This is a genomic window from Kitasatospora sp. NPDC098652 (assembly GCF_044760155.1).
Lineage (GTDB): Bacteria > Actinomycetota > Actinomycetes > Streptomycetales > Streptomycetaceae > Kitasatospora.
In genome coordinates this window covers 1-57,671 of sequence record NZ_JBIWAQ010000032.1, presented here as the reverse complement: position 1 = coordinate 57,671, position 57,671 = coordinate 1, and the positions used below count along the sequence as shown (strand labels likewise).

General features: G+C 73.8%; 43 protein-coding genes and 3 tRNA genes (1 of these 46 running past the window's edge). 26 read left to right on the top strand and 20 right to left on the bottom strand.

The annotated features are described in order from the left end of the window. From ACIQWA_RS37650 to ACIQWA_RS37640, 3 genes are all read left to right on the top strand, one after another. On the top strand, window positions 1-282 hold the 3' portion of the coding sequence (locus tag ACIQWA_RS37650; protein ID WP_402490824.1) for a hypothetical protein. It extends 819 nt beyond the left edge of the window; 282 of the gene's 1,101 nt are visible here — the last part of the coding sequence; the start codon falls outside the window, past its left edge; its stop codon occupies window positions 280-282. Between the two features lie 140 nt (window positions 283-422). After that, window positions 423-1,271: a maleylpyruvate isomerase family mycothiol-dependent enzyme gene (locus ACIQWA_RS37645; RefSeq protein WP_402490822.1), complete on the top strand. Its 849-nt coding sequence runs from the start codon at window positions 423-425 to the stop codon at window positions 1,269-1,271. Between the two features lie 125 nt (window positions 1,272-1,396). Continuing rightward, window positions 1,397-1,567, top strand: coding sequence for a hypothetical protein (locus tag ACIQWA_RS37640; protein ID WP_360231914.1), 171 nt, complete (start codon window positions 1,397-1,399; stop codon window positions 1,565-1,567). A 125-nt stretch (window positions 1,568-1,692) separates the two neighbouring features. Here ACIQWA_RS37640 and ACIQWA_RS37635 read toward each other — a convergent pair whose 3' ends face one another. The 3 genes from ACIQWA_RS37635 to ACIQWA_RS37625 form a co-directional block, all read right to left on the bottom strand. Continuing rightward, window positions 1,693-2,430 (bottom strand): hypothetical protein, encoded by a 738-nt coding sequence (locus ACIQWA_RS37635; protein WP_402490819.1) that lies wholly within the window; start codon window positions 2,428-2,430, stop codon window positions 1,693-1,695. Between the two features lie 252 nt (window positions 2,431-2,682). After that, on the bottom strand, window positions 2,683-3,126 hold the full coding sequence (locus ACIQWA_RS37630) for a hypothetical protein (RefSeq protein ID WP_402490816.1): 444 nt from the start codon (window positions 3,124-3,126) through the stop codon (window positions 2,683-2,685). Between the two features lie 77 nt (window positions 3,127-3,203). Next, window positions 3,204-4,541 (bottom strand): hypothetical protein, encoded by a 1,338-nt coding sequence (locus ACIQWA_RS37625; protein ID WP_402490814.1) that lies wholly within the window; start codon window positions 4,539-4,541, stop codon window positions 3,204-3,206. A gap of 171 nt (window positions 4,542-4,712) precedes the next feature. Here ACIQWA_RS37625 and ACIQWA_RS37620 point away from each other — a divergent pair, with 171 nt between their 5' ends. From ACIQWA_RS37620 to ACIQWA_RS37585, 8 genes are all read left to right on the top strand, one after another. Next, window positions 4,713-5,258: a DUF2165 domain-containing protein gene (locus ACIQWA_RS37620; protein ID WP_402490811.1), complete on the top strand. Its 546-nt coding sequence runs from the start codon at window positions 4,713-4,715 to the stop codon at window positions 5,256-5,258. Window positions 5,259-5,501: 243 nt separating this feature from the next. Next, window positions 5,502-7,790 carry a hypothetical protein gene (locus ACIQWA_RS37615; RefSeq protein WP_402490808.1) on the top strand — a complete coding sequence of 763 codons (2,289 nt, stop codon included), beginning with the start codon at window positions 5,502-5,504 and terminating at the stop codon, window positions 7,788-7,790. A 128-nt stretch (window positions 7,791-7,918) separates the two neighbouring features. Then, window positions 7,919-8,428, top strand: coding sequence for a hypothetical protein (locus ACIQWA_RS37610; protein ID WP_402490806.1), 510 nt, complete (start codon window positions 7,919-7,921; stop codon window positions 8,426-8,428). Window positions 8,429-8,527: 99 nt separating this feature from the next. Continuing rightward, entirely contained in the window at window positions 8,528-8,776 is a 249-nt protein-coding gene (locus ACIQWA_RS37605; protein WP_402490803.1) for a hypothetical protein, read from the top strand. Window positions 8,777-9,137: 361 nt separating this feature from the next. After that, window positions 9,138-9,422 carry a helix-turn-helix domain-containing protein gene (locus ACIQWA_RS37600; protein ID WP_402490801.1) on the top strand — a complete coding sequence of 95 codons (285 nt, stop codon included), beginning with the start codon at window positions 9,138-9,140 and terminating at the stop codon, window positions 9,420-9,422. After that, window positions 9,409-10,116: a helix-turn-helix domain containing protein gene (locus ACIQWA_RS37595; protein ID WP_402490798.1), complete on the top strand. Its 708-nt coding sequence runs from the start codon at window positions 9,409-9,411 to the stop codon at window positions 10,114-10,116. Before ACIQWA_RS37600 ends, ACIQWA_RS37595 begins: the two co-directional genes overlap by 14 nt. A gap of 28 nt (window positions 10,117-10,144) precedes the next feature. Next, a complete protein-coding gene (locus ACIQWA_RS37590; RefSeq protein ID WP_402490796.1) occupies window positions 10,145-12,445 on the top strand; it encodes a Helicase associated domain protein in 2,301 nt (766 codons plus the stop codon). 53 nt (window positions 12,446-12,498) lie between these two features. Then, window positions 12,499-13,656: an IS701 family transposase gene (locus ACIQWA_RS37585; RefSeq protein ID WP_402490793.1), complete on the top strand. Its 1,158-nt coding sequence runs from the start codon at window positions 12,499-12,501 to the stop codon at window positions 13,654-13,656. Between the two features lie 334 nt (window positions 13,657-13,990). Here the strand turns inward: ACIQWA_RS37585 and bla are convergent, their stop codons facing one another. After that, window positions 13,991-14,965, bottom strand: a complete 975-nt coding sequence (gene bla, locus ACIQWA_RS37580) for a class A beta-lactamase (RefSeq protein WP_402490790.1) — start codon at window positions 14,963-14,965, stop codon at window positions 13,991-13,993. 143 nt (window positions 14,966-15,108) lie between these two features. Between bla and ACIQWA_RS37575 the strand changes: the two genes are divergently transcribed. The 5 genes from ACIQWA_RS37575 to ACIQWA_RS37555 all read left to right on the top strand — a co-directional run bounded on the left by ACIQWA_RS37575 (window position 15,109) and on the right by ACIQWA_RS37555 (window position 17,579). After that, a complete protein-coding gene (locus tag ACIQWA_RS37575) occupies window positions 15,109-16,056 on the top strand; it encodes a LysR family transcriptional regulator (RefSeq protein ID WP_402490787.1) in 948 nt (315 codons plus the stop codon). Between the two features lie 146 nt (window positions 16,057-16,202). After that, entirely contained in the window at window positions 16,203-17,069 is an 867-nt protein-coding gene (locus ACIQWA_RS37570) for a serine hydrolase (RefSeq protein ID WP_402490866.1), read from the top strand. A gap of 242 nt (window positions 17,070-17,311) precedes the next feature. Beyond that, window positions 17,312-17,383, top strand: a tRNA-Gln gene (locus tag ACIQWA_RS37565). 10 nt (window positions 17,384-17,393) lie between these two features. Continuing rightward, window positions 17,394-17,478, top strand: a tRNA-Ser gene (locus ACIQWA_RS37560). Between the two features lie 21 nt (window positions 17,479-17,499). Then, a tRNA-Tyr gene (locus ACIQWA_RS37555) sits at window positions 17,500-17,579 on the top strand. 76 nt (window positions 17,580-17,655) lie between these two features. Here ACIQWA_RS37555 and ACIQWA_RS37550 read toward each other — a convergent pair. Further along, a complete protein-coding gene (locus ACIQWA_RS37550) occupies window positions 17,656-18,747 on the bottom strand; it encodes a DUF5937 family protein (protein WP_402490785.1) in 1,092 nt (363 codons plus the stop codon). Window positions 18,748-19,118: 371 nt separating this feature from the next. Between ACIQWA_RS37550 and ACIQWA_RS37545 the strand changes: the two genes are divergently transcribed. Together ACIQWA_RS37545 and htpG are read left to right on the top strand one after the other, a co-directional pair. After that, window positions 19,119-20,846, top strand: coding sequence for an FAD-dependent monooxygenase (locus ACIQWA_RS37545; RefSeq protein WP_402490783.1), 1,728 nt, complete (start codon window positions 19,119-19,121; stop codon window positions 20,844-20,846). 150 nt (window positions 20,847-20,996) lie between these two features. Further along, on the top strand, window positions 20,997-22,958 hold the full coding sequence (htpG, locus tag ACIQWA_RS37540; protein ID WP_402490780.1) for a molecular chaperone HtpG: 1,962 nt from the start codon (window positions 20,997-20,999) through the stop codon (window positions 22,956-22,958). 301 nt (window positions 22,959-23,259) lie between these two features. Here htpG and ACIQWA_RS37535 read toward each other — a convergent pair whose 3' ends face one another. From ACIQWA_RS37535 to ACIQWA_RS37525, 3 genes are all read right to left on the bottom strand, one after another. Then, window positions 23,260-23,925 carry a hypothetical protein gene (locus ACIQWA_RS37535; RefSeq protein WP_402490777.1) on the bottom strand — a complete coding sequence of 222 codons (666 nt, stop codon included), beginning with the start codon at window positions 23,923-23,925 and terminating at the stop codon, window positions 23,260-23,262. Between the two features lie 148 nt (window positions 23,926-24,073). Continuing rightward, complete coding sequence (locus tag ACIQWA_RS37530) at window positions 24,074-24,289, bottom strand: hypothetical protein (RefSeq protein WP_360231874.1); 216 nt, start codon at window positions 24,287-24,289, stop codon at window positions 24,074-24,076. A 539-nt stretch (window positions 24,290-24,828) separates the two neighbouring features. Continuing rightward, window positions 24,829-25,398, bottom strand: a complete 570-nt coding sequence (locus tag ACIQWA_RS37525) for an NADPH-dependent FMN reductase (RefSeq protein WP_360231865.1) — start codon at window positions 25,396-25,398, stop codon at window positions 24,829-24,831. 176 nt (window positions 25,399-25,574) lie between these two features. Between ACIQWA_RS37525 and ACIQWA_RS37520 the strand changes: the two genes are divergently transcribed. The 3 genes from ACIQWA_RS37520 (at window position 25,575) to ACIQWA_RS37510 (ending at window position 28,442) form a co-directional block, all read left to right on the top strand. Continuing rightward, entirely contained in the window at window positions 25,575-26,468 is an 894-nt protein-coding gene (locus tag ACIQWA_RS37520; protein ID WP_402490773.1) for a pirin family protein, read from the top strand. Continuing rightward, on the top strand, window positions 26,465-27,658 hold the full coding sequence (locus ACIQWA_RS37515; protein ID WP_402490770.1) for an MFS transporter: 1,194 nt from the start codon (window positions 26,465-26,467) through the stop codon (window positions 27,656-27,658). The genes ACIQWA_RS37520 and ACIQWA_RS37515 overlap by 4 nt, the downstream gene beginning before the upstream one ends. A 109-nt stretch (window positions 27,659-27,767) precedes the next feature. Further along, window positions 27,768-28,442, top strand: coding sequence for a TetR/AcrR family transcriptional regulator (locus ACIQWA_RS37510; protein WP_360231856.1), 675 nt, complete (start codon window positions 27,768-27,770; stop codon window positions 28,440-28,442). Here the strand turns inward: ACIQWA_RS37510 and ACIQWA_RS37505 are convergent. Further along, window positions 28,393-29,928 carry an amino acid permease gene (locus ACIQWA_RS37505; RefSeq protein WP_402490767.1) on the bottom strand — a complete coding sequence of 512 codons (1,536 nt, stop codon included), beginning with the start codon at window positions 29,926-29,928 and terminating at the stop codon, window positions 28,393-28,395. The genes ACIQWA_RS37510 and ACIQWA_RS37505 overlap by 50 nt on opposite strands. A 115-nt stretch (window positions 29,929-30,043) precedes the next feature. Further along, window positions 30,044-31,330: an Ig-like domain-containing protein gene (locus tag ACIQWA_RS37500; protein WP_402490764.1), complete on the bottom strand. Its 1,287-nt coding sequence runs from the start codon at window positions 31,328-31,330 to the stop codon at window positions 30,044-30,046. A gap of 232 nt (window positions 31,331-31,562) precedes the next feature. Between ACIQWA_RS37500 and ACIQWA_RS37495 the strand changes: the two genes are divergently transcribed. Then, entirely contained in the window at window positions 31,563-32,783 is a 1,221-nt protein-coding gene (locus ACIQWA_RS37495; RefSeq protein WP_402490761.1) for a helix-turn-helix domain-containing protein, read from the top strand. Between the two features lie 98 nt (window positions 32,784-32,881). Here ACIQWA_RS37495 and ACIQWA_RS37490 read toward each other — a convergent pair whose 3' ends face one another. Further along, window positions 32,882-33,577, bottom strand: coding sequence for a VC0807 family protein (locus tag ACIQWA_RS37490; protein WP_402490758.1), 696 nt, complete (start codon window positions 33,575-33,577; stop codon window positions 32,882-32,884). A gap of 527 nt (window positions 33,578-34,104) precedes the next feature. Between ACIQWA_RS37490 and ACIQWA_RS37485 the strand changes: the two genes are divergently transcribed. Next, the gene (locus tag ACIQWA_RS37485) at window positions 34,105-34,566 is read left to right on the top strand and encodes a hypothetical protein (RefSeq protein ID WP_402490755.1); all 462 of its coding nucleotides are present in this window, start codon (window positions 34,105-34,107) and stop codon (window positions 34,564-34,566) included. A gap of 81 nt (window positions 34,567-34,647) precedes the next feature. Here the strand turns inward: ACIQWA_RS37485 and ACIQWA_RS37480 are convergent, their stop codons facing one another. After that, complete coding sequence (locus ACIQWA_RS37480; RefSeq protein ID WP_402490752.1) at window positions 34,648-36,021, bottom strand: Fic family protein; 1,374 nt, start codon at window positions 36,019-36,021, stop codon at window positions 34,648-34,650. A 293-nt stretch (window positions 36,022-36,314) separates the two neighbouring features. Here ACIQWA_RS37480 and ACIQWA_RS37475 point away from each other — a divergent pair, with 293 nt between their 5' ends. Both ACIQWA_RS37475 and ACIQWA_RS37470 read left to right on the top strand, forming a co-directional pair. Further along, complete coding sequence (locus tag ACIQWA_RS37475; RefSeq protein WP_360231839.1) at window positions 36,315-36,527, top strand: hypothetical protein; 213 nt, start codon at window positions 36,315-36,317, stop codon at window positions 36,525-36,527. Between the two features lie 306 nt (window positions 36,528-36,833). Continuing rightward, window positions 36,834-38,201, top strand: a complete 1,368-nt coding sequence (locus tag ACIQWA_RS37470; RefSeq protein WP_402490748.1) for an RICIN domain-containing protein — start codon at window positions 36,834-36,836, stop codon at window positions 38,199-38,201. A 447-nt stretch (window positions 38,202-38,648) separates the two neighbouring features. Here ACIQWA_RS37470 and ACIQWA_RS37465 read toward each other — a convergent pair whose 3' ends face one another. From ACIQWA_RS37465 to ACIQWA_RS37435, 7 genes are all read right to left on the bottom strand, one after another. Continuing rightward, entirely contained in the window at window positions 38,649-42,380 is a 3,732-nt protein-coding gene (locus tag ACIQWA_RS37465) for a hypothetical protein (RefSeq protein WP_402490745.1), read from the bottom strand. A gap of 64 nt (window positions 42,381-42,444) precedes the next feature. Then, window positions 42,445-47,118: a hypothetical protein gene (locus tag ACIQWA_RS37460; RefSeq protein WP_402490743.1), complete on the bottom strand. Its 4,674-nt coding sequence runs from the start codon at window positions 47,116-47,118 to the stop codon at window positions 42,445-42,447. A gap of 426 nt (window positions 47,119-47,544) precedes the next feature. Next, window positions 47,545-49,398 (bottom strand): hypothetical protein, encoded by a 1,854-nt coding sequence (locus ACIQWA_RS37455; protein WP_402490740.1) that lies wholly within the window; start codon window positions 49,396-49,398, stop codon window positions 47,545-47,547. A gap of 733 nt (window positions 49,399-50,131) precedes the next feature. Beyond that, window positions 50,132-50,521: a hypothetical protein gene (locus ACIQWA_RS37450; RefSeq protein ID WP_402490738.1), complete on the bottom strand. Its 390-nt coding sequence runs from the start codon at window positions 50,519-50,521 to the stop codon at window positions 50,132-50,134. Window positions 50,522-51,447: 926 nt separating this feature from the next. Then, the gene (locus ACIQWA_RS37445; protein WP_402490735.1) at window positions 51,448-52,227 is read right to left on the bottom strand and encodes a hypothetical protein; all 780 of its coding nucleotides are present in this window, start codon (window positions 52,225-52,227) and stop codon (window positions 51,448-51,450) included. Window positions 52,228-52,261: 34 nt separating this feature from the next. After that, the gene (locus ACIQWA_RS37440; RefSeq protein ID WP_402490733.1) at window positions 52,262-52,627 is read right to left on the bottom strand and encodes a hypothetical protein; all 366 of its coding nucleotides are present in this window, start codon (window positions 52,625-52,627) and stop codon (window positions 52,262-52,264) included. Between the two features lie 264 nt (window positions 52,628-52,891). After that, the gene (locus ACIQWA_RS37435) at window positions 52,892-53,422 is read right to left on the bottom strand and encodes an SMI1/KNR4 family protein (RefSeq protein ID WP_402490730.1); all 531 of its coding nucleotides are present in this window, start codon (window positions 53,420-53,422) and stop codon (window positions 52,892-52,894) included. Window positions 53,423-53,685: 263 nt separating this feature from the next. On the opposite strand from ACIQWA_RS37435, the gene ACIQWA_RS37430 reads away from it, so the two are divergent. Beyond that, the gene (locus ACIQWA_RS37430) at window positions 53,686-54,246 is read left to right on the top strand and encodes a hypothetical protein (RefSeq protein WP_402490728.1); all 561 of its coding nucleotides are present in this window, start codon (window positions 53,686-53,688) and stop codon (window positions 54,244-54,246) included. 339 nt (window positions 54,247-54,585) lie between these two features. On the opposite strand, the gene ACIQWA_RS37425 is transcribed toward ACIQWA_RS37430, so the two are convergent. Continuing rightward, the gene (locus ACIQWA_RS37425; RefSeq protein ID WP_402490725.1) at window positions 54,586-55,050 is read right to left on the bottom strand and encodes a hypothetical protein; all 465 of its coding nucleotides are present in this window, start codon (window positions 55,048-55,050) and stop codon (window positions 54,586-54,588) included. Window positions 55,051-57,671 lie beyond the last annotated feature (2,621 nt).

Here is a 57,671-nt window from a genome sequence, read left to right as displayed (position 1 = left end):
GTCACCACCACCTTCCACCCCGCCACCGGCGGCGACGTCCTGGAGAACCCGCAGGTCAGCGCCGACGGCACCCGGCTCTACCTCGCCGACAGCAACTACGGCGCGAGCAGCACCTCCGTCCTCGCCCTCGACACCGCCACCGGCGCCCCCGTCCCCGCCGACAGTGCCGGCGACCTCGACGAGGACAACCTCACCGGCCTGGCGCTGGGCCCCGACGGCCACACCTTCTACGTGGGTGGCACCGCCGGCCAGGGCGCCAACCTCCAGATCGTCGCCCACTGACCGAGCGTGACCGAGCGCCGGACCGCCCCGGCCGTCCGACGGCCCCCGCCCGCCCGCCGGGCGGGGGCCCGGCCCCGTCCCCGCGCTGACCGCGCCGCACCCCTGGACAGCGGCGGGGGAGTGGGCCACGCTTCACCCCCATGAACGCCCCGCAGCCCCCGCACCGCCCCGGCGCCGCCCGCCCCGGCGCCGCCCGCCCCGGCGCCGCCCGTACCGCGCTCCTGCGGGCGGTGACCGAGGTCGGCGACGAGGCCCCCGCCCTGCTGGCCGGCTGCGACGGCGACACCCCCGTCCCCGGATCCGCCTGGACGGTCGCCGAAGCCGCCGCCCACCTCGCGATGGCCAACGAGCTGATGGCCGCCCTGGCCGCCGGCGCTCAACGGCCCTACGGCGACGGCACCCCCGGCTCGCTGGCCGCCGCGAACGCGGCCGCCCTGGCCGCCCGGCCCGAGCGCGACCCGGCCGTCCTCGCCGCACAGATCGCCGAGCAGGCACGGGAGTTCACCGCGGCGGCCACCCCGCGCCCCGGCACCGCACCGGTGACGACCCCGCTCGGCGCGATGGACCTGGACACCCTCACCGCCTACCTGCTGACCCACATGCTCGCCCACCTCCACGACATCGCCCGCGCCCTCGGCCGCCCGCACCCGCTGGACCGCCGGCGCGTGGCGCTGACCCTGCCCTTCCTGCGCGCCGCCATGCCCCGGGTGGTCGACCCCCGCGCCGCGGCCGGCCACAACGCCTGCTACCGCCTGCGGATCCGCGGCCTGGAAGGCTTCGCGGTGACCTTCACGGACGGCGCCGCCACGGTGAGCCCGCGGCCGCCGCGCCGCCCCGACTGCACGATCCTCACCGAGCCGGTGGCGTTCTTCCTCATCGCCCTGGGCCGCCTGGGCGCCACCGACGCCCTGCTGCGCGGCAAGGTCCTCGCCTGGGGCCGCCGCCCCTGGCTGGCCCCGGCCTTCCCCACCCTGTTCACCGCCCCCTGAACCCGCCCGCCCGACCCGCCGGAGCACCGGCCGACTTGCGGGCCGCCGGGCCCGGAGAGGTGATGGGAGGGGGCGAGTACCGAACCCGTACCCGACCAGGCGCCGTCCGGCCGAGGAGGATCCCCATGTCGCACCACAAGTCGAACAAGGACGTCGAGGGCGATCCCGACACCGGCCACGGCCGCGGCCTGCCCCGGCGCCCCGACGAGGCCGAGCTGGAGGAGCGCACCGAGGAGGACCGCGAGGAGGTCGGCCTGCCGCCGGAGGGCGAGGAGGACAGGGAGAACCGCAGGTAGCGGGCCCCGCCTCCGTCCCGCCCCCGTCCCGCCCCCGTCTCGCGCCGGTCCCGCCCGTCCTGCACGGACGCCGCCGTTCTGCCGCGCCGTTCGCGCGGGACGGGCGGGCCACCGCCGCCGAGGCGTCAGTTCGCCTCGCCCTCGCCCTCGTCCGCCCCGCCCTCGTCCGCCTCGTCCGCCCCGTACTGCCGGTGCACGTCCAGGAAGGGCAGCCGCACCCGCTCCCGCCACTCGGCCACCTGCGCGTGCGCCGCCGGGCGCACCGCCGCCGCCTCGGCCGCGTCCTCGGCCCAGCCGTACGGGTACGGGCTGCCCAGGGCCACCGCCGCCACGGCCAGGTAGCGGGCCATCGCCGCGTCGTCCGCCACCGCCAGGGTCTCCACCTCGCCCCGGTCGAGCGCGATGCCGATCTCCCAAGCCCCGTGCGCCGTCCGCCGCGCGTCCCAGCCCCGCGTCCACCGCACCTGCTCCGCCGTGACCTCACCGCCCGGCCGGGGCTCCAGCCCCGCGTCCCGCAGCGCGGGGACCACGGCGGCGGGGGAGTCCCAGGGGATCGGCAACCCCGCGCTCACCGCCACGCCGAGCACCGTGCGGCACGGGTACGGCGTACCGCAGCACGCACAGCGCGGCTGCTCCGACCCGGCGCCACCGCCCTGCGCCCGGGCGGGCTCGTGCAACTGCACGACGCCACCCAGCAGGTACTGGTGCCGGCCGACCGGCTGCCCCGCCTCCTTCGAGTCCCGCAGGAACAGCTGCAACAGCCGGTGGAACAGCCGCCCGGCCTCGTAACCGCCCAACGGCGGCACCGGCACCTGCACCGGTACCCGCACCCCACCGTCACTTCCCTGCCCGTCACGACCCATGCGGGCGAGCCTAGGGCCTGCACTGTCGTGCCACGGTGCCGTACGGCTGCGATGAGCACCGCACACGACATCGGCCAGGTCATCGCCCACCGCGAACTGCTGTACACCGCCCCGGACGGGACGCGGTCCCCGGTGCTGCTCGAACTCGGCGCGCCCCGCCGGGATCCGCAGGGCCCGGACTGGTCCTGCCCCTGCCGCATCACCGGCCACCCGGACATCAGCGACCGGGTGACCGGCTACCAGCCGGCCGCGCTACCGGCCGGCCGCGCCGACCGCCTCCAGCACCTGCGTCACCAGGGGGACATCGGCCTTGGGGATCAGGATCACGTGCTGCGCGCCGTCCGCCACCAGGTCGAAGCGCGCCATCTTCGGGTGCGGGGTGCGCTGCTCCGACGCCGACAGGCCGAACGGCCCCCGGAGGGCGACGTCCTCGCCGGTGCGCCGGTTGCGCCAGGCCACCGAGCCGGCCGTCAGGTGCAGGTAGCCGGAGGCCGTGTGCGCGACGGTGCGCCCCTTGCCGACCGGCAGCATCCTGACCGTGCCCAGCGTCGGGCTCGAACAGGCCACCTGCAAGGTGGTGCCCGCCCGCAGGTCGGCCAGGTCCTTCTCCGTGCTCGGCCGGCGCAGGCCGACCATCGACAGCAGGACGTCGGAGAAGGTTCTGGTGCCCGCCGCGCGGCGGATGTCGGTCGTCATGGCGCAGATCCTCCCAGGTGGCACCGGCAGGCCTGTGACCAGGGGGGTTGTTCGTTCCGGCGGGTGGGGGCGGGCCGTCACGCGAAGCGGGAGCTGCGCACCGGCCCGGCGGAACGCACCCGGTCGCGCGGACCGGCGCCGGGCCAGCCGGCCGCGCGGGCGGCGAAGGCCGTGAGGACGTCGTCCGGGTCGGCCGGGGTCCCGCCGTCGCCCTCCGGCGCCTCGGGGGCGGCGGCCAGGATCGCCTCGGCGAGCTCCTCGGCCGAGCGCGGGTCGGGCCCGGCCTCCGCCGGTTCGCCGTCCTCGCCGAACTGCAGGCCCGGCTCCCACGGGGCGTTCACGATCTGCCCCAGCAGGGTGGAGACATCGGCCGTCACGGCCGGCGGGTCCGTCCAGCAGGTGGCGTGCTCGAAGAGCAGCTGGCCCGCCACCCGCTCGTTCAGCTGCGCCACCACGGCGGGATCGCACTCGTTCAGGTCGTACGCGACCACCAGCGCACCCGGCGTGCCCGGCCGGAACGGCGCCGCCGGGACCCCGAGCAGCCGCGCCGCGGCCAGTCCGAGCGCCCGGCTGCCCCGGTCGGCCAGCAGCGCGACCGAGTCGGGCTTGTGGCCGGTGGCGGCCAGGACGGCGCGCAGCCGCTCCAGACCGTAACGGCAGTGCCCGAAGTCGTCCTGGAGGTAGGCCCAGCGGCCGGTCATGCCCTGCTCGAAGCCGTGCGGCGAGAGGGTGGTGAGCAGGCCGCCGGTGAGCACGTAGTGCCAACCCCGCAGGTCCCGCTCGTCGACCGGCGGCAGCTGCGCGGCCCGCTCCAGCATCCGTCCGACCCGCTGGCCCGGCCCCACCCAGATCCCCTCGGGGGCTGACATCGCCCCGAACACCTCACGTGCCAGCGCTGTTTGACCGTCCATCAGGGCGTTGTAGACCGTCAGGTAGCGGTCCGGCCAGTCGTCGAGCCGCTCGTCGTGCTCGCGCAGCACGGCCAGGGCCTCGCCGTGCCGCTCGCAGCCCTCCAGGGCCGAGACCAGCTCCAGCAGCACCTTGCGCAGCCCGAGCGGCGGGCCGGCCTGCGGCTTGGCCTTGCGGCGGAACAGGCCGCCGCGCGCCGCGGCCGCCGGCGGCGCCTGGACCAGCCGCAGCGCCTCCCGCAGCGCGGGCACGGCCACCGCGTCGATGCCGCGCTCGACGCAGGCATAGCCGTAGTCGTAGAGCCGCTCGACCTCCCCGGGCCGGGCCGCCAGCGCCGTCGAAGCCTGCGCCAGGTCCTCGAAACCGGCGCCTTGGGCCAGCCGGGCCACCAGCGGCGCGACCTCGGCGGGCGGGACCCGGTCCGCGGCGGAACGCAGCACCCGCATCGATCCCTGCGAGTCGCCGGACTTGCAGAGCTCCCAGGCTTCGGACAGTTCGCTGGTCATGTGTCTCCCGAGGTCAGAGGGCATACAGAACCCCAGGATGATCCTCGACCGACCACCCCCCGGGCAACCCGGTTTCCGCCACCCGCCGCCCCTGCCGCCGCCCTGCCGCCGCCTTCGCCCCCCGCAGGCGGAGAGACCGGCCAACTCCGGCCGGGGGATAGCCTGTTCCCCATGCCGACCAGCCGCCCCGCGCACCCGGACCCCACCACCCGCGACCGCCTGCTCGCGTTCGGCTCGCTGCCCGCGGCGGCGGCCGTGCTCACCGGCGTGAACGCCCTGTACCTGCTGCTCGTGGTCCTCGGGAACGTCACCGACTTCGCCACCAACCAGCACTTCGTCCAGCACGTGCTGGCGATGGACACCACCTTCCAGGACCGGGACCTGATGTGGCGCTCCATCACCTCCCCGGGCCTGCAGAACGCCGCCTACGTGGCGATCATCGTCTGGGAGGCGCTGAGCGCCCTGGTGCTGGCGGCGGGAACGGTCGCCTGGTGGCTGCGGCCGCAGCTGGCACGCAGCATCAGCACCCTCGGCCTGCTGCTGATGCTGCTCCTCTTCGGGGCCGGGTTCATCGGGATCGGCGGCGAGTGGTTCGCCATGTGGCAGTCGAAGGCCTGGAACGGCCTGGACGCGGCGATCCGCAACGTCACCCTGGCCGGGCTGGCCCTGGTGGTGGTGAACCTGCCGCACCACCGCACACCCGCCCCGCCGGAGTGAGACACCCCCCCGAGCCGTCACCGCGGCTGATGCCCGTCCGACCGGCCCGACCGGCCCGACCGGCCCGACCGGCCCGACCGGTCCGACCTGCGTGGAAGCCGTCGGCGGCACCCCATAGAGTCCTTCTGGCGTTCTGGACTACGTGAAGAGGCATGGCGGGGTTGTGGGTGTGTTCGTGACGACGGTCGGGAAGCCGGTGGCCACCGGCGTGCGCGGGACGGGCCGCGAGGGGGAGCAGGCCTGATGGACCGCAAGACGTACACCACCGAGCTGGCCGGCCTGCGCGAGCTGCGCGCCCGGATCGCGGCCGCCGAGAAGCAGGTCGCGGCCGCGCGGAAGGAGCTGGACAAGCTCACCGCCCAGCGTGCGCGACAGGTGGCCGGGCTCGCGGGCTACGAGGGCGCCCAGGCCGCGCCGATCGCGAAGGCCTCGGGCCTGTCGGTCGGCGACGTCGTACGGATCGCCCCGCTGCTGGACCCGACCCCGGCCGCCGTCCGCACCGCCAGGACCGACGACCAGGCCGCCGGCCCGACTTCGGCGCCCGAGGTGCCGGAGGCCGAGCCGGTCGACGAGCCTGCCGTTGCGGTCGCCCCGGCGCTGACCCGCCCGGCCCCGGCCGTCCCGGTGACCGAGGCGCCGACCGAGGTCGAGGACCAGGTCGGCGCCGAGCAACTCGCCGTGCTGCAGACAGGGTCGGCCACATCGGCCCCCGGGGAGACAGAACCCGGCGTACAGGCCGCCTCCGACCGCACCACTACATCGATCCCCGGCGCCATTGGGCAGCATCCGGTCGCGCCGGTCGCCGTCGCCCCGCGCCCGGTGGCCGAGGCCGGGCCACGTGAGCTGCCCACCCTCCCCGAGGGCCCGGCGGGCGCCCGGTTCGAGGCGGTCACCACCGGCCTGGCCTCCAAGCGCCCCAACTTCACCCAGCAGGCCCGCTCCACGGTGTTCCTGGACGCGGCGACCGGCCAGCTGGCCGTCCGCGACCGGACCGTGCGGCTCGACCTCGGCGCCCGCACCCCGGGCGAGGTCCTGGACGCCGTCCTGGCCGCCGCGCCCGGCACCGAGCGCGTCTACATCACCGCCGGCGCCCCCTGGCACGACGGCGCCGAGCGCTACTCCACCCTCAAGGACGCGGTCGCGGCCTGGCTCAACACCCCGTCCGAGCGGTGGACCACCGCCGTCGGCTCCGGCCGCGACAAACTCGCCGGGCACTTCGTCCACCAGCGCCAGCCCGTCGGCCGTTACGCCCCGGCCGCCGCCCCGGACGGCCCGGTCACGGAGATCCGCAGCATGGGGGAGTGGTTCGACCCGGACGGCGCCGACGTCGTCACCTGCCGTCAGGCGTTCACGCTGCTGTGGCAGGCGCTGCGCCGCCACTGGGACGACGCGGTCCTGATGGGCTCCCCGAGCCAGACCGGCCGGGACCTGTGGTCGCGCACCGTCCCGACCAGCGGCAGGTGGGCCGGCGGCTACCCGGTCCTGTCCGAGGAACTGCGCGGCCTGCTGCACGCCACCGGCGGCCAGGGGCGCACCGAGCTGATCCTGCCCCCGCGCGTCCCGGAGCAGCTGCCCGCCCTCGTTGAGTACGACCGCACCTTCGCCTACGCCAAGCATCTGTGGAAGTCGCCGGTCGGCACCCCGCGCCGGATCACCGCCGCCGCGTTCGCCGCGATGACCGAGCAGGAGCAGGCCAAGGCCCTGATGTCCTGCTCGCACTGGAACATCCGGGTCACCGTCCCGGCCGGCTGGAACCACGTCGGCCTGCTGCCCGCCCCCGTCACCGGGGACCGCGCCTGGGTCTACCCCGCCGAGCCCGGCGCGACCTTCACCACCTGGGCGGGCGGCGCCGAGGTCCACCTCGCGCTCGCCAACCACCTGGCCCCGTGGCGGATCGAGGTCCTGGGCGGCCTGCTCTTCGAGGACGGCAAGCCGCTGGACGAGTGGGGCAAGCGGTTGAAGGCGGCCTGGGCGGAGCTGACCAACCTCTCCCGCGTCCACGGCGACGAGCGCCAGCGCCAGGCCGCCTACCTCGCCTCGCGCGCCGTCCGCAGCGTGCTGCTGTTCGGTCTGGGCGGCTTCGCCCAGCGCCCGCGCCTGGTCTCCGGCACCACGCCCGTCGGGGAGGCGCTCCCGGCCGGGGTGGAGATCCTCGGCCAGGACGGGACGGTGGTGACCTGGCAGCGCCAGGCCGGTTTCTCCCGGGACCCGTACGCCCACCCCGAGTGGGCCGCGTACGTGTGGTCGGGGGCGCGGGCAGCGCTGCTGGACATGAAGTACCGCCAGGGCAAGGAGGTCATCGGCCACGCCGGAGCCCTGCACGCGAGGCCCGGCACCGTCGTCTACTTCGGCACCGACGGCATCGCGCTGACCGAGCGCCAGCCATGGCCCTACCGCGGCGAGCCGGGCGACTACCTCCTCAAGGGCCACCTCACCGGCCCCGTCCCGCACCCCACCAGCCAGGAGCAGTACCTGGAACTGCGCGCCCGGGGCCGCGCCGAACTCGCCGCGAAGGGGAACGAGCAGCAGTGAGCCCAGCCGCCCGCACCCACGTCACGGCTGAGGGAACGGGGGACCAGCAGGTACGGCCGACCGGCCCGGGCCGTCTGCCAGGGGGCGCGAAGGCCGGGTCCTCGGTGCCGGTGGCTCGTTGAAGCGGCGTGGAGGACGACAAGGACGGCGAGAACGGCGAGCGGGCCCGGGCGCCGATGGTGTGGGCGCTGGCGGTACGCGAGGTGGCGCAGGGGCCGCCGTTCGCGGAGCTGATCGTCGAGGTCGGGCCGGACCTGTACCCGGAGCTGGTGGAGGCCGCGCTCGACAGCGGCTTCACGCTCGCGGCGGGGGAGCCCCCGGACACCAGCGCCGTCGTCGAGGTCGACGACGGCCGGGTAAAGCGCCTCGCGCTGGTCGGCGGGCGCCAGAACTGGGAGCCGGACACCCGCGTCGAGACGTCACCGGCCTGGCTGTCCGCCGCCGAGGACCGGGGCGCCGCCGAGGGTCGGGGCGCCGCCGTGGTGATCCTCGTGCCACCGGACACCTGGCCGCCGGGCCTGATCGAACTGGGCCCCGTCGGCCTGGACGTCTTCGCTCAGCGACTCGAACAGGAGCGCCGGGCCGGCCACGTCCTCCACGGAACCGCATCGGTGCAGGTGGGAGGGTTTCACTCCTGACGGCCGCCGGCGACCGCGTCGACGAGGCGGCCGAGCAGGCCCGTTCCCGTCCCGACGGCGGCACCCCTGCGCGGCCGCGCAAGGACGTCCTGGCCAGCGGTGGAGGCGACCGCGCCGACGGGTGAGCCGAAGGCGTGGGGACGGCAGAAGGAAGCCGACGAAGCCGGCTTGGAACAGGATCAGGCCGATCAGCCACCACCAGCCGCCGAAGAGCCCGAAGAGTATCGCCGGTCCCGACAGCGCGACGGCGAGCACGGGCCTGTGATACTCGCCCTCCCGTATCGGGGCGGACAGCAGGAGGAGGACCAGCGACGGGAAGCCGACAAAGAACAGCAGGGCCAGTCCTAGAGCGGCGAATTCCCCGTCCACCCCTCCGAGGAGAGCGAACCCGCCGACCACCGCTGCCCAGCCGCACGCGAGGGCGATCAGGTATCCGGCTGCCGCGCGAAGGAACCACACCAGGACGCTCTCGGCTCTCAGCACCATCCCCATCGGTACCTGCCCCCCTTGTTCCCTCCTGCGGGCGATATCGTCGCAGGAATATTGAACGCGTTCAATATTAGCTCGCCCCTGCTCGCGGGCGCCAGTGCGCGAGACGTGAGCCCAGGGCGGCGCCGTTCGTCAACCCCGGCATGCTCCGCCCCTCAATCGAGGGGTCCTATCCATGAGGAATGGAAAATACCCATTCCTCATGGATAGGATGCGTGACGTGGTGTTCAGTACCTTGGAAACCCTGCGGCTCACCGTGGCCGCGATCAGGCAGCGCACGGGGGAGAGTCAGCGCGAGCTCGCCGACGCCGTCGGGCTGACCCAGGACAAGGTCTCGCGCCGTCAGTCCGGCGCCCAGCCGTGGACCCTGGACGAGGTCGACGCCCTGGCCGGGCACTGGGGCATGGGGCCGCTGGACCTGCTCGCCGGCCCGACCCACGCCACCCAGTCGCTCACCTGGCCCCGCCCGGCGGCACAGCCGGAGGTGACCGATGAGTCCCGCTGACCCGTCCCGGCCGAACGAAGCCGCCTGGCTGACCCAGCAGCTGCTCGACCAGGGCTTCACCAAACGCCAGGTCGCCGGCCTGCTCGGCCGCGACGCCTCGCTCGTCTCCCAGTTCTTCACCAAGGGCAAGGGCGCGAGCATGGTCGGCGCACTGCGCCAGCTGGTGCAGGCGGTGCGCGGCGGCGAACGCGACCCCGAGGCACTGACCGCCATCGCCGGGGCGAACACCACCCGCCGCCGCACCAGGGCCGGTCACAAGGCCCGGGTGCGCGGCAAGGACACCGTCGGCGAGGCCGGCGGGTCGATGGCCGGCCGCGCCGGGAAACAGGCCATCAGGTCCGGCGCCTCCCACCTGGCGCCCGTGGTCCACGAGACCGGCCGGGTCGGCGGCCGCCTCGCCTTCACCGTCCGGATGAAGGCCGACCAGTACGTCTACTCCGCCGGATCGGAACAGGACTCCGGCGGCATCCGGCGCGGCTTCGTCCCGCGCTCGGACGGCACCGAGGAGCGCACCTACGGCTCCGCCTCCACCGGCGGGTTCGACGCCGCCGAGTGGTCCCGGCGGGTCGCCGACCACCACGGCGACGTCACTGAGGCGATGCGGGCCTGGCTGGTGGAGACCGGCCGCGCCGTCCCCGACGCCGACATCGCCTACCTCGAGGTCCGCGCCTGGGTCCCCGAAGAGCGCCGATGAGCACCGGACGCGCCGAGGAAGCGGCGCCGTGCTGAACCCGCTGCCGCTGCACCGGTTCCAGAAGGACGCGGTCGCCGCCGCCGTGAAGACCGTGCGGACCGGCGGACGGGCCACGCTGGTCGCGGCGACCGGCTCCGGCAAGACCCTGATCGCCGCCGCCTGCGCCCGGCGCCTGGCCGCACGCGGTTCGGTCCTGGTGCTGGTGCCGACGATCGAACTGCTGGAGCAGACGGCGCAGTCGTGGTCGCTGCGGGGCGGGCGCCGGGGCCTGGCGGTGGCGGCGTGCTCGCGGGAGGAGGCACTGGAGAGCGCGGAGGCCGGCGGCCGCGTCCACGCCGAGGTGACCACCCAGGCGGCCCGGATCACCGACCTGGTCACCGCCGCCCGGCCCGGCGAGCCGGTCACCGTCTACGCGACGTACGCCTCACTGGAGCGGATCGTCCAGACCCACCAGCTGCACCGGCTCCCGGCCTGGGACCTGGTCGTGGTGGACGAGGCCCACCGCACCGCCGGCTCCGAGGGCAAGGCGTGGGCCGCCGTCCACGACGACGACCGCGTCCCCGCCGCCCGCCGACTCTACTTCACCGCCACCCCCAGGATCGCCGACGACCGCCGGGCCGAGGACGGCCTGGCCGACCTCACCGCCGACCTCACCGCCGACCTCACCGCCGACACCGACGCCGACGGCGGGAGCGCCTCGGTGCTGCCGGCCTTGTGCTCCATGGACGACGAGCGCATCTTCGGCCCCACCGTCCACACCTGGACCCTCGCCCAGGGCATCGAGCACGGCTACCTCGCCGACTACCGCGTCCTCGTCCCCGTCGTCACCGACGAGGACCTGCGCGACCTGCTCAACCTGCCCGCCGTCGCCGACCTGCGCTCCCAGCGCACCAACGAGGAACTCCTGCGCCTGGCCCTGCAGATCGCGGTGCTGCGCGCGGTCGCCGACCTGGAGCTGCGCCGCGTCATCACCTTCCACTCCCGGGTGTCCGGGGCACGGGAGTTCGCGAACACCCTGCCCGCGGCCGCCCGGTTGCTGCCCGACGCGGACCGTCCGGAACGGATCCGGGCGAGGGCCGTGGCCGGTACCGACCGCCTGCGCGAGCGCCGCGCCGCGTTCGCCGAGTTCAGGGCCTCCACCGGCGAGGACGGCGAGGAGTGCGCCATCCTCTGCAACTCCCGCCTGCTGACCGAGGGCATCGACGTGGCCGCCGTCGACGCCGTCTGCTTCGCCGACCCCAAGAGCTCGGTCATCGACATCGTCCAGGCCGTCGGCCGGGCCCTGCGCCAGTCCTACCGGCAGGGCAAGGTCTCCTGGGTCGTCATCCCGGTCTACCTGCCGACGCCGGAGATCGGCGACGACCCGGCGGCCGCCGACCCGGCGCAGGTCCGCGACGCCGGCGAGGCGGTACTGGCCGAGGCCGACGCCGAGATCGAGGCCTCCTCCTTCCGCACCATCTGGCGGGTCCTGCGCGCCCTGGCCGCGCACGACGCCCGGGTGGTGGGCCGGATCACCGAGCTGCGCGCCCACCGCGCCCAGCCCTGGCACACCACCACGACACCGGCCGGCGGGGACGGTGCCGGCACTGCCGGGGCCGAGGAGGCCGAGCGGCCGGCGCCGGTGGAGCCGACGGCGGGCTGGCTGCGGATCGACGCCCGGCGCCACGCGGAGCGGATCCTGCGGACCGTCAAACTGCGGGCGTTCAACCCACGCGCCACCGAGTGGCAGCGCATGCACGCCGTCGCCGCCGCCTTCCACCGCTCGCACGGCCACCTCGACCCCACCGACCGTGCGAAGCACCCGGAGCTGATCTCCTGGCTCGCCCGCCAGCGCCACCTGGCCGGCCAGGGGCTGCTCGACGCGGCCCGGGCCGGCGAGCTGGACGCGCTCGGCATGATCTGGTCCAAGCACGCCAACGCCTGGGAACGCGGCCACGCCCACGCCGCCGCCTTCCACCGCGTCCACGGCCACCTCGCGATCCCCGCCACCGCCAAGCTGGACGACTACGCGGTGGGCGCCTGGATGCGCCGCCAGCGCAAGGCCGAAGGCCTCACCCCCGACCAGGCCGCCGCACTCGACGCGCTCGACGAACTGTGGCGCCTGGAACCGGACTGGAACCGCTCCTACCGCCGCCTGCTCGCCTACCTCGCCGCCGGCGGCCCCCTCACCGGCCCCGCCAACCGCACCGGCCTCGGCGACGACCCCGCCTTCCGCCCCGGCAGCTGGCTGCGCAAGCAGGACAAGGCCCGCACCGCCGGCCAACTGACCGACCAGCAGACCGCCCTCCTGGACGCCCTCCCCGACCGCGCGGCCCGCGCCGGAACCTAGTACTGCAACGGTGCTTACCGTGACGGCTATCGGGTTTGCTCGTTGGGCTGTTCATGGGTGGGGACATATCCGAGGTTGATGCTCGTCGCTGGTCAAACGGGTTGACCGGCCTGCATGAGCGGTTTGCCGACCGGTTCGCGCGAAGTGAGTCGCGGGAGTCGGCTCTGGCTTACATGCGGGGCCTGCTCGCGCCGTTGGAGCGCAAGAACGGGTGGACGGTGGCCGAGGAGGCCGGTCACGGGGGCCCGGACCGGATCCAGCGGCTGCTGAACCGGATCGACTGGGACGCCGACGGGGTGCTCGACGACCTGCGTGAGTACGTCGTCGAGCACTTGGCGGACCCGGGCGGCGTGCTGATCGTGGACGACACCGGCTTCCTGAAGAAGGGCACGCGGTCGGCCGGGGTCCAGCGTCAGTACTCCGGCACCGCCGGCCGTACCGAGAACTGCCAGGTCGGGGTCTTCCTCGCTTACTCAGGCAAGCTCGGCCGGACCTTGATCGACCGGGCGCTCTACCTGCCGAAGTCCTGGACGGACGACCGCGACCGCTGCAGGGCCGCGGGGATCGGCGACGAGGTCGAGTTCGCCACCAAGGTCCAGCTCGCCAGGGCGATGGTCCGCCGCGCGATCGACGACCGGATTCCGTTCCGCTGGGTGACCGCGGACGCGGGCTACGGCTACAGCAAGGGCTGGCGCTACGAATTGGAGCAGGCGGACATCTTCCATGTCGTGGCCACCACCAGCCACGACACCGTCGTCACCCGGCGGGCCATGGACCATCGGCTGCACGACCTGATGGCCGACCTGCCCCGGCAGAAGTGGAAGCGCCGCTCGTGCGGCGAGGGTGCCCACGGCCTGCGGATCTACGACTGGGCCCGCGTGGAGGTCCGGCCCTGGCACCGCCCCGACCGCAAGCACTGGGTCCTGGCCCGCCGCAGCATCACCGACCCGACGAAGATCGCCTACTACATCGCCTACGCGCCCGCCGAGGCCACACTCAACGAGCTGATCTGCGTTGCGGGCGCCCGCTGGGCGATCGAGGAGTGCTTCCAGACCGCAAAGGGCCAGTGCGGCCTGGACGACTACCAGGTCCGCCGCCACCCGGGCTGGTACCGGCACATCACCCTCGCCATGGCTGCCCACGCCTACCTCACGGTCATGCGGGCCCAGCACCTCGAAAAGGGGCCGGACCCGCTCGAACGCCAGGCCTGATACCCCTCACCCTCCCCGAGATCCGCCGGTTGATCATGCATCTCACCCGGCCCGTCCACCGCAGTGCTGACCACGTTCTGCACTGGTCCCGCTGGCGCCGCAGACGCCAACACCAGGCCCGGACCAGCCACTACAAGAGACGAGGCCACAGCCCGAGAGCTGAAGCCACGTCAGGTTAAGCACCGTTGCAGTACTAGGGCTTCGGTTGCCCGGACGTCAGCGCCGACGGTGGCGCGGGGCCCAGGCAGCAGTCGCGCAGACCCGCCGCGGCCCGGGCCCCACGCGCCCCAACTCCCGCCCCGGCGGGTGGGGCGGGATCATCGGGCTGCGGACGTCAGCCGAGGGTGCTGACGACGGTCTTCGTCGCCTCGGCGATCAGGGCGTCGTCGGACTTGGCCCCCGCCTTGCCGCGGTCGGACAGGACGACGATCACGATCGGCGCGCGCCCGCCCGGCGGCCACGCCACGGCGGCGTCGTTGCGGGTGCCGTAGCCCGCGTTGCCGGTCTTGTCGCCGATCCTCCAGTCGGCGGGCACCCCCGCGCGGACGTACGGGCCGCCGGTCGTGTTGCCGACCAGCCAGTCCGTCAGCAGCCCGCGCCGGTCCGGCGGGAGGACGTCGCCGAGCACGTAGCGGCGCAGGTCGGTGGCGAGCACCCGCGGTGTGCTGGTGTCGCGGGTGTCGCCCGGGGTGGCCTCGTTGAGGGTGGGTTCGGTGCGGTCGACGCTGGTGGTCGAGTCGCCCAGGTCCCGCAGGGACTTCTGGACGGCCGCCGGGCCGCCGAGCTCGGCGGTGACCAGGTTGGCCGCCGTGTTGTCGCTGTACTGGATGGAGGCGGAGGCCAGGTCCCGCAGCTTCATGCCGGTGGCCACGTGCTGCGAGGTGACCGGCGCCCACTCCAGCACGTCCTCCTGGCGGTAGGACACGACCTTGTCCAGGTCCGCGTCGGACGCCTTCCGCAGCAGCGCCCCGGCGGCCAGCGACTTGATCGTGGAGGCGAACGCGAACCGCTCGTCGGCCCGGTGGGTGATCTCCCGGCCGCTGCCGGTGTCCACCGCGAACACGCCGAGCCGGGCGCCGAAGCGCTGCTCCAGCGCCGCGAAGGAGGTCTCCGCCGCATCGGCCGGGGCCGTCCCCGCCACCGGTGCCGCCGACCCGCCGGAGGCCGTCGCACCCGAGGCCGTCGCAGCCGCCGCCGCGCCGGAGGCCGTCGAGGTGCTGCCCGCCCCGCCGCACCCGCCGATCAGGGCGGCCGCCAACAGGGCCACGGCGGGCAGCGCGATGCGGGGGCGGTGGAGGTCGGACGTCATCAGTGCTCTCCCAGGTGGTTCGTACCGTCACGGCCGCGCCGGTGCGGTCGCGCCGTCGCGCTCAGCCAACCAGGCCGCCGACTCCCCAGTCCAAGACCGCAATCGTGAAGTGGACGATAAGAAAACACCTATGATGGCTGGCCATGGACCTGCTGGGGCACCTGCGCCACTTCCGCGCCGTCGCCGAGGAACGGCACTTCGGCCGCGCCGCCGAGCGCCTGCGGATCGCCCAGCCCTCGCTCTCCCAGCGGATCCAGCGCCTCGAACGCGAACTCGGCGTCACCCTCTTCGACCGCGGCCCGCGCGGCGTCGACCTCACCCCGGCGGGCCGGCTGCTGCTCGCCGAGGCCGAGGCGACGCTGGACAGCGCCGCCCGCCTCCTCGCCACCGCCGCCGACCTGCGCAGCGGACGGGCCGGCACCCTGCGCGCGGCCGTCCCGCCCGACCTCGGGCCGGCCACCCTCGCCGCGCTGCTCACCGGCTTCGAGGCCGCCTCCCCGGGCACCCGGCTCGAACTGCGGGAGGTGCCGGTGGCGGCCGTGGTGCGCGAACTCACCCAGCACACCGTCGACGTCGCCGTCGTCCGCCACCCCTGCCCGGCCGACGGACTGGCCTTCGGCCCCGTCCTGCACCAGCCGCTCGGGGTCCTGCTCGCCGAGCGCAGCCCGTACGCCGACCGCCCGGAGCTCGCGGTGGCCGAACTCACCGGCCTGCGCCTGGTCCTCTTCCCGCGCGCCACCGCGCCGGCCCTGTACGACGAGGTGCTCACCACGCTGACCAGGCACGGCTGCACCCCCGAGGCCGTGGTCGACCCGCCGGGGCCCGACGTCGCGGGCGCGCTCGTGCTCACCGGCAGCGCCATCGCCCTGGTGCCGCGCACCGCGCCGCCACCGGGTACAGTCTGGCGTCCGCTCACCGGAACCCCGCTGGCCTGGCGGACCTCCACGGCCTGGCCGGCCGGGCGGGGCGGGCCCGCCGTCCGGCTGTTCGCCCACACCGCCCACGAGGCGCTGACCGGACCGGGCGGCCTGCTGCCCCAACCGCCCCACCGCCCGCTCTACCCCCGGCCCGCAATGGAGTTCCCGCTGTGACCAGCGACCGCACCGGAGCCGACCGCCCGGCCGCCGTCCGCACCGGAGCCGACCGCCCGGCCGCCGTCCGCACCGGAGCCGACCGCCCGCCCGCCGCCCGCCCGGCCGCCGACCGGACCCCGCACGGCCGTGCCGCGCGCACCCGCATCACTGCGGCCTTCGCCGACGCGGGCGTCACCGGCTGGCTGCACGCGCGCGACCTCGACACCGGCGCCGAGATCGGCCTCGGCGCCGACACCGCCGTCAGCACCGCCAGCGTCCACAAGGTCTGCCTGCTCGTGACGCTCTACCGCGAGGCCGCCGCCGGACGGATCGACCTCACCCGGCAGGTCGAGGTCCCCGCCACCGGCCGCACCCCCGGCGGCACCGGCCTCTCCGCCATGCTCGACCCCGCCCGCCTCTCCCTGCGCGACCTCGCCTACCTCACCGCCGCCGTCAGCGACAACACCGCCGCCGACACCCTGTGGGACGAGATCGGCCTCGACGCCGTCAACCGCACCATGGCCGACCTCGGCCTCACCCGCACCGTCGCCGTCCACAAACTCCGCGACCTCAGCGCCGCCCTCACCGAGGACACCGGCCCGGACTCCCCGGTCGACCCCGCCGTCGTCGCCCGCCTCAGAGTCCTCGACCCCGCCTTCACCAACCACACCACCCCCCGCGACATGACCACCCTGCTCGCCGCCCTCTGGCACGGCGACGCCTGCCCCGGCGACCACGGCGCCGCCCTGCGCCGCCTCCTCGGCCTCCAGGTCTGGCCGCACCGGCTGGCCTCCGGCTTCCCCTTCGACGACGTCCGCGTCCACGGCAAGACCGGCACCCTCCCCACGCTGCGCCACGAGGTCGGCGTCGTCGAGTACCCCGACGGCGGCCGCTACGCCCTGGCCGTCTTCACCCGCGCCGCGGCCACCACCATCACCCTGCCCGCCGCCGACGCGGCCATCGGCACCACCGCCCGCCTCGCCGTCGACGCCCTCCGGGCCCGCGCGGCCACCGCCGGTCGGGCCGGATAGACCGGTTGTCGGCGTAAAACCGGTTGTCCGCGCCGCCGGGGGTCCGGCACAGTGGGCACATCGCGCCGCACAGGCCCAGGAAGGAGCGCCGCCGTGAACACCACCACCCGTGTCCAGTCGTATCAGCGCTCCTCCAGTCACCGGTTCACCGGGACGTCCTCGTAGCGCGCTGACCGGCTTTTCGCCGGGCCGCCCCGGGGCCGTGTCCCCGCCCGGGCGGCCCTTTCGTGTGCCGCCCACCGTGCCGGATGGTGCAACTGGCAGCACACCTGACTCTGGATCAGGCGATCGGGGTTCGAATCCTCGTCCGGCAGCGCAGTACCTGGAGAGTTGGCCGAGTGGTAAGGCAGCGGCTTGCTGAGCCGTCGTCGGGTGACAGCCCGCGCGCGTTCGATCCGCGCACTCTCCGCGCACCACCGAGCAGTTCGACGGGCGAGCTGGGCACTGGAGAGCCCAAGGGTCTGTAACACCCCCGCTTCGGCTGTGGCGGTTCGAATCCGCCCTCGCCCACCCGACCACCGTGCACCGACCACCACGCACCACGCACCATGCACCACCGCCCGCCGACCCCGGCGCCGGGCGGGCCTCAGCGCAGCACCGACTCCAGGAAGTCGCTCCCGATCCGGGCCACGACGGAGATGTCGAGCTTGTGGAGGACGTAGCGCCCCCGGCGCCGGGTGACGAGCAGCCCGGCCTTGCGCAGGACGGCGAGGTGGCGGGAGATCTCGGGGGCGGTGAGGCCGTACGCGTCGGCCAGCTCGTTCGTCGAGTACGCGGCGCGCGCCAGGTTGCGGCACAGGTTCATCCGCATCGGGTGGGTCAGCGCGTCCAGGCGCAGCCTGACCGTCTCCACCGGCTCGGCGCCGCCGATCTCGTGGGCCGCGGCCGGGTACTGGATCACGGGCTGCCAGCCCGGCCCGTACAGGGTGAACAGGTGCGGCCAGCCGAAGACGCTGGGCAGCAGGGTGACGGCGGTGTCGCGAGCGTCGGTGCGCCCGTGCAGGAGTTTGTCGACGACGATGCGGCTGCCGTACTCGTCCTCCTCCAGGCTCAGCGCCGGTGACGCCGCGGTGAGGGCCTCCGCCAGGCCCTTGCGGCGCAGCAGTTCGGTCTTCTGCCGGGCGTCGGCGGCGAGTTGGACGCGGACCCGGCGCCAGGTGTCGGCGAAGAACGCCCGGTCGCAGTCCTCCAGGAGGCGCCGGATCCACGCCCGGGTGCCGGTGGGGTCGTTGAGCATCCGTTCGACGAACGCCGCCTGGTGCGGGCCGCGGGCCGCCGCCAGGTCGAGCGCGCGGCGCCGCGACCACGCGTCGACCAGGGGCGAGGGCAGGCCCTTGGGGTAGTGGCTGGTGCTGCAGGAGATCTCCAGGGCGGCGCCGACGAACTTCTCGTCCGGCATCCGGTCGAGGTCGTCCAGCTCCTCGGCGAGGGTCTGCCGGGGGCTTGCGGGCATCAGGAGGTCGGAGCGCGTCGAGCGCCACATGAAGTCGGCCTCCAGCATCCGGCCGGCCAGTTCCGGTTCGAGCGTGCCGGCGGTCGCCGTCGTCCACGCGTGCAGGCGGGGGTGGTGGGCGGGCTCGGCGAGCACGTGCAGCGCGTTGCCGAGCTCGGCCAGCGGCGAGGGGTGGAAGGCGATCCGCTCGTGCGGCAGTCCGGTGATGTCAATGGTCACGCTCACCCCTCCATGGTGCCGGGCCCGCTGATCACGTCATTTGACGGGGGTCGTCAATCGGCGGGACCGGTGGGGCGGCCGTGGTGCACGGTGGGCGCATGAACGCACTGCAGCAGCACCTCCTGGACAGCTACCGCGCCGCCCAGCACGCCGAACCGGCCCCGCCCCTGGCACCCACGACCTCGCGGTGCTCCGGGCGGCCCGTGACCACCGCCGCTTCGAAGCGGTGGTCGCCGGCCGCCCCGCCCCCGGCCGCCTGCGCTTCGCCTTCCGCCGCTGGCTGAGCGCCCAGGGCTGACGGGCCCCGCGCCCACGGGCCGGCCAGTACCGGGGCCGGGGCCGGGGCGCGGTCGCCGTCACCCGCCCGGCCCGCCACCATGGGAAGTGGACCAGGGGGGACGTACCGGGACGCACCCGGGAGGTTTCCAGTGGACGTACTCGTCGTGGGCGCCGGACCGGTCGGCCTGACCGCAGCCGTGGAACTGCGCAGGCGGGGGATCGGATGCAGGCTCGTCGAACGGCTGCCGCAGCGGCTGCCGTTCGCGAAGGCGGTCGGAGTCCAGCCGCGCACGCTGGAGATCTGGGACCGGATGGGGCTGGTGCGGGCCGCGCTCGACGCCGCCGTCCCGATGCGCGGGCAACTGCTCTACGAGAACGGCACCGAGCAGCTCCGGACCGACCTGGCGCTGCCGCCCGAAGTGCCGTACGGCTTCGCGGCGCTGCCCCAGTACGAGACCGAGCGGATCCTGGAGGAGCACCTGATCCGCCTCGGGGGCCGGATCGAGCGCCGCAGCGAACTGGTGTCGTTCACCCAGGACGACGACGGCGTGACCAGCCGCCTGGCCACCCCCGAGGGGGAGGAGGAGGTCCGCTCCCGGTACCTGATCGGCTGCGACGGTGCGCACAGCACCGTCCGCAAGGGGCTCGGGCTCGGCTTCCGGGGCGGGGCGTTTCCCGAGGAGTACATGCTGGCCGACGTCGAGGTCGACTGGGACCTGCCTTCCGGCTACGGCGTGCGCGCCGTGCACCGGGCCGAGGACGGCCGCGTCGACGACCTGCTGGTCTGCATCCCGCTGCCCGGCCGGGGCCGCTACCGGATGTCGATGCCGGTGCCGCCCGGGCTGTCGGCAGCACCGGCCGCCTCCGGCGTCGCGCACGGCCTGGGGGCCGGCCGGGGCCCGGCGCTGTCCGACGTCCAGGCTGTCCTGGACCGGCTCTCCCCGCAGCCGACCACCGCCTCCGCCATGCGCTGGTCCTCGGTCTTCCGGATCAGCCACCGGCTGGTGGACCGGTACGGGGAGGGCCGGGTCCTCGTCGCCGGGGACGCCGCGCACATCCACCCGCCCACCGGCGCGCAGGGCATGAACACCGGCATCCAGGACGCCTACAACCTCGCCTGGAAGCTCGCCCTCACGATCGGCGGCGGCGCCCGGCAGGACCTCCTCGCGAGCTACGACGCCGAACGCCGCCCGGTCGGCGAGGAGGTGGTCGGCCGCACCGTCCGACACGCCGCCGAAGGCGTCCAGGCCGACCCGGAGGACCCGGCGACCCTGCTGCTGCGCGAAGCCCAACTGCTCGTCGGCTACCGGGACAGCCCGATCGTCGGCCCCCCGGACGCCGATGCCGATGCCGATGCCGCCGACGCAGATGCCGCCGCCGACGCAGATGCCGATGCCGGGCCGGCCCCCCGCCCCGGCGACCGGGCCCCCGACTGCGCCGGCCTCACCGGGGAGATCGCCACCTACCCGCAGCGCCTGTACGACGTGCTGCGGGTCGGCGAACACGTGCTGCTGCTGTACGGCACCGGCCGGGAGCCGACCGCCCGATTCGACGAACTCGCCTCCCTCGCAAGCGAACTGACCGATCATCAGGCATCTTCCTGCGTGATCCTCGCCGACGGCGCACGGCACCCGGCCGGCGGGACGCAGCTCCCGGTGTACCGCGACACCCGCGGCGAGTTCGCCCGCGCCTACGCGACCCAGGGCGGCCCGACGGCCTTCGTCATCCGCCCGGACGGCTACCTGGGCGCCCGCCTCCACCCGCCCACGGCCGAGGGCCTGACCGCCCACCTGGCCCGCGTCTTCCGCACCCCAGGGGCGCGGTGATCCCGGCGATCGCGCGACAGGCCTTCCCGTGCAACGCGGCTGACCCGGGCCGCAGCCGTCACCGGCCGGCCTTCGCCGAGCACCGCCGGCCTCCGTATCCTTGCCTGGTCACCACGTGGTGCGCACGAACACGAAAAGGAGAGACCCCTCGTGGCCAGCCCGACCGAGACGCTGGAGTTCCAGGCGGAGACCCGCCAGCTGTTGCAGTTGGTGATCCACTCGATCTACTCGAACAAGGACATCTTCCTGCGCGAGCTGATCTCCAACGCCTCCGACGCCCTCGACAAGCTCCGCCTGGAATCCCTCACCGACACCGACCTCGCGGCCGACACCTCCGACCTGCACATCACCCTGGAGGTCGACCGGCAGGCCCGCACCCTGACGGTGCGGGACAACGGCATCGGCATGACCCGTGAGGACGTCGTCGACCTGATCGGCACCATCGCGAAGTCCGGCACCGCCGGCCTGCTGGCCAGGATCAAGGAGGCCAAGGACGCGGAAGCGGCGCAGAACCTGATCGGCCAGTTCGGGGTCGGCTTCTACTCGGCGTTCATGGTCGCCGACAAGGTCACCCTGCACACCCGCCGCGCCGGCACCGAGCAGGGCACCGCGTGGGAGTCCGACGGCGAGGGCACCTACACGATCGCGCCGGTCGACGGCCTGCCGGTGGGCACCTCGGTCACGCTGCACCTCAAGCCGGCCGACGGCGAGGACGGTCTCGGCGACTACCTCGCGGCGTGGAAGATCCGCCAGATCGTCAAGCAGTACTCGGACTTCATCCGCTGGCCCATCCGCATGGCCGCCGAACCCGCCGCCTCGGACGGTGCTGCGGACGAGGCCGCGGACGAGGCCGTGGACGGCGCCGAACCCGCCGGCGCGCTCGAGACGCTGAACTCGATGAAGGCCCTGTGGGCCCGCCCGCGCAGCGAGGTGACCGAGGCCGAGTACCACGAGTTCTACCAGCAGATCAGCCACGACTGGCAGCCCCCGGCCGAGACCGTCCACATGCGCGCCGAGGGCACCTTCGAGTACGAGGCGCTGCTGTTCATCCCCGCCCACGCGCCGTTCGACCTGTTCTCCCGGGACACCAAGCGGGGCGTGCAGCTGTACGTCAAGCGGGTGTTCATCATGGACGACTGCGACGCGCTCATGCCGAACTACCTGCGCTTCGTCAAGGGCGTCGTCGACGCCCACGACCTGTCGCTGAACGTCTCCCGCGAGATCCTGCAGCACGACCGCCAGATCACCGCGGTCCGCCGGCGACTCGTCAAGAAGGTCCTCGCCGCCCTCAAGGACATGCAGGCCACCAACCCCGAGGCCTACGCCACGACGTGGGAGCAGTTCGGCCGGGTGATCAAGGAAGGTCTGATCGAGGACCGCGACAACACCGACGCGCTGCTGCCGCTGGTCTCGGCCGCCTCGACCGCCGACCCGGAGAAGGCCACCACGCTGCGCGAGTACGTGGAGCGGATGAAGGACGGCCAGGACACCATCTACTACCTGACCGGCGAGAACCGTCAGATGGTGGAGAACTCCCCGCACATGGAGGCCTTCACCGCCAAGGGCTACGAGGTCCTGATCCTCACCGACCCCGTCGACGAGGTCTGGACCGACCAGGTCCCCGCCTTCGAGGGCCACCGCTTCCAGTCCATCGCCAAGGGCCAGGTCGACCTCGGCGACGACGCCGACACCGACGGCGACGACGAGGCGAAGGCGCAGAAGGCCCGGCGCGAGGAGGACTTCGCCGACCTCCTCACCTGGCTGCAGGGCACCCTGGCCGAGCACGTCAAGCAGGTCCGCCTCTCCACCCGGCTCACCACCTCCGCCGCGTGCCTGGTCGGCGACGCCCACGACCTGACCCCCACCCTGGAGAAGATGTACCGGGCCATGGGCCAGGAACTGCCCCCCGTGAAGCGGATCCTGGAGCTCAACCCCACCCACCCCCTGGTCACCGCCCTGCACCGGGCCCACCGGGCGAAGTCCGACGACCCGGCCCTGGCCGACATCGCCGAACTCGTCCACGGCAGCGCCCTGCTCGCCGAGGGCGGCGACCTGCCCGACCCGGCCCGCTTCACCCGGCTCCTGACCGACCACCTCACCCACAGCCTGTAACCCCGCAGCCCGTCACCGCGGCGGCCGGCCGTACCCCGGGCCGGCCGCCGCACGGCGGTGTCGCACGCTGGCGTGGAGCGGGATCATCCCGCTGTCCGTGATCGGGGTCTCGCGCTCCCTGGGCATCGGCGCGGACCGCCGGTATGCCCGCCCGTCCGGACACACCGCAGTCCGCCCACCGACCGACGCCGCCCACCCAGTGGCGGCCGCCGCCGCAGGGCCAGGGCGCTTGCTCGCGAGCCCGGCCCGGTACGCGCCGCCGGGGCCGCTCGACGGCCGTCACACCCGGGACGGATGTCTCCTAGTGCGCGTAGTACGTGGCGCTGAGGGTCCAGGCGATGAGAGGGCCGTGGACCTGCCGGACCTGTTCCAGGGGCAGGCCGGGCGGTTCCGTCGAGGACTGCTGCCACACCGTGTGCCGGTCGTTGCGGGACGGTGCCCACAGGGTCATCAGACGCTCGCCCGGGATGTCCCAGTCCACGGTGACGTGGTCGTCCCCGTCGAGGGCGGTGTGCGGGCCGGGGCTGTCGGGCTCGGGCTTGGGGGCGTAGGTGTCCCGGTACAGCAGCCTCGGCGGCAGGCGCTCGATCAGCTCGGGGACCGCCCGCTCCACGGACGCCTCGGGCGCGAAGTAGGCGGTGATCCGCAGGTGCCCCGTCATCGAGGCCCCGCTCCTGGTGGCGTGGTTGGGGAGGAGGTTCACCCGTGAGGCCCGCGTGCAGTGGTCGATCGTCTGGCTGAGGACGGGCCGCAGCCCGTACGTCCGCCCGATCGCCGCCAGCCGTGCCCTCAGCTGCTCCCCGGTGTCCGCGCAGGCCTGCCGGACGTCCTTGGAGCGGGCGAGCCGCCGCAGCCGCCATGTGGCCGGCACACCGGAACCCGACGCCTGCAGGGCGACGATCATGATGACGCCGATGCCGCCCAGGAACTGCTTCGCTCTCGCCCGCCCGCGGCGTCCCTCGCTCATCCACCCATACTCATCCGACCGGCAGGCCGTGCGCCTGAGTACGCGTACTCAGGCGCACGGCGGCGCCGCCCGCGGTGTCGCCGGTCGCCGGCCGCTGGGCCGATGCCCGGAGCCTGTGGCCGCGTGAACGGTCCCGGGCCCGGTTTCGTCAGGGCAGGTAGCGTTCGAGCGCGGCGGCGCCCTTCTGCTCGATCTGCTGCCTGGCCCACTCGACCCGTGCGGGGGTGAGGTCGTGCCCGGAGGCCATGACGAGGTCCTCGGGGTCGAAAGGCCGCTCGGCTCCGGTGAACAGCCGTCGCGGGGACGCCTTGGCGTCCGTGTTCGTCTCGCTCGTGGGGTCGCTTCCTTCGATCGGGCTGCCCATGGCTACCTCCCTGGTCGGACTTCTCTACCAAGGGTGCCGCCGATCCGCCGCCACCGCTTCCCGTCCCGTACGTGCCGCCCCGCCGCCGCGCTCCGGCCGGCGGACGTTCGGCCCATCGGCCGCCCCGCCGGGACGACGTCCGGCTCGCCCCCCGGCTGCCCTTGCGGCGCAGCGCGGTGATCTTGCGAACCTGATCCGTTCCGCCGACGGACCGCTCCCGGCGGCCGTCCTCGGCCTGCTCGCCGTCGCCGACCCGGCCGTCTGAGGAGCGCGTCCCCGGCGCCGCCGTTGTCGGCGCCCCCGGCGCCCCGGCGTCGCCGGGGGGGGGAGCGGCCAGTGGGTGGCGTCAGCGGGTGGCGTCAGTGGGTGGCATTCCGCTCTCGCGGTCGAGCGCCGGGCCGCTGGCCGAGCGGCGTCGCGCCACGAGCGCCGAGCGCCGAGCGGCGTCGCGCCGGGCCACGGCGAAGCCCCGCCGGGCACGCTCAGTGCTCGGCGGGGCTGCTTGCCGCGTGGGGGCGGTGGGGTCCGGGGGAGGGGCCTCAGGCGCGGGCGTCGATCTTGCCCTGGAGGGCGGCGAGCAGGTCCTTGAGGATGCCGATGGTGCCCTCGTCGGTCAGCTCGCCCTGCTCGTCGAAGCGCTCGTGCGAGCGGAAGGCGACCAGCTCGGGCTTGACCACGACGTCGCTGTCGGTCCAGACGAAGACCTGGCGCAGCGCCAGCTGGGCGCGGACGGAGCCGAAGTTGGTGGGGGCGGCGCCCATGATCGCGGTGGGCTTGCGGTGCAGCGGCACGCCCTCGCTCTTGGTCCAGTCGGTGCTCAGCCAGTCCAGGGCGTTCTTGAGGACGCCGGGGACGGAGTAGTTGAACTCCGGGGTGGCGATGAGCAGTCCGTCGGCCTCGGTGACCTTGCGGCGCAGCTCCTCGACGACGGCCGGGCGCTTGCCGGGGTGGTCGAGGTCGTAGTCGTACGGCGGGATCTCGCGCAGGCCGTCGTAGATCTCGATCTCCATGCCGGCCGGGTTGATCTTCCGGGCGGCGCGCAGCAGCGCGGTGTTGTGCGAGTCGGCGCGAAGCGAGCCGGAGATGGCGAAGACCTTGGACGCGCTCATGACGGTGCTCCTTGCGGTGTGCGTGTGGCTGTGGGCGTGGTGGGGGTGGCGGCCGAGCCAGGCCAGGCCCGGCGGTGGTCGCTCCGACGCCGAGAAACCTAAACCGTTCAGTTCAATGCGTCAACCAGACAGTTCAGTCTTGACTCTGAACTGAATCGTGTAGTTCAGTCTTCGGCATGACGACGACCCAGCTCGCCGCGGCCCAGACCGCCCCCGTCCGCTCGACCACCACCGTCATCGACCCCGTGCACACCTTCGAGGGCGCCGGCTTCCCCGTCCGCCGCCCGTTCCCGGTGGCCGAACTCCCGATGCTCGACCCGTTCCTGATGGTCGACCAGACCGGTCCGCTGCTGCTCGCCCCCGGCGAGGCCAAGGGCGCCCCCGCCCACCCGCACCGCGGCTTCGAGGCGGTCTCCTACCTCATCGAGGGCTCGATGGACTGGGCCGACTCGACCGGCCGGCGCGGCACCAGCGTCGCCGGCGAGGTCGAATGGCTCACCGCCGGCGCCGGCATCGTCCACTCCAACGAGCCGACCGCCGAACTGCTCGCCCACGGCGGCCGCCAGCACATGCTCCAGATCTGGGTGAACCTGCCCGCCCGGCTCAAGGACCTCCCGGCCCGCAGCCAGAACCAGGGGCCCGACACCATCCCCGTGGTGCACACCGAGGACGGCAGCCGGATCAAGGTGATCGCGGGCCGCAGCCACGGCGTGGCCGGACCCTTCGAGACACACCTGCCGGTCCTGCTCGCGCACGCCGTGCTGCCCACCGGCGGACGGGCCGACTTCACCGTGCCGACCGGCCACAACGCCGCCGTCTACGTACTCTCCGGCACCGCCGAACTGCCCGACGCGCCGCTGGCCGACGGCCAACTCGCGGTACTGGCCCACGACGGCGAGCGGATCACCGTCGCCGCACCGCACGGACCGGCCGAGGTACTGGTCCTGGCCGGCGAGCCGATCGGCGAACCGGTCGCCCGCGGCGGCCCGTTCGTGATGAACACCGCCGCCGAGCTCCGGCAGGCCCAACTCGACTTCTCCAACGGCAAGTTCGGGCGGATCCCGGAATGAGCCCGGGAGCACCGAACACGGCGGCAGGGGCCGACGCGCCCCCTGCCCAGCCACCGACGGGCAGCACCGGCCGGGGCGTACGGGGGTCGCTCCGGACCGGCCTGCCGCTCGCGGCGCTCGCCGCCCCGGGAGCCGCCGGACTCTCCAGCCCCAGCCTCGTCCTGCCCGCCATCGCGCGGGAACTGCACACCGGCCCCGGCCCCGCCGCCTGGCTGATGAGCGGCTACGGGCTCGGCATGATGCTCGGCACCCCGCTGCTCACCGCCACCGCCGGACGGCGCAACCCCCGGACACTGCTGCTCGCCTCCGCGGGAGCACTGCTGCTCGGCGTACTGCTCACCCTCGCCGCCGGGGCAGCCCTCGGCCCGCTGGTCGCCGGGCGCGCCCTACAGGCGGTCGGCGCGGCCGGGTTCAACGTCGCCGCCTTCCAACTGGCCGCGCGTCAGCCCGACGGACGCGCCTCCGGGGTCGTCGCGATCGGCAGCGCGGCGGGCGGCACCGCCGGACTGTTCATCGGAGCCGCGGTGGCGACCGGGCTGGGCTGGCGGGCCTGCCTGGTGCTGCCGGTGCTGACCCTGGCCGTACTGCCGGCCGTACTGCGCGGCTGCGCCGGACCGAAGCCGGAGCCGACACGGGATCAGGTACGGGAGCCCGCGCGGGACCCGGGCGCACAGACGGCACGCCGCTCGTTCCTCGGCCTGGACGCCCTGACGGTGCCGCGCTTCCGGGCCGTCGCCGCCGTGATGCTGGTCCTGGCGACCGTCAACTTCGGCCTGGTCTACGGCGCACCCCGGCGGGCCGCCGCACTCACCGGCTGGAGCACCGTCCAGACCGGCGCCGTCGGCTCCCTCGCCACCCTGACCGGCGCGCTGCTCTCCTGGTCGCTGGTACGCGCCGCACCCCGGCTGGGCCCGCGGCGCACCACCGGCCTGCTGCTCGGCGTCTCCTTCACCGCACTCGCGCTCGCCGCCTTCGGCCCCTGGACGCCGCTGGTGCTGCTGGGCGCCGGAGCCAGCGCCTGCGTCAATGCGGGCGGCCAGGGCGTCCTGACCGGCGCCGCCGCCGAGGCCGTGCCACCGCAGCGCCGACCGGAGGCGATCGGGCTGTTCAACCTGGTGTTCCTGCTCGGCGCCGCGCTCGGCCCGCAACTGGCCGTACTCGCCGAGCGGATCGCCGGGCTCGGCCCGTGACCCGCCCGCCGCGCGCAGACCCGACCGGGCCCGACCGGGCCCGACCGAACCGTTCAGTTTCATATACTGGCCCGTACCGTCTCCCCCTGAGCGCCCCGAGGAGAACCCGATGGCCGCCGACGCCCCCCAGCCGATCGACGAGTTCGGCATCCCGATCATCCCGAGCCCGGTCGACGCCGCCCAGCGCCGCCGGCAGGCCATCATCGACGCGGCCCTGGTCGAGTTCCTCAAGGAGGGCTACTCCGCCGCCTCGATGGACGCCATCACCGCGCGCTCCGGTGTCTCCAAGGCGACCATCTACAAGCACTTCGGGAACAAGGAACGGCTCTTCCTCGCGGTGATCGGCGGCATACTGCCCACCACCTACGAGGACCTCAAGCCGTGGAACTCCACCATCGCCGAGGCCGACGACCTGCGCTCCGCGCTGATCACGCTCACCCTCGACTGGACCCGCATCCTGCTGCGCCCCGACATCATGTCGCTGCGCCGGCTGGTGATCGGCGAGATCGACCGCTTCCCGCAGCTGGGCCAGCTCTGGTACCGGGTCAGCTACGACATGAACAACGGCCCGCTGATCGAGGCCTTCGCCGAACTGGACCGCCGCGGCGTGCTCACCGTGGAGGACCCGGCGCTGGCCGTGCAGCAACTGGTCGCCTGCACGGTGGGCGTGCCCCAGCTGGTGCGCACGTTCCGCCCGGAGGCCGACCTGGACGAGGCCGAGCTGCACCGGATGATCAGCTCCGGGGTCGACCTGTTCCTGGCCCGGTACGCACGGGAGCAGTGACCACGGCGGCGGCCGGTGCCGTGGCCGCCGCTGCCGCCACCGGTGCCATGGCCGGACCGGCGGCCGGCCCGCGCCGGTACCGCCGTAGCCCGGCCACCACCAGCAGCACCGCCGTCCACGCGCCGGTGCAGAGCACCTGGCTGCGGCTGCCCGGGTCCACCAGCATGAACACCAGCACCCCGGCCATCGCCGCCAGCGCCACGTAGCCCAGGGACGGGAAGCCCCGCATCGAGGCCGCCTGCCCCGGCCCGTCCGTGCGCCGCCGCCGGCCGTGCAACCGCAGGTAGGAGGCGGCGATCAGGATCCAGACCACCAGGATCGCCGTCCCGATCGAGTTCAGCAGGAACGGGAAGACGGTCCGCGGCCACAGCAGGCTGAGCACCACCGAGCCGAAACCGAACGCGGCCGAGGCGAGCACGGCCCGCCCGGCCCCGACCGGGCCACCGACCCCGCCGCCCGCACCGGCCCCGCCGCGCGCACCGGCCTCGCTGCCCCGGCCCACCCCACCGCGCCCGGCCGACCGGCCACGGCCGGTCAGCAGGCGCGGCGCGTCACCGCGGGCCGCCAGGGCGTGCAGCATCCGCGAGGAGCCGTAGATGTTGGCGTTCATCGCCGACAGCAGCGCCACCAGCACGACGGCGTTCATCAGCTGCGCCGCGCCCGGCACCCCGATCCGGCCGATCGCCGCCGCGTACGGGCCGCCGGCGACCGCCGGGTCGTCCCACGGCACCACGGCGACGATCACCGCCATCGAGCCGATGTAGAACAGCGCCACCCGCCACAGCACCGTGCGCACCGCCCGGCGCACCGCGGCCACCGGGTCCGCGCACTCGGCGGCGGCGATGGTCACCGTCTCCAGCCCGCCGTACGCGAACACCGCCGCGATCGTGCCCACCGCGACCCCGTGCCAGCCGTGCGGCAGCAGGCCGCCGTGCGCGGTCAGGTTCTCCGCGGCCGGCGTGCGGCCGGTGAGCACGGCGGCGGCGCCGAGCAGGATGAACGCGCAGATCGAGGCCACCTTCACCCCGGCGAACCAGAACTCCAGCTCGCCGAAGTGCCGCACACCCGCCAGGTTCGTCCCGGTGAACAGCGCCATGAACGCCGCCACCCACACCCAGGCCGGCACCTGCGGCAGCCACCCCGCGACGATCCGGGAGGCCCCGATCGCCTCCGCGGCCACGCTCACCACCAGCAGCGCCCAGTACATCCAGCCGGCCAGCAGCCCGGCCCACGGCCCCCAGGCGCGGGTGGCGTGCGCGGCGAACGACCCGGAGCCGGGGCGGGCGGCGGACATCTCGCCGAGCATCCGCATGACCAGCACCGTGAGCACCCCGGCCACCACGTACGACACCACGATCCCGGGCCCCGCCGCGGCGATCCCGACGCCGGAGCCGACGAACAGCCCGGCTCCGATCGCACCGCCCAGCGCGATCATGGCGATGTGGCGCTGTCTCAGTCCACGTCCGACCGACCGGTCCTCGGACATCACGGCTCCCCCCGTTGTGATCCAACCGGGGGAGATCTTGGCCCCGATCACCCGTCATGATCAAGCCCCCGGTCCGCTCCGACCGAGGCGTGGACACCCGAGGGCCGGGCGGGTGCTACCAGTTGGCCCAGGGGAGGTTCCAGCCGCCGAGGCCGTTGTCGGGGGCGACGGTCTTCTCCTTGGTGTTCACGACCTTGACGACGTCGCCGATCATCGAGCTGTTGTAGAACGATCCCGCGGGGGAGGTGTCGCTGCCGCCCTCCACGTCCTTGAGCGAGACGCAGCCGTGGCTGGTGTTGGCCTTGCCGAACGGGTCGCCCTTGTACCAGTAGTTCCCGTGGAGGTAGGTGCCGCTCCTGGTCAGCCGCATCGCGTGCGGGGCGGCGGGGATGTCGTACTCGTTTCCCATGCCGACGGTCTGGGAGTTCATGTGGGTGACGATCTCCTTGGACATGACGACCATGGTTCCGCCCCAGGAGGGGTGCTGCTCGTCGCCGAGGGTGGCGGGCACGGTGGTGGTCCTGCCGTCCCGCACGATCGTCAGCTGGTGCGTGGCCGCGTCCGCGGTGGAGACCTGGGAGCGGCCGATGGTGAACGGTTCGTCCTTGTCGATGTCGCCCCAGACCCCGGGGGCGATCTCGACGTTCTTCAACCGGTAGTGGATGGTGACCTTGGTGTTCGGCTTCCAGTAGTCCGCCGGCCGGAAGTCGATCCGGTTGTCGCCGAACCAGTGGCCCTTCACCTCGGTGCCGTTGTCCGTCTCGAAGGTGATGGCCTTGGCGACGGCGTTCTTGTTCACGACCTTGCCGCCGAAGTCCACCTTGACGATCATGCCCACGCCGTAGGTCTGGCCGTCGGAGATGTTGTCGTTGGCGGACATCTGCTTACCGGGCGAGGCGGTGGTGAAGGCGCTGGTGGCCGCGGAGACCAGGCCGTCGGCGTCCTTGGCCCGGGCGTTGACCGTGTACGCCGTGCCGGGGGCGAGCGAGGCGGCGGGCTTCCAGCCGGTGCCGTCCGGGGTGATCGAGCCCTGGACGGGCTTGCCGTCCTTGTCGGCCACCTCGACGGTGGTGAGCGTGCCGTGGGAGACGGACACCTGGAGCGCGGTCGGTGCGGCGTCCCGGGCCCCGTCCTTCGGCTGCACGTCCAGCACGGCGCTCGACGTCCTCGGCGTCGCCGCGGCGGCCGCCCCGCCGGGAGTACCGGAGGCACCGGAGGCGGTGGAGGGAGCGGAAGCAGTGGAGGGGGCGGAGGCAGCGGACGCGGCATCAGCGCTCCTGTCCTGGCCGTCGCCGCAGCCCGCGGACATCAGCAGGACCCCGCCCATCGCCAGCGCCACCGCCCCGCGGTGGAGACGCTCGTCGGTGCGTATCGCGGCCCGTGCCGCTCGAACAGTGCTCACAGTTGCTCCCTCTCGGTGTTCGCCGTCAGCTTGTGCGCCGGTTCGTCCCAGCGGCAACGGTGGGCCGGCGACCAGGGACGCGGGGACGCGTTTACCCTCTTTGAGCTGCGAGGACGTAACCTTCCTGGAACGCCCTGCGGGGCGTTCCAGGATGCCGGGGCCGGTGCAGCAGCTCTCCCCGGCGGGGGTCGCCGAGTGGGGTGGAGGAGCAGTGCCAGAGGGGGCCGGGGAAGTGCGGGAGGCGGACGAGGTCGCGCGGCTGCTCCAGGAGCTGAAGAGCAGGTCGGGGCTGAGTTACGGTGCGCTGGCGAAGCGGCTGCACGTGAGCACGTCGGCCCTGCACCGCTACTGCAACGGCGATGTGATGCCGGGGGAGTTCACCCCGCTGGAACGCCTCGCCCGGCTGTGCCGGGCGACGCCGGAGGAGCGCACCGAGCTCTACCGGCTGTGGGTCGCCGCCCACGCGGCGCGGGGTAGCCGGCAGTCGTCCGTTCCCGCCCCCGCCCCCGCGGCGAACGCTCCGTCAGTGGTTCCGGCGACGGCTCCGGCAACGGTTCCGTCAGTGGTTCCGGCAACGGTTCCGGTGACCGCGACGGCCGCGGAAGGCATCGCACCGGACTGGACGGCCGCTTTGGCGCACACCCCCGCCGAGCCGCGGCGGCGGGTGCGGCGCAGTGTGCTCGCCGCCGTGACGGCCGCCGCGGTGCTCGCCACCGTCGGGGCCGTGGCCGCCGGTCTCCGGACCCGTACGGCAGGTGACCCCGCCTCCGGTCCCGCCCCGGCGGCCGAGGCCGGCGCGACCACGGGCGCGACCACGTCGGGGCCGGCCGGCGCCGCGGACCGGGGTGCGGGTGCCCCGATCACCGTCGTGGTCCGCCCGTCCGGCTGGGACGCCGAGTGCGACCAGTACGTGGTCGACCGCCCGCCCGCAGAAGTCCCCCGCCCGCCCGCACCGGCGGACGTGCCCGCCTGGGTCTCCGAGGTCGGCGCAGTCCCCGGCCACTACCAGTCGATCGAGCTCGTCGTGCAGGGCACCGGCGACGACACCGTGGTGCTGACCGCCCTCGACGTCCGTGTCGCCCGGAGCGCGGCCCCGTTGGCCTGGAACGCCTACGCCATGGGCGAGGGCTGCGGCGGCGGGCTCGACGTCCACTCGTACGACCTCGACCTGGACGCCGCCCGGCCCCGCCCGGTCGTGACCGAGGGCGGGACCGGCCTGCCGGTCACGGTGAGCGAGCGGGACCCGCAGGTCATCGAGGTCAGCGCCGAGACCACCTCCCACGACGTCAGCTGGTACCTGGAACTGGAGTGGTCCAGCGGCAACCGGAAGGGCACGCTGACCGTCGGCCCCGGCGGCGGCGCGCCGTTCCGTACCAGCGCGGTCAAGGGCCGGCCGCTGTACAGCTACCCGGTCGGCGGGAAGGCCTGGGAACCCAGCGCCTTCCAGCAGTGACGACCGTGCCCGGCATCGCGACCCACTGCCCGGCACCGGTCCCCACCGCGGGCGCCCTCCCCGCGAAGCCCTGGCGCACACCCTGGGGGCCGGGGCGCTCAGCCGCCCGGCGGGCGCGCGGTCGTGCCGGAGGTCAGCCGCCAGAGCCCGGCCAGCTCGTAGTAGACGCCGTTGACCACCTGCAGGAGCAGCAGCGTGACCGGCCACAGCAGCGCGCCGAGGCCGGGCACCACGTCCACCGGCAGGGTGTACGCCATCACGATCCGCGCGGCGGCGTCGAGCAGCATCGCCACGCCCCAGATCGCGGTCGAGACCCGCCAGATCCGCCGGAAGGCCGGCTCGCGGTCCCACAGTACGTCCCAGGAGGTGCCGTCGGAGCGGAACCGGCCTTCCAGCAGCGGCCGGCCGGCGTGGAAGAGCAGCGGGCGCCTGGCCCTGATCGAGACCAGGAGCCAGAGCCCGGCCACGCCGGTCAGCCACCCGTCCTTGGCCAGCAGGAACCGGGGGCTGCCGCTGACCAGCGCGGCCGCGACGCCGAGCAGCATGGTCCCGGCGACGAACCCCGCCATGCCCTCCAGGCTGCGGGTGCGCAGCCACCGCACCGCCGTGGTGAGCGCCGGCAGGGCGGCGCCGGCCAGCAGTGCGACGAAGACGCCGACACCGGCGGCGCGCAGCCCGTAGTACACCGCGATCGGGACCAGGACGTCCCAGGCGACACCGAGCAGCAGGCGCCGGCCGCTGGGCCGGGACTTCGGCGCGGGGGAGTCGCCGCGGGCGCTTCGCGTGGTGGTCACGGCGTCCTCCGGGGCCGGGGAAGGCCAGGGTAGTGCCGCACCTGCGGACCTGTCCGCTCCGCCGTCCGGCCCGCGAACTCGCCCCCGGCCGCGTGCCGTTGGCCGCGGTGGAACCTGCCGGTCAGCGCGGCCGGTCAGCGCGGGCGGTAGCGCAGGTAGCGGACGTTGCAGCCGCCGCGCGCGGGGGCAGTGCTCCAGCACCGCGCGGCCCAGGCCGGCGGCCCCGGCGGCGTGCCCGTCGATGTGCAGGCGGGCGCCGCCGTCGAGGGCGAGGCGGCAGCGGTAGTCGTTGCCCAGCCGGCGGGCGAGGCCGTGGATCCTCGGGGTGCCGGGGATCGTGATCGACACGACCTGGCTCCACTCCCAGCCCACCGCGCCACGCCGCGAGCCGTGGACCCCCACGCGGGCCCGGCCGCCCCGCCGCCCGGGCGTCGCCCGGTGTCCCCTCCGCGTACACAAACGTTTGTTACCATCACGGCCCGCGCGGACACTTGGGGGGCCGCGCACGGGGAGACGGAGCGAGATCCATGAGCGTGCCCACCGACGTCGCACGGTTCCGCCTGGGCCACCGGACGAGCATGACCCGCACCGAGGGGCTGCGCAGCACGACCTATCACTCGCAGTGGCACCTGTTCCCGCTCGGCGCGAGCCGGCGCCCGGAGACGGGGTCCGTCGTCCTCGACGCGTTCTGCGGCGACTGCCGCCTCCCCGTCAAGGTCGTGCTGGAATCCGAGTCGACCGCCGCGCAGAAGCAGCGCACCCGCACCACGTCCGGCTGGCTCCTGCTCGCGGCGGGCATCGCCCTCGTCGCCGTCGCCTGCCTCATCGGCGGCGGCGGAGCCGTCCCCGGCCTGTCAGGCGTGACCGGCGTGATGGCCGTACTCATCAGCTTCGCCGTACGCAACGCGGGAAAGACCTACCCGGGCGTCCACCTGCAGCCCAACCAGCCCGCCACCAAGAACACCCCGCACCGGATCTTCGTCCGCTGACACCGCCGGACGCCGACACGACTCCCGGCGAGCCCGTTCGGCCCCGCCGCCGGCGCCTCTGCGTGCGCCACGGCCGGCCGTTCACAGGCGGGGAGCTGACCCGTCGTACCGAGCGGCGGCGGAGTGCCTGAGACCGAGCTCGACGGAACGGCACAGGCGCAGTGCGTCCTGCGGGTCGTCGGCCCGGTGGCCGAACCGGCGGATGAGCACCACCGAGTCGAGGGTGACGCCTTCGCGGGCCAGCACGAACAGCAGGGCGAGCAGGGCGGCGCGGGCGTTGCCGTCGTCGAAGGGGTGGAAGAAGCAGACGTCCAGGTGGGCCCGGGCCGCCCTGGCGGCCAACGAGGGCCGGTCGTCGGCGGCCTGCGCCAGACAGGCGTCGAGGCGGCTGCGGGTGTCGGGGCCGATCCCGTAGCGCTCCTCGCCGCCCTTGGCGAAGGCGGGGTGGGTGCGCAGCGGCGGCGGCTCGGGTGTGCCCAGGACGTGCTGCTGCCAGCCGCGCAGCAGCTCGAAGTCGAGCACGGCACCACGCGCCGCGTTGGCCCGCACCAGCTCCAGGGCGGTGAGCAGGCCGGCGGCGCGGGCGGGGTCCACCGCGGCGTCGAAGGAGCGGAAGTCCTCCGCCGCGCCGTCGCGGGCGGAGGCCGCCCGTCCATGGTCCGCGTCGGCCCCGCCGTCCGGCCACGGCACGCTCCCGCGTATCGCGAGCCAGCGCTCCAGGTGGTCCGGGAGCTCATCCGGGTCCGGCGACCAGCGGGTGTCCTGCGGGCGCAGGGGACCGACGAGCCGCTCGGCGACCTCCTCCGCCAGGACGCTGTCCGGCGCGGTCCAGCTCTTGAACCGGCCGCCGACCGCCTGTTCCACCAGCCGCTCGGCCACCTCGGGGTCGACACCCCAGTGGCTGAGGAACCAGCCCAGGACCTGCCGGCAGTGCCCGTACCAGCCGCTCTCGGCGCCTGTCCGGTCGGCCACGTGCAGGATCAGGTTGCGGGCGGTGCGCTCCCACAGGATCCGGTCCGCCGCCAGGGTCTCCGGGTCCAGGGGGTAGGCCTCGAACCACCGCGCGAGGTGCTCCAGCCAGTCGCGCCACTCGCACAGTGACGCCACGACCCGGTCGAGGGTCTGCTCCGTAGTGGTGATCGAGTGCGACCCGCAGCACCAGTTCCCGACCGGCCCGCCGTCGACGTCCCCCTCGCCGACCGACCAGCGCCACCCCGCCGCCCACCGGCCGTAGTGTTCGATCAGCACGTGCGTCATGGCATCGGACCAGGGCCTGGCCACCTCCCACGCCCAGTTGCCTACGGTCGGATCGAGGGTGGGGTCCGGCCGGGAGGGCACCCGCCGCGCCGGACCGAGGGAGTGGACCACCTGTGCCGCCGAAGCGGGGTCGAAGGGGTGGCCGGCGGGGTCGACCTCGTCCCAGGTCAGGCCTGCGGGGTAGAGCGCATTGGACACCCGGTCAGGGTGCCACGGGGACCAGGGGTCCGAGCAACGCCATTTCCGCGCCGCCCGGACTACCCAGGACTCCACCTCGGCCGGGTCGCCAGGACCACCCGGGGACACCCGCGAGGGCCCCGCGCCCCTCGCGCCGGCCCCACCGGTCCTGGGCGATCGCCTCCATGAGGCGGCGCCGGGCGGCCACGGTGCGGGTGAAGGCAGGCCCGCGAAGCGGTGCCTACCGGCTCGATCCCCGCCGGTTCGGGGAGGGGCGGCGGCGCGGCCCCGTCCGTGCTGCGAGACTGTCGATCATGACAGACCACCGCCCTCTCGCGATGCCCACCTTCTCCGCGACCGCCACCGACGCGCCGCTGCCCGCCCAGTCCGGCGCGCGCCGGCCGCCGGTCGAGCAGGGCGCCGACTTCCGACAGCCACCCGGCGAGACCGCCGCCGTGCCCGCCCCGGCCCGGCGTCCGCTCGCGGCCGGCGGCCTGACCTTCTCCGATCCGGACCACCAGATCTGACCACCGGCCGTTCCACCGCAGGCCTCGCGACGTCACCGGAGGATTCCGAAGCAGCACCACGCCGTGTGCAAGACGGCCAGGGAAGCCGCCAACAGCGGCGGCCTCCCCAGCACGGCCCGGCCCGGCGAGCCGGCCGACCGCCCGCCACGGGAACCGCCCGGGGCGGGCAGCCGCTGTCGGATCACCGGACGGCCTTTAGGGCCTGCGGACCATCACAAACCCCGTGGCCGGTGCCCGTGCGACATCAGCAGGCCCTCATTGATTCATTGATCCCACGTTTACCGGGCGCCGACAGCATTCGGGCCCATGAACAGACGATCACGCGTCGGCACCTGGCCGGGCCTGCTGGCCCTGGCCGTGTGCGCCACGCTCGCAGCGCCGTCGACCCCCGCGCAGGCCGTCACCACGGTCACCGACCAGGAATCCACGATCACCTTCGGCAACAACAAGTGCCTTGAGGTGGCTGGGAGTTCCACGGCGAACGATGCACAGGTCCAGATCTACGACTGCAACGGCTCCGGCGCCCAGAAGTGGATCTCACGCGAATACCCCGACGGGCGCCCCGGCGTCGCGTTCTACAACGCCGTCTCCGGCAAGTGCCTGGACCTCAAGGACGACAACCACACCGACGGCGCCAGGATCCGGCTGTGGCCGTGCAACGGCAACGACGGCCAACGCTGGATCTTCACGAACGAGACCGTGGGCGGCCCCCTGGAGCTGTCCAGCTACGGCTACGGCTGCGTGGACGTACCGAACGGAAACCTCGCCAACGGGCAGGCGGTCCAGTACTACCACTGCAACAGCAGCCCCGCCCAGACGGTCGCCCTCCAACAGACCTCCGTCTCATCCCGCCCCATCTACGCCATCGCCCACAACCTCAACGACCCGGGCCAGGTCCACCCGGCACTGGACGCGGGCTACAACGCGATCGAGGCCGACGCCTGGTGGGGCATGCCCTCGAACAACGGCGTCGCCTGGTGGGCCCACGACGGCGACGTCCCGGCCTCCGGCTCCGCGCCCCGGTTCCAGGACGTCGTCAACAAGATCATCGAAGCGAAGAAGAACCACGAGAACATCACCTTCGTCTGGATCGACGTCAAGAACGCCTGGAGCGGCGGCAGCTTCGCGGTCAACCAACTGCTCGACCTGGCGCACCAGCTCACCACCAACGACATCGCCGTCGTCTTCGAGATGAGCAGCGACGAGGGCAACGCCCAGTGGACCCAGGTCGCCAACGACGTCGCGGGCAACGGCATGGAAGGCCTGTTCGCCGCCAACGACTCCCTGAGCAGGACCCAGAGCCTGTTCGACGCGACGAACATCCCCCGGCTGCGCCGCTTCACCGACCGGGGCGCGGCGAACCTCGCGCTCGGCTGCGCGACCGGGCCGTTCAGCACCGACACCTCCTACCGCGACCGCGGCGACGCCAGCCACGGCGGCCGGCAACTCGGCGCCGTCATGGCGTTCACCCTCAACGACAGCGGCAACTCCACCAACTGCATGGCGTCCCTGCTGTCGCAGACCGGCATCGACGGCATCATCCTCGGGCACGACGTGGACGACTACCGGGACGATTCCACGACCCGGGGCGTGCTGGCGCACTACGCCGACTGGATCACCTGGCACCCGAACCAGGTCCGCATGGCCACCGACCGGGACGACATCTTCGGCTGATCGTCAATCACGACCGGGCGATCCGACCGGCCGCCAGGGCAGGCACGCAGGCCGGGAACGGGAGGGGAGGTGCTCCGAGGCCGGGCCCTGCAGGCCGGGTCGCCGGAGCTACGACGGTCCGGCTCCGGCGTCGGAGGGCGGGACGTCCTTCAAGGAGTAGCCGGAGCGGGTGGCCGCCTGGTACTGGACGGTGACGACCGCGTTGCGCTGGAGTACCACGAGTTCGATGGGTTGGAGTTGCAGTCGACGTCGATCGAATCGCCGGTCGTGTGGGAACCGCCGGGGTGTGCCGCGCGGGAGTCCTCACGGAGCCCGGCCCATTCGGTCACCGTGCCCGCGGATCCGGAAGCGGTGTAGAGGGCTGTCAGGGCTGTGTCGGCGGCCGTGATTTGTCGCCATCGCGGTGGACGCCGCCGAGGCAGTCCTTTCCCAGGAACGTCTCGCTTGTCAGTGTGGCCATGATTCCTCCTCGATCCCGGGTACGGGCACGACCGGCGGCGGGCAGATCGCCGGTACCGGGGTGAGCGGCGAGGTGCGCAGGACCCGGACGCTGCCCAACCCCTCCGACACCGGCGGCAGTTCGCCCCGCCCGCCCGGCGCGTCCGGTTCCGGGAGGGCCTCCACGGCCAGCACGCTGAGCGAGGCGTCCAGGGGCAGGCCGAGGTAGCCGAGCTTGGTGAGGATCTCGACGTTCGGGAAGGACAGCACGCTCGACGGGACGTGGGGATCGAACGGTTCGTGCTTCCAGGCCGGAGGGTCGCCGCGGCGCGGGCGGGATTCCAGCAGCACGTTGCGCCAGTCCCGGCCGTCGGCCTGCTGCACCTGGGCGTAGAGCAGCGCGCTGATCGTGGTGGCCGGCGGGTACGGGCGCACTCCGGTGCCGTCGGCCACCGAGGGCGCGTGCAGGGCGGTGACGGTGACCTTCTCGTCGGTGCGGGTGACCGTGCAGCGCAGCTGCGGTGCCGGGTGCTGCACCCCGGCCACCCGCAGGGGAAGCCCGAAGCGCCCGGCTGCCGTGCTCCAGCGCGAGCAGTCGTGACCGACCCTCAGCTCGTAGACGTAGAAGCCGAAGAGCTCCGGCGCGTCGGGGCCGAGGCCTTCGGGCAGTGGGAGCAGGTAGTGCAGGCCGTCTGCGGCGGGGATCAGCTCCTGCATCAGCGAGTGGCCGGCGCAGTCGGCGGAGCTGCTCTGGGTGACCACCCGGATGGGCTCGGCGACGTCGAGCGGCGGTTCGGCGGGGTCGGGCCGCTCCGGGGCCCCGCGCAGCAGCATCGGGTCGGGGGCGCCGGCCAGGATGCGGGCGAAGTAGCGGTCGGCCGGGTCCTTCGGCGGTTCGGCGAGTTCGAGGTAGAGCAGGCGCCGCCGCTCCCCGGTCGCGGTGTAGCGGTCCTGGTCACGCTGGTAGGGGGTGGCGGCGATGCCGGCGGACCGCAGCCGGGGGACCTGGCCGGGCGGTGTGGTGATCGGCAGCCGTAGCGGCCATTGCTGGACCGGGTCCTGCTGGGCCGGCGGTGGCTGGCGGAAGGCGGGGACCAGGCTGTAGGTCAGCCGGGTCTCGCTCGGGGGCTTGTCGACGGACGGTTTGTCGTCGTAGGCGTCGAGGAAGAGAAGCTCGGTGCGGTCCCGCGCCTGCGGGTCGCCGTCCCCGTCCGCCGGGCCTGTCCCGTTCGCCGGGCCTGATCCGTCCGCCGGGCCTGTCCCGTCCGCCGGTCCTGTCCCGTCCGCCCGGCCCGTCGCGCTGCGGGCCACGGTGCGCGGCAGCGTGATGGTGCCGACGGGGACGCCGTCACGCCGTACCTCGAAGGCGGCGGGCTGCAACGCGTCCCAGCTCCAGTCCCGCTCCAGGCTCAGGCGCAGGCAGACCAGCCAGCGCCGGGTGAGGTCGGTCCTGGTCGCGAAGGTGATCGCGTCCCGTTCCGGGCTGAGCGTGTGCCGCAGCCCGGCCGCCGCGCCGAGGACCAGCCGGCGCCCGGCGGGCGCCGAGAGCGTGAGCGCGCAGCGGGTGAGCCCGAGCTGGTGGGCCAGCCGGTCCACCAGGTCCGACGGCGCGTCGACCCGTTGCCCCGAGACCGCCTGCTGCGCCGCGGCGGCGGGGTTGTCCTCCGGGTCGGGCTGCAGGAAGACGGCCTGGATCTGGGACCCTGCGGGCGGGGACTGCAGCAGTTGCCGCTCGTCGGCGGACGGTGCCCGCAGGTACACGCTCACGGGCGCCGCGCCGGTGCGCGCGCGGTCGCTGCCCCAGTAGCCGAGCGCCTGGTCCTCGCGGCCGAGGGCGGTGAGGACGAGGCGGACGTCGCGGGCCGTCGGCAGGCGCAGCGGGTCGGGGTCGGGCAGGGGGGTGGGGCCGGTCAGGGTGAGGTCCGCGAGCCGGTCGGTGGTGGGGAGGTCCTCGAAGACGGCGCGCAGCGTCAGCGGCTGGTCGGGCGCGGGAGGGAAGGCCTTGACCGCGGTGTACAGCGGCCGGAACGGCTGGGCGGTGTCGGAGTCGGTTGCCGGGTCCCCCTGGAGCGTGCGCACCGACACGTCGATGCGCAGTTGGGTGACGTCCGGGTCGGGCCGGGCGGCCTCGCGGTTCTCGCTCCGGGCCGCGGGCAGGTCGGCGAGCAGCGCGTCCATGGCGTTCGGGAAGCCGGTGTACACCAGGTCGGGGTAGCCGAGCAGCGGCCGGTGGACGGTGTAGGCGGCGCTGCGGCCGTCCGTCCCGACGCCGCCGCCGTGGTCGACCCGGACGGCTCGCGGCGGGACGAACCGGCGGAACGGGACGGTGGCGACCGGCGCGGGCGCGCTCGGGTCGTGCTGGTCGGTGACGAGCGGACCGCCGCCGGCCAGGTCGGTCAGCCGGACGCGGAACTGGTAGGTGTGTCCGTAGCGCAGCGGTACGGCGTCGGCGTCCACCGCTCGGTAGACCGTGTCGGCGCTGGGGTGCTTGCGCCCCGAGACCTCGACGGCACTCGGATCGGCCAGCACCAGCGACCCGCCCCGCCAGGCGGTGAAGTAGGCCGGCAGCCAGAAGTCGCCTTCCGCCCGCAGGTCGTGGTTGACGGGCGTCGTCTCGACGGCCAGTTCGCCGTCGAAGTGGCCGAACCCGAGCGGGCCGAGCGCGAGGTCGCCGGCGACGTGGGTCAGTGAGTGCCAGGGCGCGCCCGGGGCGCCGTCCTCGCGGACGTCCACGCGGTACCCGGCGACGCCCAGCGGTGAGTCGGGCGAGGGCTGGGCGTCGTGGGCGTTGATGCCGAGCTGGCGGTTGAGCCAGACGGTCACCTGGTCGTCGTCCCAGCCGAGCCGGATGCCGGTGTCCTTGACCGGGGGCAGTGCTCCTGCGGGCGGTTCGAGGTCGTGCTCGACCTGTGCGGCGCTGCGCGACTGCGCTCCGTGCACCACGCGCGCGAAGCCGTGGTCGTAGGCGTCGGCCTCGACGAAGACCTGGTCGAAGTCGCCGGTGCCGGTGACCGGGAAGAGCACGGCCGCGAAGACCGCACGCGCGGTGGTCAGCGGCGGGATCCGGGCGGCGTAGCGTGCGAGCAGGGCCGGACTCGTGTTCGCCTCGGCCCGGAAGGCGCTGCCCGCGGCCAGGTCGGCGAAGAGGTAGCCGCCCTGGTCGACCGGGGCGACCGTGCCCGAGGTGAGTGTCGTGTCGTACAGCAGACCGAGCTCGCGGGCGAGTTGGGGCTGGCGCAGGACGAAGGTGAGCACCTCCTCCCATTCGAGGCGTGCGTCGGGCTGGTCGGGCGGTGGGACGTGGGGCTTGGTCTCCTTGAGCACGCAGTCGTAGGAGCGGTCGGTGACCAGGAAGCGCGAACGCGGCGTGGTGCAGCCGTTCGCGGCGCGGAAGCTGGGCGGGAGGAACTTGCGGACGGCGGAGGGCGGGCCCTCGGGCGCCAGGCCCGAGGGGCGGATCCGGAAGAGCGCGGCCAGTTCGTCGAAGAAGGCGCGACGGCGTGCGGGCCGGGTGGTGGTGAGCGCGGTGCGGTGGGCGCTCACGGGGGTCGGCAGGTCGGTGAGGGTGGGCACGAACATCGCGTCGAAGGCGAGGTCGGCGTCGGCGAACGCGGTGCCGGTGCCGGGCAGGGCCGTTCGCGGGTCGCCCTGGGGCAGGACGAGCAGGGTCAGGGTCAGGGTGGGCGGCTGCCAACGCCCGGGCAGCAGCAGGATGTTGAGCGGTGCGCTGTTGATGGGCATCGGGGCACCTCCACGATGGGGCGGCACGGGGCGGGCGGTCCCGGCGCACGAAAAGGAGCTGGTCTCAGGGCACGGGGATCAGCCCGGCCTTGGCGGCGCCCGCGACGAGTTGCCAGTCGACGGTGACGTCGAAGGCGGTGTGGAAGGACTTGCGGGCCTTCACCAACCACGCCGCGGTGACGGTGCCGGCGACCAGGATGTCGCCGTGCAGCCTGACCGAGATCCTCTGGACGTCGACGCGGTCGACGTCGAGGTGGCCGTCCACGGAGAAGCTGAACCCGAGCAGCCCGGACAGCAGCGTGGCGCGGCCGTCCATGCCGAGCACGATGCCCGGCTGGAAGCGGTCGCCGGCCCGCCCGATGAAGTAGCCGTACTTGACGCCGGCTTCGAGGTCGATCAGGCCGGGGATGAGCGTGCCGCCGACCGAGCCGGCCGCGCAGGCGTCCAACTCGACGGTGGTGGCGCCGCTCTGGTCCGCGCCGATCTTGAAGCGCAGCAGCCCGCCGCCGTAGATTTCGGGGAAGATCAGCTGCTGGTAGCTGCCGGTGATCTCCAGGAAGACCGATCCTCCGCTCTTCGCGGCCAAAAGGTCGGCGGCGATGTCGGCGCCGACCTTGAGATGGCCGAGCAGCTTGCCGAACCCGCACTCGACCGGCTGTCCGTCCGGCTGGGCCACCGCGAAGTCGGCGACGGCGCTGAGGCGTACGGCGGTGCCGTCGCGGGTGAGCGAGACCTGCAGCGGGCCGGGCAGTCCCGGTGTTCCGCCGCTGGGCACCAGGCTGTTGAGCAGGTTCATCACCTCGGCCACCGGCTGCAGCGGGCCGGCCAGCTCGACCGCGGGCGTGGGGAAGTCCGTCGGGCCGGCGGTCGGCGAGTCGATGTCGTGGACGATGGTGAGGATCTCGCCGAGCGGCTCGAACCGCAGGTGCTGTTCGACCTGCTGCTGCACGATCCGCCAGTCCTTGTCGGACTCGACCAGCACCTTGGACGAGGCGTACTGCGTGCGCGCCGTCCAGGAGCCGGCGTTCACCAGCAACTGGTCCACCGCCGCGGGGAAGGAGACCGTGCCCCCGGCGAATCGCAGCTGTCCGGCGTCCAGGGTGAGCGGGAACGCCTGCGGCGGGTCGCTCGCGTCGAAGGGGATGGCGTCCGTCGTCGGCGGGGGGAAGAGCCCACCGGCGCGCAGCAGGGCGTACGGATTGGCCAGCCGGGGCGTGTCGACGCTGGTGATCTCCGCCTTTCCGGCGTCGATCTTCGGCCGTGGGTAGAGGATCCGCTGGGTCTCGCTCGCGAACAACAGGGCGTAGTAGTCGTCCGGGTGGTCGTCGAAGAGGTGCGCGGGGTCGGCGAACCGGAAGCCGTTCGGGTTGGCTCCGGTGGCCGTCGCCTCGCCCCGGCGGATCAGTGGCACGCCCCGCTGGGCGTCCACCGGGGTGACGGTCTGGTCCGGTTCGACCCGCACCACGCTCCACTGGCCGGGCGCGGGGAGCGCGGGCGCGCCGTGGACGGCGACGGCGAACTGCCCGAAGGCCTGGTCGGCGCTGTCGGCGTGGACTCCGGTGACGCGCATCAGGTGCGGGGAGTCACCGATCCGGATGGTGCAGTCCACCGGCCCGCCGAGCGGTCCCTGCAGGGCGAACAACTGCTGGAGCTGGCCGGGCGTCAGCGCGCCGACGCCCCCGCTGGTGACCTGCTCGGCGAGCGGGATCCGCTGGACGAAGCCCAGGTGGCGGTGGGCCGGGACCCGGCCGTTCGCGCCCCCGGCCGTGAGACCGTCGATCTCGACGTCGGCGTCGAAGTAGACCGCCTGGAGCGTGGGACCGGGCGACCCGGCGGCACCGTCGAGGTCCACGTACAGGGAGGTGTCCCGGATCTCGCGGATGTCGAACAGGCCTCGTACGACGCCCGGGTGGAAGGTGATGCCGGGGGCCTTCGGGTGGTGGAAGAGCCCGGGTGTGCTGGCCAGCCAGCCGCTGTCGAAGCGGACCACGGCCGCGTTGCCATGGCGTTCGAGGGTGATGGTGCGCACCAGCGTCGCCTGGCAGGGCCAGAGGATGGTGGTGAACTGGACGCGTTCGAAGGCTGTTCGGCCGTGGAAGGCGTCGAAGGCGACCTGGGTGATCGTCACGGCGGACGTGGAGTCGTTCACCCAGCGGCTGAACACGTTGGCGCCGTAGCCGCCGAGTTCGATCCGGTTCAGTGGCACCTCGGTCCGGAAGAGCGGGTTGAAGTCGCTGGCGAGCAGGCCGAGGACGGAGGTGAGCGGTGACCCGGGGGTGAGGTTCTGCAGTTGCTTGGTGGCGCCGCCGAGCAGGGGGACCGGGGGTGCGGAAGGGTCGTCGGTGCCGGCGCTCACTCCGGCCCGCAGGCTCAGCTGGCGCGCCCCGGTCATCCGGTCGGCCGGATGGCCGCTCGGTGCGGCGAAATCGGGGCTCTGCAGGTCGAGTTCGGGCGGCTTGCGGTACCGGCGGTCGTGCGGATCGAGTTCGGCCAGGGCGATCAGGCCGAAGGGCAGGGTGAACAGCGCGCTCACGCCGGCCGCGTCCTGCCGGTAGCCGCGGACGACCTCCTCGGCCAGCGGGACCGGTGCGAGCGGGACGAGCGTGACGGAGTCGGCCAGGACCAGGGCGGGGAGGCCGTCGTCGCCGGAGTGCAGCGGCCCGTCGGCGTCGCCGGTCATGGGGCTGTACAGGTTGTGCACCGTCTCCCAGTGGAACTGGGGCAGCAGGAAGATCCGGGCGTTGCCGGCGGAGGTGTTGAGCATCAGGTCCTTGACCGTGACCGGGAGCCGGGCGGCGGCGCTCAGCGGGATGCTGACGCCCAGTTGGTCGGAGTTCGAGGAGAGGTCGAGCAGGGTCAGGCCGGTGGACTGGCCGAGCTCGTCGAAGACGGCGAGGAGCCAGTCCAGTGCCTGCTGTGCGGGCGCGGAGGGCTGGGCAGGATGCTCGGCGGGGTGGAAGCCGAACACCGGTCCCGGTGGTGGGAGCAGGTCGGACGGCAACGCGTCCTGGGTGCTGAGGCCGATCGTCAGGTCGGGGGTGGCCGGGTCGGGCCAGGCGACCTTGGCCTGCACCGTCACCGCTTCGGCAGGCGGTTCGCGATCGGTGAGGACGGTGAAGTTCGCGGTGTAGGGGTCGGGGAGCATGGGCAGGGCGTGGAGCAGCCCGAGGTCCAGCGTGAGTGTGCCGGAGTCCAGCCGGTCGGGTGCGGCGAGCGGTCCGGCGACGGTCAGGCGGGACGGCGCGGTGGTGGACAGCAGTACGTTCGCCAGTGACAGCGCCATCCGGCCTGCGGCCTGAGGTCCTGCGGGCGCCGCGTTGAGCTGGAGCTCGCTGCCGCCGGGCCGTTGGACCAGGACGCACAGCGCCTTCATCGGAGCGTCGATGCCTTCCCCGGCGGCACTGCGCGGTCGGTCCAGATGGGCACGGGCGGTGCCGGCCGTCATCAGCACGTCCGTGGCGGGCACACTCCCGTAGCGCAGGGGGAACTGCTGGGGGAAGCCGATCGCGACCGAGGAGCGGACGTCGGGCTCGGACTCCCGCCAGAGCCGGAACTCCTGGCGGGCCCGGCGGGCGGTGGCCCGTGGGCAGCCGAGGGACAGCGTCCGCCCGTCGGTCAGCACGTCGACGGGGCCGAGGACGGCCGGCCCCCCGTCCAGGCCCGGCCAGCTCGCGGTCAGACCGTCCTTCACGGAGAGCAGCAGCTTGCCGGTGCCGTCCGCCTCGCCGAGTCCGTCGAGGGTCGAACCGACCACCGGCAGTGCCCAGGCCGCGCGGGCGAGCGCCGCCGTGCCGGACGGTGTGAACAGATCGGCCCTGGTCCGGGCAATGGCGAGCCGGTCGGGCGTGGGGGTGAACGGGATCAGTAACCGGCTGGAGTCCTGGTCGTAGGCGGGCGGGCCCGGGGCCGGCCGCAGGGTGAAGGAGCTGCCGTAGACCGTGAGCGAGGCATTGGGGATGCTGACGGACCCGGCGGACGGCTCGAGCAGGAAGAGCGCGTTCACGGGGAAGCCCGCTGTGGTGTCCGCGGCCTCGGCGCCCGGTCCGGTGAGCGGTCCGGTGCCCGGTCCGGGCCCGGCCGGGGGATCGAGGATGACGTTCAGCCGCAGGTCCGCGCCGGCCGGCACCGTCAGCTGCCCGTCGACGAGCTGCGGCGCGGCGTCGACGTCGAGGGTGCCGCTCCTGACCCGCAGGCCCACCCAGCCGTCGCCCGGGGCCGAGCCGACGAGCTGGGTGACGGCGATCCAGACCGTGCCGCCCGGCAACTCGAAGTGCCCCGGGCCGGGCGTCCCCTGGCTCGCCGGCGGCAGCGCGAGGATCGGCGGGCCGGCCGGACCCCGGTGGACGGTCAGCCAGGAGTGCGACTGGAACAGGTCGAACCAGACCCGACGGTCGGCGCGGTCGAGGAACGGGCCGAAGGTACGCGCCACCTGCTGGGCCACCGCCCGGTCCGGCGCGGACGGGTCCACGCCCGCGGGGAGGCCTTCGCGGCGGATCAGGCGGGGTGCGGGACCGGGCGGCCGTGGCGCCGAGGCGTGCTGCGCGATCAGGTAGTCCAGTTCGGCGCGCAGGGCCTCGTCCACGGTCGGAGCGGTGCGGGAGGACGGAGACGGGCCGCCGGGCGCGCCAGCGAGCAGGGCGCGCCGCAGGTCCGTCAGCTCGGCGGGCGTGGTGTCCGGGCCGGGCCGCAGATCCCCGGTTTCCGCGATCAGCAGGCTGAGCAGGTCGCTGTCGGGCATGACGGTAGCCCCTCTACGCGCGCGGCAGTGCGTGTCGGCGGCCGTGGCGTCCGCGCGCAGCATCGTCCGGGGCCGGCCTTCGCGCGGGTCCGCACGTGGCGCCGGGCCTCCCGCGGCAGCTGCCCCTTCGGGGCCGTGCCGGCCCGGACCGTACGGTGGAGCCCGCGCACGCCCGAACGGCCGCCGGTTCAACGGCCGCCCGTCCGGCTGGAATCGTCGCGGCACAGGGCCGCAGTTCCAGCCTCCCGCGATGGCGCGCGGACCGCCAACGGACGCGCAGGCGGGCAGCCGCAGCGCCGACGGCAGCAGTCGGCCCTCCTCGGGCCTCCGGGAAGGAGGGGCCGTTCGTGTGCTCGCGGCCGGGGCCTCACCCTGGATGTGCCAAGAGGGCTGGGCCGTGGGGGCCAGCCCTTCCTGAGTGAGCGGCTACAGACCCGCCCGGTTCAGCAGCCACTCCATGTGCTCGCCCGGAAGGAACGGTGATGCGCCGGCGGCTTCCGCGACCTGCTCCGAGGAGTCAGCGAGGAGGCGGAGCAGGGATTGGAGCGGGAGGTTGCGGTGGGGCGCGACCGCGCGGCGGACGCGGTCTTCGGGGTCGGCGGCCAGCTTCTCGGCGAGTTCCGAGGGCAGATCCGGATCGCGGGGTGCGAAGGAGCGGAGTCGGGGCTCAGGGTCGGTGGCGAAGCGGCGCAAGGCTGCCGGCGGGAACGTCAGAACCTCCTTCTTGTCCCACCAGAACGTGAACTTGTCCCGCCGGGGCCGGTAGCGGCGCTCGATGCTCTCGGCGGTCGCGAGATCGACCAGGTGCGGGGCGGTGTGCGCCATGGTGAGGCGGACAATCTCCTCCTCGTCGTCGAGCAGTCGGGCCACCGCATTGGCGGGGAGGGCCTTGCCGGCGGCCGCGGAGGCTCGGAAGCTGACGTAGGGGGAGTCGATGTGCGGCAGCGGATCGGCCGTCACCCAGGGCAGCCGCAGGATCCGCAGTTCCGTGGGCGCGAACTCGTTCTGGAACCACTGCAGGACCGTTTCGTCGTCTGCGTCAGGGTCCGGATCAGCCGTCGAGCGCGACAGCTCGTGGACCGAGGCGTGGATCTGTGCCCGCACGTGCTCGGGCGTGTCCGGCCGGGCGAAGACCTTCACGCGGACGCTCAAGGCCGGATCGACCGCAAGGGCCTCGCGGGCCGGCGGCGGCAGGTCGGGATGCCGGGCGAGTTCAGCGCGAACCTCGCTGTCCGGATCTGCGGCGAGGCGCTGGAGGGTGTCCGCGTCGAGAACAGCGTGAATGACCGCGCCCGCCCGAGTCACCGGGTCCGCCAACAGCGCCGGCAGCAGGTCCGACGGCGGTGTCGGATGCGGCTGATGCGCGTAGTAGGTCGAACAGGCCGCAGCGCGGACCTTGGCCTCGGGATCGGTCAGCAGAATCCGGCGGACCGCCTCCGGTGCTTGTGGCCAGTGCTTCGCCAGCGCGGCACGGATCGCGGGGTCGGAGTCGGCGGCGAGGCGGACCCGGAGGTCGGGCGGTGTGTGGGGGCCCTGAGCCAGGTACTCACGGACCCGTGGATCGGGATCGTCGATGAGCTGTTCCAGCATCTTCCTCGGTGCGGTCGCGGCGTGGACAACGAGCGCTGCCCGCACCGCCCCGTCCCGATGCGCGGCCAGTCGGATACGGAACCGGTCCGGCAGCCGGTCGTTGAGCGCCAGGCTGTGCAGGAGCCAGTGGTCGTCGATCGCGAGGATCTCGGCGATCATGTCCTCGGTAAGGTCCGGACGCTTCGCCACCTTCCCCATGCCCCGCCGCCATGCGAACAGTCGCCGAACCATAGAAGCCGGCAGGGCGGAATTCATCGCCAACCCGTCCATCACCTCGTCGAGGTGAACCGGGGTCAGAGCGTCAGCATCCATGCGGCCAGCATGCCAGGCGGGCTTCCACGCGCCGCCGCCGGGCGACAACCACGGCGGCGCTTCGAGCGGTGCGCCGGCCACCGCGGTCAGCGCCCGGGGATCGCCACTGGGCCGAGCCGCTCTCCGCGCCAGCCCAGTGGCCCTGTGGTCAGCTGGAAATCCGAGCGGCCCCTCTGCGGCCCTCCATGCCTTCCCGGGGGGCACCGAGACTTCGCCGTCCATCAGTTCGGTCTCAAGGCCATCGAGCGCTCGACCGAGGTGGCCTGAGGATTCACCGCCAAGCTCGGCGCTCGGTCCTCTGTGGATGGTCTCGCTGGTCTTGATGGTGTGGCGGTACTTGTCGCGCAGGAAGTCGATCACCGCCCGGGCGTCGTTCATCGCGTCATAGTGGTGCACTGGCCGCCGGAGCACACCCTCTGTGGCAAGGGCGTTTCGTGGCCTCGCTCCCGTGTGAGGTGTCGGCACGCCCTTCTGCGAGCCCGCCGCCGAGACCCCCGGCCCGCCGTGCCCAGTCCGGCCCGGGCGGGCCGGGGAGCCTGGCTGCTCGCGGCCGAGCCCGCCGCACCACAAGGAAGTTGGTGCTGCCGCGTTGTCCGGGCCGGCCTCGGCGAGCGGGGGAGCGGCTACGGCCCCGGGGGCGGCGCGGGCGGTGCCGCTGCTCAGGCCGACGAAGTCGGTGCAAGGCGGGAGCGGCTGCGAACGGTGCAGGCACACGGCGTCGTCCGTTCAGGGGGACCAGGAGCCGCCCCGGTCCGTGTCCACAGGGCTCGGCGGTGTCGGTACCGGCACGGCCGCCCCGGCAAGGCGATCATGGCCCTGGCGTGGTCGACGGTCCCCGGCGCGGGGCGGCTGATCGCAGCACCGCCCGATAGCAGGTGGAGGAACGTGGGGCGCCGCCCCCCACGGCCCCCGCGTCACCTCGCCCGCGTCCTCCGTACCGGAAAGCACCCGTCCATGGCCGTCTCCCGGACACCGTCCTCCCACCGCCGGGCTGCGGCCGGGCCGGCTTCAGCCTTCTCGGACGCCGTATTCTCCTCATGAGCTGATCTGACCGAGCGCTGCAGTCGGCGAGTTGAGCGTCCAGCCGGCCGGCTCGCCGCGCTGCAACATCTCAGAGCATCCGCTCAGCTGTCGCCGCCCGTGCGCGTAGTGCCGCGGCCTCCTCGGGCTGCCCCTGGGCCGCCAGAATCCGGACTCGGTACTCCATCGCGTACCCGTCGCCCAGTTCCTCGGCGCGTAGGAACGCCTGCACGGCCCGTGCCAGGTCGCCGCGGTCCCGGAAGGCCACACCCAGGGCGGTGATCGGGAACGCCTCGTCCTGCGCGAGGATCACCGGCGCCCAGCGTTCAACACCGGCCGCATCGCCGCGGGCGAGCGCCTGCTTGACCAGGCCCAGCATGGCGTCCGGATCGCCGAGCGCCGCGGCCTTCTCCCAGATCACCTGCGCGCGGTTCGCGTCACCGCTGGCCTCGTGCTGCATCCCCAGATTGAAGCCGGCCACGTCGACGTTGATGCCCAGGTCGATCCGCGGGCCACCTCCGCGCAGGCGGAGGCGATCGGCCCGCCGACCTTGACGGTCGCCTGCCCCAACAGGTGGTTGCCTGGACGGAGCGCCGGAGGGGTGCCTGGACCGTGTGCTGGACGGTGTGACCGGGGGATGCACCGGAGGCAGCGGTCCCTGGGCGGCGGCCCGGTTCCCGTGTTTTCGCTGGTCGGAGCGGCTGGGCAAGCTGGTCGCGGCCAATGGCGCCTCGTCCCACGCGACAGCCGCGGGAAGCGGCCACGGTGCCACCGGCAACCCGGCCGCCACCACGCCGCGCTGACGTGGGTGCGGGTGTGGCTGCTCGGCCGGGGGCTCGGCTCGCAGTTCGGCACGGGAGCCGGTTCCGGGTTCGGTCCGCGGTTCGGTTCAGTGGTCGGCTCTCGGTGCCGCTTACCACCTGTTTGCGCTGCTCATCGGGGGTGACAGGCTGAACTCACCGCTTCGACTCACCTCCCTGGGCCCCTGTCTGCTGGTGGTTGTGCTGGTGGGGGCGTTGGCCGGTGTGGCGGGTCGCTGCGCTGTGCTTCTCCTTCTCGCGTCCGGCTGATGCCGGCCGCTCGCGGTGGGGGTGGGGCGCTGCGGCCCCGGAAGGTCACCAGGCCTGGCCGGGCCGTCGTCAGCCCAGCCGAGTTCGGCACGGTGGGCACAGGTGGGGTGCCGCCGCCCTGGCCGTGCCGGGTCGCTGTCCGGGTGCTGGCTCGTCGTCGCCCGCAACCTGATCTCCAGTGGCGCGGCCGTCAGCGGCGGCTCCCCGTCCGCGACCACCTGCACGGACGTCCGGTCCCCCTGCCTGACCACCCACCCGGCCCAGGGGGGCTGACCCCTTCGTGGTGGTGCGCGGGAAGTCGGCCCGGCCGACTTCCCGCGCACAAGTCCGGCCCTCCTCAGGCCGGGTAGACGATCGAGCCCAGCGGCGGGCAGGGGATCAGCATGGTGCCGATGCCCGGACGTTCGACGAAGGCCCGGGCTGCGGCGGCCTGTTCGCGTCGGGTGTCCAGATCGTCGGCGTGCCAGGCGTCGTGCCTGGCACGGGTGTGGTCCCACGAGTCGTCGATGAGGCTGAGACTGACGTTGCCGGCGCTGCGCTGGAGATCCGCCTTCACGGCGGCCTGTCGCAGTGCGGTCTGCGTGGCGGCGAGGTCGAGGCGGGTGATCAGCACGCCTGGCGTGTTCGGCTCGCGGGTCGGCATGGGGGCGTGCGGGAACAGTGTGACCCCGGTGTCGAGGCGGCCTATGTTGTCGACGGTCGCCTGCTGGGCGTCCCGCGCCATGATCTGCATCTCCCGGTGCAGCCAGAGGAACTCGTCGAGGTCGGCCGGGGTGACGCGCATCCGCTCGTACAGGGCCCGGAAGCGGGGATCGCGGTGCAGCGGGCGCACGAGGGGCATGTGGAACGCCACGCAGTCGTTGAACCCGTTCGCCACGGCGGCGTCGAAGTGGAGGAGGCCCCGGTCCACCTGTCCCTGTGCGACGGCCAGGCCCCCGAGGCCCGAGTGCCCCGATGCGACGAGCCACCTGCCGTCGGGGCCGAGCGCCGTGGCGCGCGCGACGACGTCGTGGAGGCCGGCGGCGGCATCGACGCCCCGTGGGGTAAGGCCATTGGTCATGACCGCCGCCAGAAGATCGTGCACGTGGGCGGTCAGTGAGGTGACGCTGTCGGCCATGGATCTCCTCGATGGGCGTGAGAGGGCGAGGTACTCAGGCCTGGGTCAGCCGGCTTTCTTCAAGACCGTCGAGGACGAACCCGTTGTCGAAGCGCACCCGGTAGGTCGTCCGAGCGCCGGCTCCGGCCTCGAACGCTCCCGGCCGGGCGACGTTCTGGCGGAGGTCATCGATCAGGCTCGCCGCGAACGCGTCGAACCGGTGGCCGCGGACTTGCTGATCGAAGCTCGCGAGGTGGTCCTGGCCGGCACGGCCGACCTCCGTGGTTGAACCCATGACCGTTCCCGCCAGCCCCTCGGCGAGGAACAGCGGCCCGGGAACGCCACCCCCGGTCGCGGTGTCACCCGTGGTGACCTGCGCATCCCCGGTCAGCCTGACCCTCGTGCCGGCCTCGTACGGCATGGGCGCCCCCCTCGTTCGATTTTTGGTTCGCAAGCGTAGTCGAGTTGCCTCGGGGAGAAACGGTGTTCGGCAGGACTCGGGAGCTTCGTGACCGGGCGGCACGCCAGCTGCACCCCGCCGGGCCGGTAGCACGGGTCGCGGGTCCGTGGTGCTGCCGAGCACAGGCCTTCGCGGGCCTTTGGCGGCTCCAGCCTCTGTTCCGACGGGCCTCGGCAACGGCCGGCCCGCCCTCGGCTACGACCTCACCAAACACAAGGAGCAGGATCAGCAGCGGCAGAGTTCGAGGACGATGTCGTCGAAGTGGGGGTACTCCTGGCCGGCCTGCTCGGTGATGGCCCGGGCCGGGCGGCGCCGTTGTGGGGCGAAGCGTTCGGCGACGGCGGTCCGTTCCGGGCTGGGGCGGGGGGTCCGGTCGGGGTCGTTGTCGACGGTGGCCTCGAAGGGGCCGGTGCCGGCGGCGAGTACCCACAGGAAGTCGGCGAGGTCGGCCGCGACGACGCCGGTCCCGCCCTCGGACCCGAGGACGACCACGGGCTGGTCGGTGAGAGGGCGGTCGGGGCGGGCGAGCCAGAACGCCGCGCACCCTCCGGTGCCGTCCTGCCCGAAGACCCGGAAGCCGTCGCCGGTCAGCTCGTCGTTGCCGCTCCAGAGGCGGAGCCAGTCGGTGGTGTCCTCGGCGGAGAGGAAGGCGTCGAAGGGCTCGAAGTCGATGCCCTCGCCGCCGCCGTAGTCGAACGGCACCGCCAGCGCGGCGGCCAGTGGGCAGGGGAAGCGTCGGTCATCGGCGGCTGTCACGCGCGCAGAACCTACCGGGTCCGTGTGTCGGTGGAGGGTTCTAGGGTCGATGGGTGACGACGACTTCCAGCCCGCACCCGGGTCTTCCCGTGCCGTTGCCCGACGTTCTGCCGGATCCGCGGGCGGTGCTGCGGGGTACGGACTGGCCGTCGCTGGGCACCGCGTACGGGACCGCGGAAGGGCTGCCCCGGGTACTGGCACCCCTCCTGGGCCCGGACCCGACCGTGGAGGAAACCCGGCGGGCTCTCAATGCCCTGGAGCCGGTGCAGCACCAGAACACGATCCACGAGGCGACCGCGCCGGTCGCGTTGTACGTCGCGGCGGTCCTGGGCCGCCGTGCCGAGCACCGTCGCGGGGCGGCGGACAGGGTGAGTGCTCCGCTGCTGGGCCTGCTGGCCGGTATCGCCTACGACAGCGACGATGCCTGCGTGGCGGCCCATCAGCGGTACTTCGAGGAGGACTTCCTGGAGGGCTACCCGCCCATGGCGGCCGTACGTGCCCTGAGGCCGCTGCTGTTCCAGGCCGTCGCGCCGTTCCTCGACGACCCCGACACCGCGGTCGCCGAGAACGCGCTGCGCGCCGCCCTGGCATTCGCGGAACACCCCGACCTGGCCGCGCACCGTGATGGCCTGGCCGACCGCGCCCGCCGCCTCCTGCTCCTCTGCGACACACGGTGGCGCCGCTGGCAGGCCCTCGACGCCCTGACCGCGTGGGGCCACGACACCACCGGCCTCGCCCGGCCCGGCGACGACGACCGCAACCCCTACGTCACCAGCTCTTCTTGGCCCCGCGGCGACGGGGACCCCGACAACCCGCCATTCTGACCATCAGGCCCCGGCGTGCAAGCCAACCGACCTCCACCGGTTTCCTGGCCTGCTCGCCGAGCACGGGCTGTTCGGGCCGGCGTGGTGGCGCGACGGCCGCCCTGGACGGCACGCCCTCACCGAGGCCCTGGACAACCCCGACGGCTCGACCCCGAGGTTGCGCGCGGATGTCCTCGGCGCGCTCGGCGTGCTGAAGGCCGCCGGCGCCTGCTGCGGCCCAAGGCGGCGTCGAACAAGGCAGTCCGGCAGGCACCGGGCGGCCTCACGCTGCACGGCCTGGCAGCCTCCGACGGCAGCACCGCCGCTCGGCGCAAGTCGTGGCGGCCACGCCGCGCTCGGTCACCGACCACTGCCCGCGCGGTAGGCCGCCACGGCGGCCGGCAGGACGGCTTCCACCCCGACCACGGGCGCCTGCTCGATCAACTTGTCCACTGTCAGCAGCACATCGCCTTCCCGGACGAACGCCCGCTCGATCACCCACGGCTGCGTGTCGTCCGCGGAGGTGACGGTGATCCGCAGCACCAGGCCGTCGTCCGCCGGCACGCCCGGATCCTTCGTCGAGACGGTGTTGTGCGTCGCGGGGCCGCCGAGAGGAAGCGCGTCGGAGTAGGAGGCACAGCGCTGCGCCGCGCCGCGGACGGCGGTCATGACGGCGGCCGCCTGGCCGGGCCCGTAGCGGTCGAGCGTCTCCTCGCCGTACCAGCCGTCGGCGAGGCTGTGGGGGTCGGTGGGCGGCCGCTCCAGGCTGACCCACGCCTCGTCCAGGACCTGTGTGTGGGTGGCCAGGAAGCTGTCCGTCACCAAGTCCGAGCACGGCATTGACATGATCGGGGCGCGAGGAGCGGGGGAGCGGGGAACGTCGGGCAGCAGCTTGAAGCCGGCCGGAAGCTGAGCGGACGTCAGCAGAGCGGCGGCCAGTCGCGGCGGCACAGGCCCTGCAGAGGCCGGGGCCCCACCCCCCGACTGCACGCCGGAACACCCAGCCAGCCCCAGCCCCACTGCGACCCCCGCAACCAGCGCGACAGCACGCACACGCACCGGACAACCCCCTCCGTAGCCCCAAGATCGCGCGCATCCTCTCACGCGCCGGCGTGGCCCCGAACCGTCGGCCCACGCGTTCCCGCACGGCAGAGGGCTGGGCCCGCTGGTGCTGCCCGCCCCGACCAAGCGAGAGCTGGTGGCCGCGCTGGCCTCCACTCCAGACGGAGGACCGCGTGCTGCACGCGAAGCTCTACCCGGCGAAGGGCCGTCGAGTGTGACCTGTTGGTTGCTGTGGTGGGGGTGTTTGGCTTCTTTCGCCGTGTTGTCTGGACCTTTGGTTGTGCCTGTCGGGGGTGTCGGGTGGGTGGTGTCGGGCGGCTGGTTTGGTGACTGTGTGTGGTGGTGGGTGGGGTCGGGGGGTCGGGTCGGCTCGCTCGGGGGTGGGCCCGGTGTTGTGGGCTGTTTTCGGGGGTGAATTCCGCCGGGTATTCCGCCTGGTTGTTTTGGTGGATTGGTTGCCGATGATGGGGTGAATTCGGGTCGGAATTGCGGTGGCTGGGGGTTGGTGTTCGGTTTTGTGTGGGTCGGGCTCCGCGTCGTCCGGGCCTGCTGCGCCCTGCTCGGCCGCCGCCGTCCCGGGTCTGCCGTCCCCGCCGGTGGCCGTGCCCGCCTCGCCGCGCCGCCGTCCCGGGTCTGCCGTCCCCGCCGGTGGCCGTGCCCGCCTCGCCGTGCCGCCGTCCCGGGCCTGCTGTGCCTGGCTGGTGCTGCGCCGCCGTCCGGGGCCGTGTGCGGGCCCTCGCTGTGCCGCTGTCCCGGGCTGCTGGGCACCGCCGTTCCGGCCGGACGGCTGGGTGGCCGTCAGGCCGCCCTGGAGGTCGCTCTGGTGGTGGTCTGGGAAACCATCCACGGCGCCGTTCTGGTGGTGGGTGGGGGCTGTCGCGCCTGCTGTCGCGTTGCCTGTCGCGATGGGGTGGTGTCGTGTGGTGTGACGTGGGCGGATACCCGGTTTCCCCTGTGTGGTGGGGCGCGACAGGTGGGCCCGGCGGGCTGGTGGTGGGTGCAACGCGGGGGTGCAACGCGGTGTTGCGCTGGGGTGCAACACGGGGCTGTGTTGCGGGTCTGACCAGGTGTTATGTGGCTGGGAGCGGGGCGGGTGGGCGTGTTGCGGTGCCGTGTTGCATTCCGCTGCCTGTTCCGCCGGCCTCGGCGGTTCCCGCTGCTCGCCCGCGCGGCCCGGCCCGGTGCCGCGCCCCGGCCCGCCGCTGCGCCCTCCTGGTCGTCGTCCTGGTCGGCCGCCAGGCCGTCCCGCTGCGCCCGGCTTGGCCCCGCCGTCCAGGCCCGTGCCCCTGGAGGGGGCCCTGGTGGCCCGGTCCTGGCCGTCCCGGCCGCCTCCGGGCGTGCCCTCCGCCGCGCTGCTGCCCAGGGCCGCCGTCCAGGCCCGGCCGTCCTGGTCCGGTGTTCGGTTCGGTGTCGCTGCTCCGGGAATTGCTGGGTTGACGCTTGGCGGGATTTTCTGGGCCGGTCTGGAAGGGCGGTCGCCGTGTCGGCGTGGAGGGCCGTAGGCCCCTTTCCAACGTCCCTGAATGTGATTTCTGCCCGCTGCGCCATGCGGGGCTTTCGGATTGCCCGTCTGGAAGAGGTCGGAAGGGAATTCGTATTCCGGCTCTGAGTGTCGCTGGAAAGGGCCGGGACGGGCGGTTGCCGCGAGGTTGTGTTTTCGCGTCCCACGCCCGATCGCGGACCGGTAGGATAGAGCTGTACGACGCTCCGGGAAGCACCGCCGAAAACGCTTCGGATGCCCGCCGGGGATTCTCGGTTGAGGGCCCGTCAGGGACCGCCGTCCGGGCCGCTCGTGAGGGCCCGCCACAGGGGCCGGGGAGGAGGGTGGCCCGGGGTTGGCACCCGAGGGCCGCAGGCCCCGCCCCGAGGGCGGCGGATGGGCTGACAGCCCAGGAACCGCAAGGCTGGACCGGCCACCGGCCGGGACCGGGGAGGGGCTCCTGGGGTGGGGTTGTGGCTGATACCCGAAGTCCGCGACACATCGTCAACGCCGAGGGCCGCAGGCCCCGGCCGGCACCCCGCCCGTTCGGAGGGATGGGCCGCTACCCGAATTCCGCGTCACATCGTCAACGCTCACCCCCGGGCGCAGCCCGGGAAACCCGGCCAGCAAACCGGCCCGTAGGGCCGTGAAAAACACTGGCCAATTGACCGGGAAAGCCGACTGATTGACGGGCCGTAGGCCCGGGACACAATGCCCCGGATTGGCGGAGCGCAGCGACGCCCGACGCCCGCCCCAACGGCGCGTGCCGCGCCCACGAATTCGCCATCGGCGAATTCCCCCAACTGGCGGCCGGGGCGCCGCTGACGCGGCGTCAGCCGCCCACCCACCGCCCGCCGAGGCGCAGCCGAGGCCACGCCACGCACGGTGACGCCGTAGGCGGCAC

Excerpts from the sequence above, each read along its gene's own strand:
- ACIQWA_RS37520 (WP_402490773.1), top strand. The coding sequence starts at position 25,575 with ATGACGACGACCCAGCTCGCCGCGGCCCAGACCGCCCCCGTCCGCTCG.
- ACIQWA_RS37585 (WP_402490793.1), top strand. The coding sequence starts at position 12,499 with ATGGGTGGGGACATATCCGAGGTTGATGCTCGTCGCTGGTCAAACGGG.
- ACIQWA_RS37440 (WP_402490733.1), bottom strand. The coding sequence starts at position 52,627 with ATGCCGTACGAGGCCGGCACGAGGGTCAGGCTGACCGGGGATGCGCAG.
- ACIQWA_RS37530 (WP_360231874.1), bottom strand. The coding sequence starts at position 24,289 with ATGGGCAGCCCGATCGAAGGAAGCGACCCCACGAGCGAGACGAACACG.
- ACIQWA_RS37545 (WP_402490783.1), top strand. The coding sequence starts at position 19,119 with ATGGGAAGTGGACCAGGGGGGACGTACCGGGACGCACCCGGGAGGTTT.
- ACIQWA_RS37635 (WP_402490819.1), bottom strand. The coding sequence starts at position 2,430 with ATGGGTCGTGACGGGCAGGGAAGTGACGGTGGGGTGCGGGTACCGGTG.
- ACIQWA_RS37645 (WP_402490822.1), top strand. The coding sequence starts at position 423 with ATGAACGCCCCGCAGCCCCCGCACCGCCCCGGCGCCGCCCGCCCCGGC.
- ACIQWA_RS37595 (WP_402490798.1), top strand. The coding sequence starts at position 9,409 with ATGAGTCCCGCTGACCCGTCCCGGCCGAACGAAGCCGCCTGGCTGACC.
- ACIQWA_RS37510 (WP_360231856.1), top strand. The coding sequence starts at position 27,768 with ATGGCCGCCGACGCCCCCCAGCCGATCGACGAGTTCGGCATCCCGATC.
- ACIQWA_RS37625 (WP_402490814.1), bottom strand. The coding sequence starts at position 4,541 with ATGACCAGCGAACTGTCCGAAGCCTGGGAGCTCTGCAAGTCCGGCGAC.
- ACIQWA_RS37485 (WP_402490755.1), top strand. The coding sequence starts at position 34,105 with ATGAGCGTGCCCACCGACGTCGCACGGTTCCGCCTGGGCCACCGGACG.
- ACIQWA_RS37470 (WP_402490748.1), top strand. The coding sequence starts at position 36,834 with ATGAACAGACGATCACGCGTCGGCACCTGGCCGGGCCTGCTGGCCCTG.
- ACIQWA_RS37575 (WP_402490787.1), top strand. The coding sequence starts at position 15,109 with ATGGACCTGCTGGGGCACCTGCGCCACTTCCGCGCCGTCGCCGAGGAA.
- ACIQWA_RS37525 (WP_360231865.1), bottom strand. The coding sequence starts at position 25,398 with ATGAGCGCGTCCAAGGTCTTCGCCATCTCCGGCTCGCTTCGCGCCGAC.
- ACIQWA_RS37455 (WP_402490740.1), bottom strand. The coding sequence starts at position 49,398 with ATGAACGACGCCCGGGCGGTGATCGACTTCCTGCGCGACAAGTACCGC.
- ACIQWA_RS37505 (WP_402490767.1), bottom strand. The coding sequence starts at position 29,928 with ATGTCCGAGGACCGGTCGGTCGGACGTGGACTGAGACAGCGCCACATC.
- ACIQWA_RS37475 (WP_360231839.1), top strand. The coding sequence starts at position 36,315 with ATGACAGACCACCGCCCTCTCGCGATGCCCACCTTCTCCGCGACCGCC.
- ACIQWA_RS37465 (WP_402490745.1), bottom strand. The coding sequence starts at position 42,380 with ATGCCCATCAACAGCGCACCGCTCAACATCCTGCTGCTGCCCGGGCGT.
- ACIQWA_RS37460 (WP_402490743.1), bottom strand. The coding sequence starts at position 47,118 with ATGCCCGACAGCGACCTGCTCAGCCTGCTGATCGCGGAAACCGGGGAT.
- ACIQWA_RS37630 (WP_402490816.1), bottom strand. The coding sequence starts at position 3,126 with ATGACGACCGACATCCGCCGCGCGGCGGGCACCAGAACCTTCTCCGAC.
- ACIQWA_RS37615 (WP_402490808.1), top strand. The coding sequence starts at position 5,502 with ATGGACCGCAAGACGTACACCACCGAGCTGGCCGGCCTGCGCGAGCTG.
- ACIQWA_RS37640 (WP_360231914.1), top strand. The coding sequence starts at position 1,397 with ATGTCGCACCACAAGTCGAACAAGGACGTCGAGGGCGATCCCGACACC.
- ACIQWA_RS37515 (WP_402490770.1), top strand. The coding sequence starts at position 26,465 with ATGAGCCCGGGAGCACCGAACACGGCGGCAGGGGCCGACGCGCCCCCT.
- ACIQWA_RS37535 (WP_402490777.1), bottom strand. The coding sequence starts at position 23,925 with ATGAGCGAGGGACGCCGCGGGCGGGCGAGAGCGAAGCAGTTCCTGGGC.
- bla (WP_402490790.1), bottom strand. The coding sequence starts at position 14,965 with ATGACGTCCGACCTCCACCGCCCCCGCATCGCGCTGCCCGCCGTGGCC.
- ACIQWA_RS37620 (WP_402490811.1), top strand. The coding sequence starts at position 4,713 with ATGCCGACCAGCCGCCCCGCGCACCCGGACCCCACCACCCGCGACCGC.
- ACIQWA_RS37445 (WP_402490735.1), bottom strand. The coding sequence starts at position 52,227 with ATGGCCGACAGCGTCACCTCACTGACCGCCCACGTGCACGATCTTCTG.